53 protein-coding genes and 6 pseudogenes (1 of these 59 running past the window's edge) are annotated in these 57,671 nt (G+C 42.3%); 37 read left to right on the forward strand and 22 right to left on the reverse strand.

Features of this window, described 5'->3' with window-relative positions:
• Window positions 1-348: 348 nt before the first annotated feature.
• The 12 genes from DW830_RS05595 to DW830_RS05655 all read left to right on the forward strand — a co-directional run bounded on the left by DW830_RS05595 (window position 349) and on the right by DW830_RS05655 (window position 13,958).
• A complete protein-coding gene (locus tag DW830_RS05595) occupies window positions 349-663 on the forward strand; it encodes an acyltransferase (protein ID WP_158573447.1) in 315 nt (104 codons plus the stop codon).
• A complete protein-coding gene (locus tag DW830_RS05600) occupies window positions 663-1,766 on the forward strand; it encodes an EpsG family protein (protein ID WP_119249204.1) in 1,104 nt (367 codons plus the stop codon). Before DW830_RS05595 ends, DW830_RS05600 begins: the two co-directional genes overlap by 1 nt.
• 16 nt (window positions 1,767-1,782) lie before the next feature.
• Window positions 1,783-2,784, forward strand: coding sequence for an acyltransferase (locus DW830_RS05605; RefSeq protein WP_119249205.1), 1,002 nt, complete (start codon window positions 1,783-1,785; stop codon window positions 2,782-2,784).
• Complete coding sequence (locus tag DW830_RS05610; protein WP_119249206.1) at window positions 2,781-3,755, forward strand: DUF6625 family protein; 975 nt, start codon at window positions 2,781-2,783, stop codon at window positions 3,753-3,755. The genes DW830_RS05605 and DW830_RS05610 overlap by 4 nt, the downstream gene beginning before the upstream one ends.
• 2 nt (window positions 3,756-3,757) lie before the next feature.
• Entirely contained in the window at window positions 3,758-4,618 is an 861-nt protein-coding gene (locus DW830_RS05615) for an alpha-1,2-fucosyltransferase (RefSeq protein ID WP_119249207.1), read from the forward strand.
• Between the two features lie 419 nt (window positions 4,619-5,037).
• Window positions 5,038-5,997, forward strand: coding sequence for a transposase (locus DW830_RS05620; protein ID WP_119249208.1), 960 nt, complete (start codon window positions 5,038-5,040; stop codon window positions 5,995-5,997).
• 42 nt (window positions 5,998-6,039) lie between these two features.
• The gene (locus DW830_RS05625; protein WP_119249209.1) at window positions 6,040-7,131 is read left to right on the forward strand and encodes a glycosyltransferase; all 1,092 of its coding nucleotides are present in this window, start codon (window positions 6,040-6,042) and stop codon (window positions 7,129-7,131) included.
• Window positions 7,132-7,578: 447 nt separating this feature from the next.
• Window positions 7,579-8,328, forward strand: a complete 750-nt coding sequence (locus tag DW830_RS05635; RefSeq protein WP_119249210.1) for a hypothetical protein — start codon at window positions 7,579-7,581, stop codon at window positions 8,326-8,328.
• Window positions 8,329-8,339: 11 nt separating this feature from the next.
• A complete protein-coding gene (locus tag DW830_RS05640) occupies window positions 8,340-9,719 on the forward strand; it encodes a glycosyltransferase family 4 protein (RefSeq protein WP_158573448.1) in 1,380 nt (459 codons plus the stop codon).
• Between the two features lie 952 nt (window positions 9,720-10,671).
• Window positions 10,672-12,045, forward strand: coding sequence for a DUF262 domain-containing protein (locus DW830_RS05645; protein ID WP_119249211.1), 1,374 nt, complete (start codon window positions 10,672-10,674; stop codon window positions 12,043-12,045).
• A 10-nt stretch (window positions 12,046-12,055) separates the two neighbouring features.
• Entirely contained in the window at window positions 12,056-13,144 is a 1,089-nt protein-coding gene (locus DW830_RS05650) for an AAA family ATPase (RefSeq protein WP_119249212.1), read from the forward strand.
• Window positions 13,137-13,958 carry a hypothetical protein gene (locus DW830_RS05655; RefSeq protein ID WP_119249213.1) on the forward strand — a complete coding sequence of 274 codons (822 nt, stop codon included), beginning with the start codon at window positions 13,137-13,139 and terminating at the stop codon, window positions 13,956-13,958. Before DW830_RS05650 ends, DW830_RS05655 begins: the two co-directional genes overlap by 8 nt.
• A gap of 92 nt (window positions 13,959-14,050) precedes the next feature.
• Here DW830_RS05655 and DW830_RS05660 read toward each other — a convergent pair whose 3' ends face one another.
• Window positions 14,051-14,326, reverse strand: a complete 276-nt coding sequence (locus tag DW830_RS05660; protein ID WP_147487222.1) for a hypothetical protein — start codon at window positions 14,324-14,326, stop codon at window positions 14,051-14,053.
• Between the two features lie 91 nt (window positions 14,327-14,417).
• Between DW830_RS05660 and DW830_RS05665 the strand changes: the two genes are divergently transcribed.
• The 9 genes and pseudogenes from DW830_RS05665 to DW830_RS05705 all read left to right on the forward strand — a co-directional run bounded on the left by DW830_RS05665 (window position 14,418) and on the right by DW830_RS05705 (window position 23,006).
• A complete protein-coding gene (locus DW830_RS05665; protein WP_119249215.1) occupies window positions 14,418-15,131 on the forward strand; it encodes a WecB/TagA/CpsF family glycosyltransferase in 714 nt (237 codons plus the stop codon).
• A gap of 518 nt (window positions 15,132-15,649) precedes the next feature.
• Window positions 15,650-17,140: an SIR2 family protein gene (locus DW830_RS05670; RefSeq protein ID WP_119249216.1), complete on the forward strand. Its 1,491-nt coding sequence runs from the start codon at window positions 15,650-15,652 to the stop codon at window positions 17,138-17,140.
• 83 nt (window positions 17,141-17,223) lie between these two features.
• A complete protein-coding gene (locus tag DW830_RS05675) occupies window positions 17,224-18,195 on the forward strand; it encodes a hypothetical protein (RefSeq protein ID WP_147487223.1) in 972 nt (323 codons plus the stop codon).
• Between the two features lie 83 nt (window positions 18,196-18,278).
• Window positions 18,279-18,767: pseudogene (locus DW830_RS05680) on the forward strand (WecB/TagA/CpsF family glycosyltransferase); the annotation flags it as partial.
• A 545-nt stretch (window positions 18,768-19,312) separates the two neighbouring features.
• Window positions 19,313-19,594, forward strand: coding sequence for a hypothetical protein (locus DW830_RS05685; protein ID WP_233544395.1), 282 nt, complete (start codon window positions 19,313-19,315; stop codon window positions 19,592-19,594).
• Between the two features lie 376 nt (window positions 19,595-19,970).
• Window positions 19,971-20,105, forward strand: coding sequence for a hypothetical protein (locus DW830_RS16890; RefSeq protein WP_254918957.1), 135 nt, complete (start codon window positions 19,971-19,973; stop codon window positions 20,103-20,105).
• A gap of 4 nt (window positions 20,106-20,109) precedes the next feature.
• On the forward strand, window positions 20,110-20,199 hold the full coding sequence (locus DW830_RS05690) for a type II toxin-antitoxin system YafQ family toxin (RefSeq protein ID WP_233544396.1): 90 nt from the start codon (window positions 20,110-20,112) through the stop codon (window positions 20,197-20,199).
• Window positions 20,200-21,027: 828 nt separating this feature from the next.
• A complete protein-coding gene (locus DW830_RS05700) occupies window positions 21,028-21,993 on the forward strand; it encodes a leucine-rich repeat domain-containing protein (RefSeq protein ID WP_147487224.1) in 966 nt (321 codons plus the stop codon).
• Between the two features lie 29 nt (window positions 21,994-22,022).
• Window positions 22,023-23,006, forward strand: a complete 984-nt coding sequence (locus tag DW830_RS05705; RefSeq protein WP_233544397.1) for a hypothetical protein — start codon at window positions 22,023-22,025, stop codon at window positions 23,004-23,006.
• Window positions 23,007-23,102: 96 nt separating this feature from the next.
• Here the strand turns inward: DW830_RS05705 and DW830_RS05710 are convergent, their stop codons facing one another.
• Window positions 23,103-23,369 carry a multiprotein-bridging factor 1 family protein gene (locus DW830_RS05710; RefSeq protein ID WP_118153697.1) on the reverse strand — a complete coding sequence of 89 codons (267 nt, stop codon included), beginning with the start codon at window positions 23,367-23,369 and terminating at the stop codon, window positions 23,103-23,105.
• Window positions 23,370-23,811: 442 nt separating this feature from the next.
• Here DW830_RS05710 and DW830_RS05715 point away from each other — a divergent pair, with 442 nt between their 5' ends.
• The 3 genes and pseudogenes from DW830_RS05715 (at window position 23,812) to DW830_RS05725 (ending at window position 24,971) form a co-directional block, all read left to right on the forward strand.
• Window positions 23,812-24,027 (forward strand): dephospho-CoA kinase, encoded by a 216-nt coding sequence (locus tag DW830_RS05715; protein WP_233544398.1) that lies wholly within the window; start codon window positions 23,812-23,814, stop codon window positions 24,025-24,027.
• Between the two features lie 10 nt (window positions 24,028-24,037).
• Window positions 24,038-24,451 (forward strand): annotated as a pseudogene (locus tag DW830_RS17290) (putative toxin-antitoxin system toxin component, PIN family).
• Between the two features lie 136 nt (window positions 24,452-24,587).
• Window positions 24,588-24,971 carry an MFS transporter gene (locus DW830_RS05725; protein ID WP_119249222.1) on the forward strand — a complete coding sequence of 128 codons (384 nt, stop codon included), beginning with the start codon at window positions 24,588-24,590 and terminating at the stop codon, window positions 24,969-24,971.
• Between the two features lie 243 nt (window positions 24,972-25,214).
• Here DW830_RS05725 and DW830_RS05730 read toward each other — a convergent pair whose 3' ends face one another.
• From DW830_RS05730 to pheS, 7 genes are all read right to left on the reverse strand, one after another.
• Window positions 25,215-25,994 (reverse strand): HesA/MoeB/ThiF family protein, encoded by a 780-nt coding sequence (locus tag DW830_RS05730; protein WP_119249254.1) that lies wholly within the window; start codon window positions 25,992-25,994, stop codon window positions 25,215-25,217.
• 182 nt (window positions 25,995-26,176) lie between these two features.
• Window positions 26,177-26,602: a biotin/lipoyl-containing protein gene (locus tag DW830_RS05735; RefSeq protein WP_022120280.1), complete on the reverse strand. Its 426-nt coding sequence runs from the start codon at window positions 26,600-26,602 to the stop codon at window positions 26,177-26,179.
• A 10-nt stretch (window positions 26,603-26,612) separates the two neighbouring features.
• Complete coding sequence (locus DW830_RS16080; RefSeq protein WP_176425588.1) at window positions 26,613-26,762, reverse strand: hypothetical protein; 150 nt, start codon at window positions 26,760-26,762, stop codon at window positions 26,613-26,615.
• Window positions 26,763-26,786: 24 nt separating this feature from the next.
• Window positions 26,787-28,352, reverse strand: a complete 1,566-nt coding sequence (locus DW830_RS05740; protein WP_119249223.1) for an acyl-CoA carboxylase subunit beta — start codon at window positions 28,350-28,352, stop codon at window positions 26,787-26,789.
• A 233-nt stretch (window positions 28,353-28,585) separates the two neighbouring features.
• On the reverse strand, window positions 28,586-31,003 hold the full coding sequence (locus tag DW830_RS05745; protein WP_119249224.1) for a carboxypeptidase-like regulatory domain-containing protein: 2,418 nt from the start codon (window positions 31,001-31,003) through the stop codon (window positions 28,586-28,588).
• Window positions 31,004-31,131: 128 nt separating this feature from the next.
• Window positions 31,132-31,683, reverse strand: coding sequence for a DUF3332 domain-containing protein (locus DW830_RS05750; RefSeq protein WP_119249225.1), 552 nt, complete (start codon window positions 31,681-31,683; stop codon window positions 31,132-31,134).
• Window positions 31,684-31,702: 19 nt separating this feature from the next.
• Window positions 31,703-32,743: a phenylalanine--tRNA ligase subunit alpha gene (pheS, locus tag DW830_RS05755; RefSeq protein ID WP_119249226.1), complete on the reverse strand. Its 1,041-nt coding sequence runs from the start codon at window positions 32,741-32,743 to the stop codon at window positions 31,703-31,705.
• A 181-nt stretch (window positions 32,744-32,924) separates the two neighbouring features.
• Between pheS and DW830_RS05760 the strand changes: the two genes are divergently transcribed.
• The 3 genes from DW830_RS05760 (at window position 32,925) to DW830_RS05770 (ending at window position 35,778) form a co-directional block, all read left to right on the forward strand.
• Entirely contained in the window at window positions 32,925-33,782 is an 858-nt protein-coding gene (locus DW830_RS05760) for a DUF4348 domain-containing protein (RefSeq protein WP_119249227.1), read from the forward strand.
• Window positions 33,783-33,848: 66 nt separating this feature from the next.
• Window positions 33,849-34,904 carry a UDP-N-acetylmuramate dehydrogenase gene (gene murB / locus DW830_RS05765; RefSeq protein ID WP_119249228.1) on the forward strand — a complete coding sequence of 352 codons (1,056 nt, stop codon included), beginning with the start codon at window positions 33,849-33,851 and terminating at the stop codon, window positions 34,902-34,904.
• A 94-nt stretch (window positions 34,905-34,998) separates the two neighbouring features.
• Complete coding sequence (locus tag DW830_RS05770; RefSeq protein WP_119249229.1) at window positions 34,999-35,778, forward strand: MBL fold metallo-hydrolase; 780 nt, start codon at window positions 34,999-35,001, stop codon at window positions 35,776-35,778.
• A 287-nt stretch (window positions 35,779-36,065) separates the two neighbouring features.
• Here the strand turns inward: DW830_RS05770 and DW830_RS05775 are convergent, their stop codons facing one another.
• The 3 genes from DW830_RS05775 to DW830_RS05785 form a co-directional block, all read right to left on the reverse strand.
• Window positions 36,066-36,362: a hypothetical protein gene (locus DW830_RS05775; RefSeq protein ID WP_317125374.1), complete on the reverse strand. Its 297-nt coding sequence runs from the start codon at window positions 36,360-36,362 to the stop codon at window positions 36,066-36,068.
• 9 nt (window positions 36,363-36,371) lie between these two features.
• A complete protein-coding gene (locus DW830_RS05780) occupies window positions 36,372-36,722 on the reverse strand; it encodes a phage holin family protein (protein WP_119249230.1) in 351 nt (116 codons plus the stop codon).
• A gap of 65 nt (window positions 36,723-36,787) precedes the next feature.
• The gene (locus tag DW830_RS05785; RefSeq protein WP_089544569.1) at window positions 36,788-37,000 is read right to left on the reverse strand and encodes a YtxH domain-containing protein; all 213 of its coding nucleotides are present in this window, start codon (window positions 36,998-37,000) and stop codon (window positions 36,788-36,790) included.
• A gap of 382 nt (window positions 37,001-37,382) precedes the next feature.
• Here DW830_RS05785 and DW830_RS05795 point away from each other — a divergent pair, with 382 nt between their 5' ends.
• The 4 genes and pseudogenes from DW830_RS05795 to DW830_RS05810 all read left to right on the forward strand — a co-directional run bounded on the left by DW830_RS05795 (window position 37,383) and on the right by DW830_RS05810 (window position 40,833).
• On the forward strand, window positions 37,383-37,865 hold the full coding sequence (locus DW830_RS05795; protein WP_119249232.1) for an SPOR domain-containing protein: 483 nt from the start codon (window positions 37,383-37,385) through the stop codon (window positions 37,863-37,865).
• Window positions 37,866-37,906: 41 nt separating this feature from the next.
• Window positions 37,907-38,319: pseudogene (ruvX, locus tag DW830_RS05800) on the forward strand (Holliday junction resolvase RuvX).
• Window positions 38,316-38,876: a peptide deformylase gene (def, locus tag DW830_RS05805; protein ID WP_118311235.1), complete on the forward strand. Its 561-nt coding sequence runs from the start codon at window positions 38,316-38,318 to the stop codon at window positions 38,874-38,876. The pseudogene ruvX and the gene def overlap by 4 nt, the downstream one beginning before the upstream one ends.
• A pseudogene (locus DW830_RS05810) lies at window positions 38,873-40,833 on the forward strand (tetratricopeptide repeat protein). The gene def and the pseudogene DW830_RS05810 overlap by 4 nt, the downstream one beginning before the upstream one ends.
• A gap of 124 nt (window positions 40,834-40,957) precedes the next feature.
• On the opposite strand, the gene DW830_RS05815 reads toward DW830_RS05810, so the two are convergent.
• Entirely contained in the window at window positions 40,958-43,177 is a 2,220-nt protein-coding gene (locus tag DW830_RS05815) for a RelA/SpoT family protein (RefSeq protein WP_119249233.1), read from the reverse strand.
• Window positions 43,178-43,851: 674 nt separating this feature from the next.
• Between DW830_RS05815 and DW830_RS05825 the strand changes: the two are divergent.
• Window positions 43,852-45,431 (forward strand): annotated as a pseudogene (locus DW830_RS05825) (DUF4301 family protein).
• Between the two features lie 1,144 nt (window positions 45,432-46,575).
• Here DW830_RS05825 and DW830_RS05830 read toward each other — a convergent pair.
• Window positions 46,576-47,606: pseudogene (locus tag DW830_RS05830) on the reverse strand (asparaginase).
• Window positions 47,607-47,774: 168 nt separating this feature from the next.
• Between DW830_RS05830 and thrS the strand changes: the two are divergent.
• The 5 genes from thrS to rplT all read left to right on the forward strand — a co-directional run bounded on the left by thrS (window position 47,775) and on the right by rplT (window position 51,943).
• Entirely contained in the window at window positions 47,775-49,727 is a 1,953-nt protein-coding gene (gene thrS / locus DW830_RS05835; protein ID WP_119249234.1) for a threonine--tRNA ligase, read from the forward strand.
• A gap of 240 nt (window positions 49,728-49,967) precedes the next feature.
• Window positions 49,968-50,342: a GxxExxY protein gene (locus tag DW830_RS05840; RefSeq protein WP_118311265.1), complete on the forward strand. Its 375-nt coding sequence runs from the start codon at window positions 49,968-49,970 to the stop codon at window positions 50,340-50,342.
• 256 nt (window positions 50,343-50,598) lie between these two features.
• Window positions 50,599-51,255 carry a translation initiation factor IF-3 gene (infC, locus tag DW830_RS05845; RefSeq protein WP_119249235.1) on the forward strand — a complete coding sequence of 219 codons (657 nt, stop codon included), beginning with the start codon at window positions 50,599-50,601 and terminating at the stop codon, window positions 51,253-51,255.
• Window positions 51,256-51,361: 106 nt separating this feature from the next.
• Complete coding sequence (gene rpmI / locus DW830_RS05850) at window positions 51,362-51,559, forward strand: 50S ribosomal protein L35 (RefSeq protein ID WP_022111351.1); 198 nt, start codon at window positions 51,362-51,364, stop codon at window positions 51,557-51,559.
• Between the two features lie 39 nt (window positions 51,560-51,598).
• The gene (gene rplT / locus DW830_RS05855) at window positions 51,599-51,943 is read left to right on the forward strand and encodes a 50S ribosomal protein L20 (protein ID WP_006846863.1); all 345 of its coding nucleotides are present in this window, start codon (window positions 51,599-51,601) and stop codon (window positions 51,941-51,943) included.
• Window positions 51,944-52,097: 154 nt separating this feature from the next.
• Here the strand turns inward: rplT and DW830_RS05860 are convergent, their stop codons facing one another.
• The 8 genes from DW830_RS05860 to DW830_RS05890 form a co-directional block, all read right to left on the reverse strand.
• Window positions 52,098-52,856, reverse strand: coding sequence for a hypothetical protein (locus DW830_RS05860; RefSeq protein ID WP_147487225.1), 759 nt, complete (start codon window positions 52,854-52,856; stop codon window positions 52,098-52,100).
• A 107-nt stretch (window positions 52,857-52,963) separates the two neighbouring features.
• Window positions 52,964-53,755, reverse strand: coding sequence for a porin family protein (locus DW830_RS05865; protein WP_119249237.1), 792 nt, complete (start codon window positions 53,753-53,755; stop codon window positions 52,964-52,966).
• Between the two features lie 57 nt (window positions 53,756-53,812).
• On the reverse strand, window positions 53,813-55,000 hold the full coding sequence (locus DW830_RS05870; RefSeq protein WP_233544399.1) for a PCMD domain-containing protein: 1,188 nt from the start codon (window positions 54,998-55,000) through the stop codon (window positions 53,813-53,815).
• Between the two features lie 211 nt (window positions 55,001-55,211).
• Window positions 55,212-55,784 (reverse strand): HU family DNA-binding protein, encoded by a 573-nt coding sequence (locus DW830_RS05875; protein ID WP_158573449.1) that lies wholly within the window; start codon window positions 55,782-55,784, stop codon window positions 55,212-55,214.
• A 409-nt stretch (window positions 55,785-56,193) separates the two neighbouring features.
• Window positions 56,194-56,292 (reverse strand): smalltalk protein, encoded by a 99-nt coding sequence (locus DW830_RS15805; protein ID WP_158573450.1) that lies wholly within the window; start codon window positions 56,290-56,292, stop codon window positions 56,194-56,196.
• Window positions 56,293-56,334: 42 nt separating this feature from the next.
• Window positions 56,335-56,784 carry a D-Ala-D-Ala carboxypeptidase family metallohydrolase gene (locus tag DW830_RS05880; RefSeq protein WP_228112949.1) on the reverse strand — a complete coding sequence of 150 codons (450 nt, stop codon included), beginning with the start codon at window positions 56,782-56,784 and terminating at the stop codon, window positions 56,335-56,337.
• Window positions 56,785-57,044: 260 nt separating this feature from the next.
• Complete coding sequence (locus tag DW830_RS05885) at window positions 57,045-57,476, reverse strand: hypothetical protein (protein WP_119249240.1); 432 nt, start codon at window positions 57,474-57,476, stop codon at window positions 57,045-57,047.
• Window positions 57,477-57,500: 24 nt separating this feature from the next.
• Window positions 57,501-57,671, reverse strand: partial view of a hypothetical protein gene (locus DW830_RS05890; protein ID WP_147487226.1) — the 3' portion only. It continues 456 nt past the right edge of the window; 171 of the gene's 627 nt are visible here — the last part of the coding sequence; its start codon lies beyond the right edge, outside the window — the gene reads right to left on this strand; its stop codon occupies window positions 57,501-57,503.

Raw genomic sequence — 57,671 nt, forward strand, 5'->3', positions numbered from 1 at the left:
ATCTCTCAAAGGTGTACCTGCTTTGATTGCTTCTCTTGGATAATGACCTGTAGGGATCAATACCATCGAAAAACACGCTCTATTAGTGTTCATATCGGCCATTTTAAGCTTATGACGAATTGTTTAACATAAACTAAAATTTTAAGATGAAAAAAGATATGCCCTTAGAGGCTTAGGTGGAGTCGTGATAGCGGTTCTGCCCTCTATGATACACCCCCAAACGGCCGTTCTCGGACGGGCTGGGGGGGCAGTAGATTGATTTCAAGTTTATTAAAGTCTCAGTTTTCTTATATTGGTAAAATTGGTCATCGTTCTAATTTTCATCTTCTCATTGTAAAAGGACGTTTGATGATTGGAAATGATGTTTTTTTTAATCATAATGTAAGTGTAACTTGTTTAAATGAAATAGTAATAGAAGACAAATGTACTTTTGGTAATAATGTTGTGATTGTTGATCACGATCATAATCATGATAATACCGGTTTCCTTAAAGGTAGAATAAGAATTGGTAAGGGAACATGGGTCGGTGCTAATGTCGTAATATTGCGAAATACCATTATTGGGAAAAATTGCATAATTGCTGCAGGTTCTATTGTAAAAGGTTATGTTCCTGATAATACTCTTTATTTTCAAAAAAAAGAAACAGAATATAGAAATAGATAATGAATGTACTAATATTGATTGTTGCGATATCAGTAGTAATACTGCTTGCAAACAGAAATAATTTAACTATATGTGTAGCATTAGGAACTCTGATGTTATGTTCATATTACTTTTGGTGGGAACCAAATCCAGAAGCAGACTTAAATTGGCATTACCATTTTTGGGATGATGTTTCTTATTTATCTTTTAAGGATGTTATATCTATGAATTCTAGTAACATTAATATGATATCTAGTATATATACTGAAAAGTTTATAAGGACTTGTCCTGTGTTTTCTTTATTTGTTTGGCTGCTAACTTTTTTAAAAGTTAAATACATCCTTCCTGTATTAGTTTCAATAATTATATATTATTCTTCTTTTAGATTGGTATATTCTTCTGGTAAAAATAACTTCTTAACAACTGATGCAATAAAGGTTGGTATTATATATGTTCTCTGCCTAACTAATTTCTTTGGATTAGGCGGCTTGAGAAATCCATTGGCATATACCCTTTTTGCTCTGGTTATTTATTATGATTTTGGGGGGAAAATTAATAAAGTTGTAAGTTTTGGGCTGTATATAATGTTGTGTTTAATACATTCTTCTTGTTTTATATTATTAGGTTTTAGAATCTTATATTTGTTTGCCTCTAGGTTTGATGATATATTTATTTATCTATTTCTGTTTGCAGCAATTGTTGGTATAGAAATTGTATTAAAAGTTGTTGGCTCTTTAGGTGGTATTTTGCAGGATGTTGTTGTTACTCAAAGCGGTTACCTTACAAGTGGGTCGGGTGTTGTTAATGGATATAGTAGAACAATTAAAGTACTAAATTATATTTGGTTGGCATATTTGTTCTATTTATATTCAAAAGATAGACCTGATCGTTTCCCTTCGATATTAAGATATTCTAAATGGATATTGTTTTTTACAATCCTTAACTTGCAAAATTACGATGTTTTTGTTAGAATGTCGTATTTCCTGCTTCCTCTTTCTGTAATTTTTGTTGTGGATTTAGTTAATGAAAAATATAATCTTCATAAATTTAAAACAGTCTTATTTGTTGTGTGTGGCTTTACTTTATTATGGTTATCTTTTACAGCTTATACGGCGTTAGATTAATAAATATTTTATAAATATGCAAAGAAATTTTAATTTCGATCTTATACGATCTTTGGCTTGTTTCTTGGTCGTGTGCATTCATTGTGGTGGTTATGTAGGTGAATTACACGAAACGCAGGGCTTTTCTTTCTGTGGAAATTTATTATGGTTCTTGTGGATAAATATAATATGCTCTGCTGTTCCATTTTTTGTAATGTTAAGTGGTGCCCTTCTTTTATCAGGCAAGGTGACCCCCCCATATCAGTTTTTAAAGAAAAGATTAAAGCGTATATTGGTTCCTTTTATGTCATGGAGTATAATCCTTTATATTCTTACAATATATAAAGAACAATGGCCTGTTTCACCAGAACTTATTCCGAAGTTTGCAATTATGTTTTGTACGAACGGAGTTCATTCTGTTTATTGGTATGTTTATATGATAATTGGTCTTTATCTAATGACTCCTATATTGAAGCCGTTTTTTGTAAAGGCTGATATAAAGCAAATAAATTATTGTGTCCTTCTTACTGTTGCATTTTTTATAGCTAGAGCTCTATGGAAAAACGATGTACAATGGGTAAAAGGATTTCATTGGAGTTATTTTACTTGCTTGGCTTATTATATATTAGGTTATGCTATCACTCACTTTTATCAAAATATGAAGTACTTCAAATTGATTAGTTTTCTTTTTCTAGTTGCTTCGTTAATGATAAATATGGGTTGGTGTTTGGTTTTCAATGAAACGAATGAGCATTTACAGTTTTTCTTATATGTATCATTGTTTTGTGTGTTTCTTAATTTTAAGATTTCATTTTCAGGCGCAAAACTGAAAGTTCTAGAGTTTATTAGTAATTGTAGTTATTCGATTTACTTGTCTCATGTCGTTTTGGTATCTGCAATGGTAATGGTCGGTTTTACTCATATATTACCTTTGTGGATTATGCCATTAGCTATGGCAGTGATAGTGTTCTTAATTGAATGTATAGGCCAATGGATTATCCTGAAAGTTGGTTTGAAAAATATTTTTGGTAGACTATGACATCGATTTTATATATAGTTCCTTATTTTGGAAATTTTCCTAAGTTATTTCCGGTTTGGCTGCACAGTTGTGCTAATAATCCAACAGTAAATTGGCTTATCTTAACTGATGACAAAAGAGATTTTTGCTATCCGTCAAATGTTAAAGTTGAATATACAACTTTTGCTGCTGTTCGAGAGCGAATTCAAAAATTGTTTGATTTTGAGATAAACTTAAGTCAACCTTATAAGCTTTGTGATTTTAGAATAGCATATGGTTTGGCATTTGCTGACTATTTAAAAAGTTATGACTTTTGGGGATTTTGTGACATAGATCTTATTTGGGGTAATATTCGTAACATTTTGGATGAAGCGACATTTGCTACGTATGATAAGATTGGTTATCAGGGGCATTCAACCCTGTTTCGAAATGTTGATTATGTTAATCGCTTATTTCGTGAAACAATAGGTTCTGAATCTGTATATCCATTATTGCAATCATCGAAATCAGAATTTACGGATGAAGATTTTATAAATCGCTTATTTGATTATAAACAGATTCCATATTATCAAAAGAAGACGTTTGCCAATTTGTCTAGCTTTGTTTATAATTTTAAGCTGGACCATTTGGAACAAAAAGATAAAAAGAAAAACAAACGTTTTATTTTTAGTTATGAACGTGGGCGTCTTTATCGTTTGTCAGTAGTTGACAATGCTGTATTCAAGGATGAATTCATGTATGTACATTTTTTGAAAAGAGACATGAATATAAACATACCAGAACAAGCAGATGAATATCTTGTAGTTCCTAATGAATTGTTACCATATGAGAATGTTGATGCTTTTTATATCAATAAAGCTGATGCACCTCATGCGTTGAGATTTGCTATTAGACATTTCAAAGAAAATGCCTATAAATTAAATTTCAAGACAATAGTTCCTATCGCAATAACAAAAATTAAAGGTTACTTTCGATTATATACAAAATTTTAAAAATGATTTTACTTAAATTGACAGATGGTATGGGTAATCAGATGTTTCAGTATGCCTATGCTCGTTATCTACAGTCCATTTATGGTGGCAAAATATATTTTGATTTAACGAAATTAGGGGGGCGACATGTGCGTTCTTACGGATTGAATCATTTCCGTTTAAACTCAAATGTCGTTATTCCTTCAAGGTTCTTGCAATATGCATCTCGTTTTTATACGAAGATAGTTAGATTGTTTTTTAACCGATTACTTGGTGTTTCGCTTCATACAGAAAAAGGGTTTCATTCATATGTTAAGTACTTGGGGTATTATACTACTGATGAGCCTATCAGGTATTTCGTTTTTAATCGTACATTTCTTCCTGTTAAATTAGTTAGAGGTTTTTTTCAGTCTCCAAAATTCTTTTCTAGTATAACTTCTCAGATAAAGCAAGATTTTGAGATAAAGGAAAAATTCAATTCAACGGTAGAATCGGTAAAGAGAGAGATAGAGTCTTGTAATTCTGTTTGTTTACATATTAGAAGAGGGGACTTTACTTTGTATGATAGATTTCAAGTATGTGATGAAGCTTATTATCAGAAAGGTATCGACCAGATAAAAAACAATGTCGAAAATCCCGTTTTCTTTCTTTTCTCAAATAGCCCGAAGGATTTAGAGTGGATAAAGCAAAACTATAGATTCAATGGAAATATTCGTTATGTTAATGTTGCCAAATCTGCAATTGAAGATTTTTATTTGATGCGACACTGCAAGCATTTTGTTATTTCTAATAGTACATTCAGTTGGTGGGCTGCATATCTCGGAGAGAATGATAATAAAATAGTTATAGCTCCTTATCCATGGATAAAAGAAGAAACTTCGTAGATGACATTTACGATGATAGTTGGATAGTTTTGAAATGCTGAGTTCATATTTTATCTTTCTATTTTATTGGTATTCTAATCAATGATGTAAATGAACTTCTAAATTGACGTAGTTAAATATTAGGCATCTGGGGTTATCGAACATTGTAATATCACATTGTTATTTACAGACAAAATTGTGAAAATGTGTAGTTTTAACCCTTCTTTACGTAATGTTTTTACAATAAACTGGCAAGTTGTTAATTACATCCTTGCTCTATTTTTGAAACTTATTAAATATCAATACTACGTTAAATTGATATTTAATCGTCTGTAAATCAATAATATATATTAAGAAATGCTTATGAAAACTTAACTATAAAAAGTTGGTCAAGTCGCTGTTTTCTGTAACTTTGAAAATCACCACAAACGCAAAATTATATGAATACAGGACTTGACCAATATATGGATATCTTTAAGTATGGCTCGCATGTTGAGCAAACCTATCGCAACGCATTCGGCTTAAAAAAGTCGAAAAGCATTGACTGGTTCAAACTTAATGTCTCACTTGCCAAGCGCTTCTTTGGTAAACAGGGAAGATGGGCTATTGCCATTGATCCCAGTTACATCAGCAAAGCTGGCAAGAAGACTCCACATATCGGTCGTTTTTGGTCGGGATGTGCACAGTCTGTTAAGCATGGTCTCGAAATCATGGGTATTGGCCTCATTGATATTGATGCCAAAGACTGCATGACGTTAAGAGTACACCTGTCGCTAAGTAATAAAGAACTGAGTTTTAGAAACAAGACTATGGTAGATTTCTATATCTACGTCATTAAGCGTTACCGCAAGGAACTTCTCAAACTCTCAACCCTCATAGTTGCAGATGCTTACTTCTCTACAAGTACATTTGTTAATGGGATAAAGAAAGAAGGGTTCTCTTTGATAAGTCGCTTTCGTGACAATGCTTGTCTCTTTTATGTCTATGCTGGTCCACGTACTGGAAAACGTGGTCGCCCAAAGACCAAGGATGGCAAGATTGATATGAAGAATCTTGACCTCACTCGATCAGGTGAAGAGGTATTTCTTTATTATAGAACCAGGTTCCAGATCGAATTTTGCTTTCGTGACGCCAAAGGCTATACTGGTCATATGGACTGCCAGGCTCGCGATAAGTGGAAACTCTATTTTGCTTTCAATGCTTCGTTCACATCACTAAATGTTGCCAAGGTAACTATGAAGGAGATGGGAATGGAATATTCTATGTCTTCATTCAAGTCACTGATGACCAACACTTATCTGATGAGACGAATTTTTAAAGCATGTGGGTACAACCCGAACCGAACTTTAATTAGTAAGATTTTCAAAGATCTCTCGTGCTTACAGCGTATAGCTGCTTAGCACATTATTGAATTATTAACGAACTATTGTATAAAATAAATTATGAAAAATTTATATTTAGGTGTAGCACTTGCTCCTTATCGCTTGGATTATTACAACTATATATCTGAGCATATGAATTGTGATATTTATTTTCAGTTAAGAGGTTTTGAAGGTCAGCTTTTCTCCACGGAAGAAGTGGAGAAGAAATGTACTTTTATTCCAAAATATTTGAAAATCACTCGAATGATGGGTGACCGTCAAGTAGTATGGGGACTCCGAAAACTGATAAAGCAATATAAACCGGAGTTTATAATGGTTCCAGAGTTTTCTTTTCTTGCTATGCAGGTAATATTAATCAAGAAGCTTTTTGGATATAAATATAAGATTGTATCACAGTGTGATGATAGCTATGCCATGTTAGTTGGCAAAGGCTTTTCCCGTTTTCACGAATGGTCTCGCAAGTTGTGCATGCCTTTTATCGATAATTTGATATTGTTGGATTCTAGAGCAAAGACTTGGTATCAACACCATTATCATAAAGGTATTTTTATGCCTTTGTTGACAGATGATAGTAAGGCTAGTGTTACTGATGAGGTTAAAGCTAAAGCAAATCAATATAAAGAACTATATGGTCTTAGTGGTCTTAAAACGTTACTGTTTGTTGGCCGTTTAGTTGAAGTTAAAAACTTATCTAGTCTGCTGAAGGCATGTTCTTTACTGTCTTTTGATTACAAGCTTATTATTGTAGGTGATGGCGTTCTTAAAGAAACTCTTGAAAAAGAAGCAAGAGAACTTCATGCTAATGTGGAGTTTGTCGGTCGTAAGAATGATTCTGATCTAACTGCTTGGTATTGTTGTGCTGATGTGTTTGTGCTCCCTAGTGTTATTGAGCCATTTGGTGCAGTTACCAATGAAGCTTTACTAGGTGGTTGTAATTGTGTTATCTCCAAACTTGCTGGATCTGCTTGTTTGATAAAGGAAGGAGTAAATGGATTCCTTACAAATCCAAATTCCGTGGAAGATATCGTCAGACAAATTGGTAAAGCTTGTCAGTTGTCGATTGATTCTGATAGGTCATCCAAAATGTTTATAACATTTGATTATGCTATGAGATCTATGGAAGAAGAAATTAAAAAGAATGTTTTAAAATAGAATAATTCTGTGAAAATATTGCATAAGTTATACTAGAGTTTTATAAACGAATATTTGACTCCTTAGTGATGATTATGCTTGATTTTTACATCTAGTTGGTTATTATAGAACCAGGTTCCAGATCGAATTTTGCTTTCGTGACGCCAAAGGCTATACTGGTCTTATGGACTGCCAGGCTTGCGATAAGTGGAAACTCGATTTTGCTTTCAATGCTTCGTTCACATCGCTAAATGTTGCCAAGGTAACTATGAAGGAGATGGGAGTGGAATATTCTATGTCTTCATTCAAGTCGCTGATGACCAGCATTTATATGGTGAAACGAATTTTTAAAGCAAGTGGGTACATCCCGAACCATACTTTAATTAGTAAAATTTTTAAAGATCTCTTGTGCTTACAGCGTAAAGCTACTTAGCGCATTATAGAATTATTAACGAACTATTGGTTATAATGGAGACAATATATAAAAATGAAATCTTAGGTGAATCCGGTTGTTGTAACGTTAATTTTTTAGTTCATGATAATAAATTCTATGTGATGGATAATCACTTGTGTGCAAGTTGGTGTTGGGAACAAAAAATCAATCCTGCATATCAATATGGTATATTTCACATAGATAGGCATTATGATTTATTGAATAATCTAAGTGATGCTTATCTTAGAACTAATCATGATAGGTTAACTGGGACAAATTTTGATGATTTTAACTCATTGGCAAATGCTACTGATATCAGATATGATAATTATATAGATGCATTTTACCGATTGCATCCAGGTTTATTGACAAAAGCTTATTATTGTACTCATCATGATGGTAGTGATTGGCGTAATATGAGTTTGAAATCCATAAGCTCAGATGCTACAGACGTAAAGATATATGACTTAGTCGATAATGTTGACTATTGGATAGGTAAAAGCGATATTGAGCATTGGATATTGAATATAGATCTTGATTTCTTTTTTCAAGGGCAAGGAGAGGAAGGATATTATCGCTTTCTAACAACACATTATGTTAAAAAGCTATGTCGTGCCATAAAGAAAGTTTTAGATAAGATTGATGTCATTTCAATAGCACTTAGTCCTGAATTTTGTAACGGATGGGGGCCATCTTTTGATGTTCTTCATATAATTGAAGATGAACTAGGTTTTAAAATGCCTTTCAAATATAGAAAGATAGGAGGACGAGATATTTTAGTATAATGTTATAAGTCATGAAACAGAAAATTTTATTTATTATGCACATGCCTCCACCAGTGCATGGTGCTGCTATGATGGGTAAGTACATCCATGACAGTAAGTTGATTAATGATAAATTTGAATGCCATTATATAAACCTGACCACGGCCAAAAGCCTTCAGGATATAGGTAAGGGTGGTATTAGGAAGTTATGGAAATTCTTTTGTCTGCTCGCTAGAATAATGAAAACTCTTGTTGGTATTCATCCGCAAATGGTATATGTAACTCCTAACTCTCATGGGGGAGCTTTTTACAAGGATTTTGTGGTTGTAGAACTGATAAAACTCCTGGGATATAAGGTGATTGTGCATTACCATAATAAGGGGGTGGCTACTTGTCAAGACAAATGGCTTGATGATAAGTTATATCGCATATTTTTCAAGAATATTAAGGTCATTCTATTGGCAGATGCATTATATCAGGATGTTGAGAAGTATGTTAAGAGAGAAAATGTCTTTATTTGTCCTAATGGTATTCCAACATCATTAGACATAGAACCAACTTCTGAGCGAAATAACGTTATTCCTCAGTTGTTGTTTTTATCTAATTTACTAGTTGATAAGGGAGTATTAGTACTTCTTGATGCGTTAAAGATCTTGAAGGAAAGGGGATATTCTTTTGTTTGTAACTTTGTTGGAGGTGAAACTGCAGAGATTGATGCTACACGTTTTGCTGAGGAGGTAGAGAAAAGGGGTTTGAATGATATGGCTGTTTATCTAGGCAAGAAATATGGGGCAGAGAAAAATGAGGAATATCGCAAATCTGATGTTTTTGTTTTTCCTTCTTTAAATGAAGCCTTTCCGCTAGTTAATTTGGAAGCCATGGAGTTTAAACTTCCAATTGTTGCCTCTGGCGTTGGTGGTGTTACTGCTGAAATAAAGGATGGTGAAAATGGTTTCGTATGTGAGCCTGGCAATACTGATGCTTTTGTAGAAAGTATATCTAAGCTTCTTGATGATAGTGATTTGAGGAAGAGAATGGGAGAGGATGGATATAGAAGATTCACAGAAAATTTCACTCTAAAGTCTTTTGAAAATCGATTCGCTGATAGTTTGCAATATGAATGTGGGGGGGCAAGATTGACTCTAGCTTATTTCCATGGTAAAAAGTATAATGAGGAAAAAGAAGCATTCTTTGAGAATGCTGATATCTTCATTTTCCCAACATTGAATGAGGCATTTGGGTTAGTCTTGCTTGAAGCTATGGAGCATGCTCTTCCATGTATAGCTACTGACGAAGGTGGTATTTCTGATATTGTCGATGAAGGGGAAACTGGATTTATAGTAAGTAAGCGAAATGCCAATATTCTTGCTGTTAAGATAGAATATCTTCTTATTCATCCAGAGGAAGAATGAGAATGGGTAAAAATGGTTATCGCAAGTTCAAGGATAAGTTCACTCTCAGAAAGTTTGAAGAGTCGATGGTTGATATCCTGAATGATTGTCTTCATTCTGATAAAGCATATTAGCTTGGTTATGCTTTGTTCAATATTCAATACTTCATTATGAACCAGATTGCTATCATATTATATTCAAATCCAAAAGATCCAACAAAGTCGGGCATTCCCAATAACAAGAAAATTGTTCACTAGTGTCCCTGCTAAACGAGACACTTGTGTATCCGAAAGACAAAAGTGAATCGTATTTGTTGAACAGTTGCCTAAATGGAACTATCTTGTTAGGTGCAAATCTGCTTAGCATTTTTGTACCAATTTGTTTTTTTTGTTACCTAGCTTTATTTTTCTTCAAAAATCCTTGGTAATATCGAGAGAAATGTGTAATTTTGCACAAAAAATAAACAAAAAGGTCTTTGGATGTCTTTTAAGTCATTTGCAGACCGAGTTGTTGGGAACAATGGTATGTAGGTATATGGATTTCTGATAACGGTTTTGGCGGACTGTATCTGTTGGACGGCGAAAGCAGGTCATTGTATCGGATGCGTCAAAGGCTTTTAGTCAAACATGTCTGCTTGCGAGAAAACATCGGGAGAATTGTATAGGCAAATTAAACTTTGTGCAAGATGTGACAGTAATCGTTGATTGGAACCCTGAGCATAGTACGCTATCTGCAAAATGTTCTAGATTGGAGAATAATAGTTCGAAATGAATGGTATCTTCTTTGCCGCTTTATCGGAGAAATTCTTCGGTATCTTAGGTATGAGAGGGAGCAGTTAGGTCAACATGACCTTCTATGTCCCAATCCGCCTAGTTAAGATACGAAATATAATTGATAAACAAATTAATTATGGTACGTAAGGGGCTTAGGCTTTAGCTTTTTCACCCCAAGCGGGAATTAGTACAATATTATTATGCAAATTGCTTTAAATTTAAAAGGATATGGTGAAACCAAATTGATTGTTTACCCTCATTCTGTTTTGATAGGTGAGGATAAACAAGAAACTTATGTGCTTGTGTATGCAAAGGATGATTTGGACAATCCTTTTATGACATTGGCTTTAGATGAAAAAAAAGGAAAGTTTGAGGTAGTAAGTCAACATGATGTTCAAGAGGATTATGAAACTTTAATGAACAAACTAGATGATTTGGCGTTGCGTGTTATCGAGGCTAATCAGCATGGAGTGGATTTGTCTGATGTTACCTTGAGTAAAAAAGGTTTGGAAAAACCTTATAACCCAGATCAAATACGCGTAGAGTCAAAGACATTTTCAATTCGTTTGATTTATGATATGATAAATAGTGGAGATTTAGATTTATCTCCTGATTTCCAAAGAAATGTAGTATGGGATGGGTTTCGTAAATCACGTCTAATAGAATCAATTTTATTGAGAATACCATTGCCGATGTTCTATTTTTCTCAAGATGAGGAAGGTAAGCTGTTTGTCGTAGACGGTTTGCAGAGATTGACTGCTATCAAGGAGTTTATGGATAATAAACTTGTTTTAAAAGGGTTGGAATATTTGTCAAATACTTGTGACGATAAAACCTATAGTCTTGCCGGGAGAAAAATAGAAGATAAGTATTTCAGATGGTTTAATATGACACAATTGTCGGTAAATGTGATTGATCCTCAGTCTCCAGCAAAAGTTAAATATGATATATTTAAGAGATTGAATACAGGAGGCAGACCGCTTAATGCACAAGAATTAAGAAATTGCTTATCTAGAAATCAGATTAGATTAACTTTAAAAAAGTTAGCTCATTCTGATGCATTTCTAAAGGCTACAGGCAATAGTATCTCTGATGTCAGAATGGATGCTCAAGAGTTAGTCCTTCGTTTTCTCTATTTTAGATTTCAATATAAAAAGGGAGCATTAGATAGATATGATGGAAACATGGATGAAGAGTTGAACTTGTTTATCGAACTTTTGAATTCTGAGTTAGATTTCAATTTTGATGAATACGAAAAGGCTTTTGAAAATGCGATGAATATTGCTTACTATCTTTTTGGAAGGCATGCTTTTAGAAAAGTAAATTCTAAAACATCCTACTATGGAGCAAGAAGTATTGTAAATAAAGCTTTGTTCGTAAGTTGGGCTGTAGTTTTAAGTGATTTGGATATTAATATTGTTAAAAGAAAATTTGAAACAAATTGTTTGGTGCCAGTTTTGGGCAACTGTATTGATAATGATGATGATTACTTTAAGGCATTGTCATATGGAACTAATGGAAAAGCGAATATTTTAAAAGCTTTTGAAATAGCAAAAAAAATATTAAATCTCTAAAATACGTATTATGGAGAAGTTAAAAATTGAAGGATTTAAATGTTTTAAAGACATATTGATACCGATTAACGAATTGACGGTCTTGGTAGGTTCTAATGGGTTTGGTAAAAGTACAACAATCCAGGCTTTATTATTGTTAAGACAGGCTCTTGATAATGGGAGTTGGGTCGCTTTAAACGAAACTTTCGGGTTGGAATTGGGAACTACGTCAGATATTATAAATCAAAATTATTCTGATTCGAAAATAACAATACAGCTGTTGGACGATTTCGATGGAAAAGTCTTGATAGGCTGTAAGTTGAATATTGAGGATAAACTTGATGAACTTGTATTGCCTAGTGAACTTAATGTTGCTAGTGATGAAACTTTGTTTTCAAATTCACATTTTTATTATGTGTCGGCAGAGAGGGAAGGACCAAGAACTTCTCAAAAGTTATCTCCTATGGATTATCTTTCGTGTGGAACTAGAGGCGAAAGAACAGCACAGGTGTTGGGAACGGATGCAGGTATGGTAAAGATCCTTACAGAAAGAATGTTCCCTGGCTCTAAAAATCCGAATTTGAATGCACAGGTAAATGAATGGTTATCTACCATTTTTCATAAAATAAAAGTGATGGCGAACATCGATACAAAACTAATGAGAGCTTCCATCCGAACCAGCAATCAGTTTGCCATCGGGGATGTTCAGACTACGAATATGGGATTTGGACTTAGTTATGTCCTTCCAATCATAGTTGATGGTTTGGTGGCAGAATCAAATAGTTTGTTTATCGTAGAAAACCCTGAGGCTCATTTGCATCCAGCTGCTCAAACAGCTATAGGGTATTTCCTTGCTTTTATAGCATTTTCTGGTGTCCATGTTATTTTGGAAACTCATAGTGATCATGTGATTGATGGTATTCAATTGTTTGGGTTGCAGCACAAAGATTGGCTTTCGAAAATAACAATTAATAATTATGGAATTGAGGATGGGGGTGCTCCTGTCGTAACCCCTATATCAATTGATGCTGCTGGAAACTATTCTGATTGGCCAAAGGGGTTTATGGATCAAACTCAAATAAATTATATGGAAAGATTGAAAATTAAAAGTAATGATTAACTATTTCTTTTATCCTCAAACATTTGCTTCAGAGGCCATTGATGCAATGATAAAATGTTTGAATGACATGAATGAGGCTGTACTCTGTTGTAATCAAGATGTAGAAAAATTCCGTCATGATGAAAGCTTTTATTCTTTGCATGATAAGGATGGAAATATGACTTATCAAATGATTTGTGATGCTAATCCTTTATTGGGTTATCGTGTTTTACCAGCCATGTTTAGGCACTTTCAAACAGTACCTTCTGGTGTCATTTGTGAAGACTTAGAGGGGTTGAGGAAAAATTATCCAATAGAATGCTGTTTGTTTGGTATTTTTTATGATCCAAAAGATTATAATCATATAGGTTGTTTGGCCGATTTCAAGAAAAATCGTATCACAATAGCTCGTTCTTTAGTCGCACCACATACGTTCCAGAAATTGTCCTCATTGTTGTTTGAAAAACTGAAATTTTCGGATGATGCATTACGGCAATATATCGCTATGGGGCAAGAAGTAATGAGTGGTCTTATGGCTGTGTTTATTCGCATGAACAATTATTGTATGAGTTGGAAAGATGGAAGTATTCAAGTCTGTAAAATGCAAACTGATTTTGGAATACTCATATCTGATGAATCTGATACAGTAAAAAATGATAGTCATCTATGTGCGCAACGAAATTTCTTCGTTTCGGAAAAAATTGGATACCAAAAATGCTTCCTTCATGTAAAGGTTGGAAATTTACGTATTCATATATTTCCTAATAATGAGGATAACACAATATTTATAACTTATATAGGAAAGCATTTAAGCACAAAAAAATATAAGTGCTAAGTCTTCTTTCATGGTGATAAATATATGTATGGATTTTTGTTATATTGGGAAGTAAATATGTTGTGAGCAGGTTTTATAAAGGCTGCAGAATTTTATGTCATTTTCAGTTGCCAATCATGTATTTGTATGATTGACAACTGAATCTTACACCAAACCATGCTATCTAGCATAAAATAAGGGATAGCCTTTTTGCTATCCTCTGCAAAATAGAAAAACAGATGTTTGATGCCTGGGGCATCAGCATATTCGTAGGCTTCGATTTTCACAATGTTGATGCCTTGCGACTGAAGAGCCGCAAGGAGTTGCTGACGTTGCTTTTTCGTAAGCTGCTTATACTTCGTATATATAGTATTAATATCGTATGTCATAATCATTGTTTCTTGTTCATGAAATGATGGGATTCTGATGGACCCCGCTGTTTATGGCTGCGAAGATAACAAAATAAATTCAAATACAGTTATGTTTCGATTAAAAACATTAACGATTTTGGGTAGTAAGGCGGAACTAGCCTCATTACCAGAGGGCAAATTGCTCATAAACACAGTAAATGCTCATTCTTTTAACACGGCAAAGAAGGATCAGCTCTTTGCTGATGCCCTGACAAATGGCGATGTGTTGATTCCGGATGGTGTGAGCATCGTAAAGGCGTGCAAGTGGATTAAGGCGAAGAGCCAGCCGAAGGAAAGAATAGCTGGCTGGGACTTGTTTTTCTTCGAGATGAACAAGCTGGAGAAGAAGGGTGGTACGGTGATGTTTATGGGTAGTTCGCAGAAGGTGCTCGACCTGATAGTGAAGCGTGCTGCCGTGGAGTATCCTCACCTGAAGGTGGTGACTTATTCGCCTCCGTATAAGCCTGAGTTCTCGGATGAGGACAACAAGGCTATCATTGATGCCATCAATGCTGCCAACCCTGATCTGCTCTGGATTGGCATGACGGCGCCTAAGCAGGAGAAGTGGACGTACTCTCATTGGAATGAGTTGAACATCCATTGTCACGTAGGTACCATCGGTGCTGTCTTCGACTTCTTCGCTGGTACCGTAGAGCGTGCCCCTATCTGGTGGCAGGAGCATGGCCTGGAATGGCTCTATAGATTGATGAAGGAACCGAAGCGTATGTGGAGGAGATATATCATCGGTAATAGCCTGTTCCTCTGGAACATGGTGAAAGAGTAGGGTAGGGGTTCTAAAATCATCCTTCAATAGTCTTTGCGACCCCTTCGGTTCCCCTTACAGGGGACAGAAACCTTCTTTACCATTAAAGAAGGAGTTTTTTCTACCTCTCCGTCTCTCCTGCAAGGAGAGCTCCACCTTTCTCACCAAGCCTCTCTTCAATAGTCTTTGCGACCCCTTCGGTTCCCCTTCTAGGGGACAGAAACCTCAGGGACGAGAGGATGTAGCCGTCCTCCGGTGCTCAGAACCGCTACGCTCTAAGGTTGGCGGACCATCAAAGGTCTGCGCCATGTTTATGCGGGCTGGGACCGCCTGGAGTAGGGATTCTCAATTGCTTACTGATGTAAGAATGGTGGTAGTTTAAGGCTTGGTGGGCTATATCGTAGCCGAGAAGAATGGACAACTGCTTGTCTGTTCCTTGAAAGGGGTGCAGAAGATTAAGGAATTTGGAAAATAACTAATTTTATTAGTTGAAAGAATTCTGTTTTTTTTTAACACTCATAACTTAAAATCATGAACCAATGGGACAAATTGATGAAAATGTAATAAAAAAGTTGGATAGGGTTTTGTTGAAAGGATCTCCTATCTTATTCACTGGTGCGGGTTTCTCTAAATTTGCTATTAATGGTGATGGTGAGACCGTACCTGATGGTTATCAATTGAAGAAAGCTTTGATAGAAAAACTTTTGTTAATAGATGAGTCTGAACCTGATTTTTCTGAGTTAATGGATTCTTCTTTATCTGATTTATGTTCATATTGTGAATCAGAGAAAGGAGTTGATACACTCAGAGATTATTTAAATTCCGTTCTATCTGGATGCAAACCTCAACCATTTCATAAAATTATTGCTAATTTTGATTGGAAAAAAGTATACACAACAAATATTGATGATTTGTTTGAGAATACAAGAACTGTCGATTCTTTAGCTGTTCAAAATAGAGAGCGTTTGGTTTCATATACAAGAGCAAAGTCTATAGAATATATAAAATTGCATGGATGTGTGCGTAACCCTTCTGGCTCAATAGTGTTTTCTAGGCAAGATTATATTGATTCTTTGTTGAATTCTAGAGATTATAGATTCAGTTCTTTTGCTACAGATATGCAACGAGAGAACTTTGTTTTTTTAGGATTCGAAATGGATGAAATAAATCTTGACTATTACTTAAGTTTGTATGAAGCTGTTCAGGGGCATTCTTCTAATGGTCAATTATTTTTTGTAAAACCGAAACCTAGTCTTATATTTAAAAACAAGATAAAGCGAATAAACGGCTATGTTATAGATTGGACAGCTGAAGAATTTGCGGATCATTTGTCGTCTCTTGTTGAGAATAAACAAGATGCTGTTACTCAAAATTACCAGATAGATGGCTTCCGATTCTTAGATGGTATATATCACAATGAAATTTCTTTTAAGGGGTATAATTCTGATTTATATATTGGAAAAAATCCTTTATGGAAAGATATTTTCTTTGATTGGGATTTTATTAATCCTCAAATTGATAGCTTAATTAGTTCTATTTTGAGTACTACTTCAAAGTCGGCTAGAAATCTTATTGCAGCAATTATAGGAAAGGCTATCTCTGGTAAATCGGTATATTTGAAGAGAATAGGGTTGACTTTATATAAAGAAGGATTCGTTGTGTATGATTTTGTTGGTAGACGATTTGATTATTGGGCATTTTTGCAGCATTGCAAGAAAATTGAAGAAAATAAGATAGTATTATTAATGGATAATGCAAGTTTTTTTTATAATGCGATTAAAAACTTGTTGAATAAATTCCCTGCTAATAAGCAAATTGTTATAATCTCAACATCACGTCCATACTTCCATAATAGAAAAAGGTATAATTTAATCTCAGAATATAATTTTATAGAATTGTATCTTGGAGAGAATTTGCGAATGAAAGATAAAGAACTTTTTTCTAAGAATATTGCTAAAAAACTTGATGAAAAAGGTTTTCTAGGAAATCTTAAAGCAGATTCTATTGATGAAAGAGTTAAAAAATCATAAAAAAGAATGATGTAGCATCCTTATTGTATTCTATAACTTATGGACATGGTTTCGTTAAACGTGAGATTGATATTTATAAGAAAATGATTTCTTCGTATGAAGAGGATTCTATAGATGTTTTAAGGGCTTTAGCTTTGTTTCAGAAGATGGATTTGCCTTATTTTCCATTAGAATTGTTGGCACTTTGGTATACATCGAGTTATAGTACTATATTGGATAAGATATCAGACTTAGTAAATATATCAGTTGAGAATAATGGAGTTTATTTGAGAAATAATATTCTTACTAGCCATATAATTCGTTCTATTTCTTCAGCAAAAAAATCTTTTTTGTTAAAAGATATTCTCGCTTTAGTTTCTCCTCAGATATCCAACACGGTTCATTCGTACTGGAATGAGATTCAGTCTACGTTGATGAAAGTTAAGCTTCTTAAAATCAAATTGAAAATGACTAATGCAGAGATTAAGAATCTTCTTTTTGATATAAAAAACTATTATAACGATGACTTTAATTATTGGCTCCAAGTAGGCTTAGTAGAACAAAGTGAAAATAATTTTGAAAAAGCGCTCAATCGCTTTAATCAAGCTGATGCTTTATCAAATGATTCCTATGTAGTTCAAAATGCAATTGCTAGAAATTATCTACGTTTTGCAAACTATACAACAGAACAGACTGAGGCAAAAGCATTGTTTGAGGAAGGTGAGAAAAGAATGTTGAAATTGATTAATAATAGAGATGAGTATCAAGTTAAGGCTTTTTCTACCCATTGTTATATATTTGAACAAATTAGATATTGGAAAAGATATGATATATGTCCGTCTAAGGCTGAAGTGGAAAAACTATTTGGTATGCTGAAGTCTTTGTTAAATGTTGATCAAAATGATCCCATGGCTAAACATATTAGCAATTTGCTATTTAGGTTTATCCGTGAATCTAAAATAAATGGTAATATATCTTTGGGATCCAATTATGACTTAGGTTATCTTAAAGAAATGTTTTCTGATTATTCTTCGATAAATATTGAACAAATGTTAGAAGACTATGAAATTGATTAATTTCTCAGTCTAATTTAAATAATTGTATGGAAACTGTAAAAGTATTAAATATAGATATTCAGAACATAACTCGTCTGTAGCTCTTGGAGAATCTGAAGGAGGGTGTTCTTGTGACTCTCCTAATCTTGATCATCTGATTAAGCTTCAGAAGGACAAGGAGTTTTATGATGTGTATCAGAAGTCGGAATGGGTGGTGTGTGACAGTAAAATCCTCTACCTATTCGGCAAGTTGTTGAAGACTCCAATCAAGGAAGCGATTCCGGGTTCCAGCTTCTTCACCTCTTATTATATGTATCATAAGGATGATGCTGACTGCAAGATCTTCTTGCTTGGTGCCAAGGAGGGTATTGCTGCCAAGGCGATGGAAGGTGTTCATGGCTCTGGGTGCTACCATCGACTTCGAAGCTGGAACATTGAAACGTGCGCCTAAGATTTGGCAGGAAATCGGTATGGAGTGGCTGTATCGTTGCATGAAGGAGCCAAAGCGCCTCTTCAAGCGTTACTTCGTGGATGACATGCAGTTCTTCTATTACTTCGGTAAGCAGCTCTTGGGAATATACAAGGATCCTTTCCAAAAAAGTAGGATTACTTTCTTCGGAAGAACTTACATAGCAAGGCTATCGATTGCAAAGCTACGTGTAGTACCGATACACCGCTATCGTCATTATCCTAACGCCCAAGTATATAACCTTGACATCGTTAAGGCTGGTACTCCTAATCCGGTAGTAAAGGATTACAAGCCAGCTTTGCGTGATGGTCAGAAGTTGCAGTCTTCTTTCATCGAGTATGATATCCGCAAGTCTATCGAGAACTTGCCGTTTACTCCTACAGAGGATGATGTCATCTTCAACTTTGCTGCCGAGGAGTTGAAGAAGGTTACAGGCTTGACTCAGTTTGTTCCTGATATTCCTAACTGGGTTATCATGCCTATGGCTAGAGCTGCCATGCTTCTTGGCTCGCCAATGGGTATCTGTCCTGCAAGAGTGAAGAAGCTCCAGATTTCTACTAATATCTGTGGTGAGAAGTTGAAGAACTGCGGTTATCAGTTTAAGTGGAGCTTTGAGGAAGCGCTGGCTGACTGGTTCGAGGATAATGACAGACAGGGGCTGAAGTAAAGATGAAATGTGGTCTCTATGATGAGAGCTACAAGATTGCTGCTGATACCAATCTCCTGGTGAACTATCTGTATAACTGCCATCTGAAGGTGGCGTATCTCCCTGAGTTCGTAACGAGAATGAGAATGGGTGGCATGAGTACTGATTCTGCCAAGCGCAAGAAAGTGTGGAATGAGGATATCAGGGTATATTCCGGATATGGTTTCAAGCCCGTGACATTGACGAAGCTGATGAAAATGGCATGGAAAGTGCCGCAGTTCATTCAAGCGAAGTTCATAAAGTAGATTCGAAAACCTACCCGTCCTTCCTTACCGTTAAGGAAGGCTCCACCTTTCTCACCAAGCCTCTCTTCAATAGTCTTTACGACCCCTTCGGTTCCCCTTCTAGGGGACAGAAACCTCAGGGACGAGAGGGTGTAGCTGGCTCTGCTATAGCGCCGCCAGGGTTTTGGTCAGCCAGCGGAGCCTGTGCCCTAAAGGGCTGGCTGGGAGGGCTTACGCAATAAAATTGCGATTGTTTGACGCAACAGAGTTGCGAGTGTTTGTCGGCTAGCACTTTGAGTAATTTGCTGATAGCTTGCAGTTTTTCGGCATTTTTCTTGGTGGTTTCAATAAAAAAGCTTATTTTTGCGGAAAAGTTTAACGTTTAAAATTATAGGTTATGGCAACATTAACTATACAGGTGGAAGATAATAGTGTTATGGCTGGAATAGAAGAAGCAATGGATGATATTCGTCATGGTAGAGTGACGGAGTATGAAAGTGCTGATGATATGTTTGAAAAGTTGGGAATGTAGTATTATGCCAGATTGGCTGTTGATATGGAAACAATATAATGATGAGCTGGTTTTAGTGATGACTAATACTGGTTCTCATAGTGATGTTTTCTAGAAACAAATGAAAATGGCATGGAAAGTGCCGCAATTCATTCAAGCGGAGTTTTCGAAAACCTACCTTCAATAGTCTTTACGACCCCTTCGGTTCCCCTTCTAGGGGACAGAAACCTTCCTTACCCTTAAGGAAGGCTCCACCTTTCTCACCAAGCCTCTCTTTCCTCAAAGACGAGAGGATGTAACCGCCCTCCGGTGCTCAGAACCGCTACGCTCTAAGGTTGGCGGACCATCAAAGGTCTGCGCCAAATTATGCGGGCTGGGACCGCCTTGCTAAAGGTGGAGACCGCTTGTGTTGGTCTTACTACGGCTTGTTATAATGGAATTATGTAATACTGATTTTTTTCATCTGTTATTAAGGACGAGGCGTTTGGATTGGTCATGACTGAAGCTATTGTGGTACTCCTGCTGTCACCTTTACTGTTCCTGGGTGTCGCTGAATGGCGAGACTGGCAGAAAGAGTGTGAAAGAACTCTTCATCGTGCCAAAAATGCTAGAGAAAATGGAGGAGTGCTATGTCGAGATAAAAGAAAACAAATGAGGTCGTTCAAATCGAACGACCTCAGAATGCTGTATGTGTTCTTTTGTATGACAGAACACAAATTCGCTAGCGAAAAACGTGGGATGCCGAAGCTGCGATGAATTAAAGGGATTCTAAGCAAGCCGTTGAAGTTCTTCTTCCCCGTCTATTAGAGGTTCCTCCTCTACGCTTAGACTCCATTCAAGATATTAATCAGATTGACCTCCCGCAGGAGTGCACTCTGAACATCACTTATTTTAAGTCGCTACCCCCATAGTCCGACTATGGGTGCAAAGATACATAAATATTATGGAATATCCAATAAAAATTAAAGGAAAAACGATAAAGCAAGTTACAAAACTTAATTTATCCCATAAAAATCTAAAGACAATACCTGATAATGTATATCAGTATGCAAATCTAGAAAAGCTCGATTTGAGTTACAATAGGATAGAGGTGATTCCTCAAGAAATATTGAAACTCAAAAAACTTCGAACCTTAGATTTGGCTTTTAATAATTTAAAGGTATTACAAGGCGCCTTATTTAAACTGCCAAAGTTGAAGATTTTGAATCTGCATGGTAACCAAATCAAGCATTTACCCAAGCAAATACTTGACTCGAAGATTACTACACTCATTCTTAGTAAGAATAAAATAGAACATCTTGATGAAAGTTTGATAAGCGGTATCACAAAATTGGATGTTGTAGATAATCCTGTGTCGTATGTTGATGAACTTGTAATTGAGGATGATAAGAAGGTTGTAATACCCTCTATGCAACTTCCGAAGAATGGAACTGAAAATAAAAAGATTATTATGCATAAAGACAAGAAGAAAATATTTATCAGCTATGCTCATGCTGATGAAAATTTCCACAATAGATTGATGACCCATTTGAGTGTGCTGAAAAAGTATATAGGAGGTTTTGAAGAATGGTCTGACAAGAAAATTCATGCTGGACAACACTGGAAAGAAGAGATAAAAAAGGCATTGGATGATGCTAACATTGCAATACTTTTGGTCTCTACAGACTTTCTTGCTTCTGATTTTATTGAAAACAATGAACTTCCACCGATTTTAAGGAAGGCTGAAGCTGAGAATACTAATGTGTTGTGTTTATTGGTAGAACCGAGTTTCTTTTTAAAATCAGAATTGTCAGAATTCCAAGCAGTAAATAAGCCTGAGGAAACTTTGGCGGAAATGGAAAAACCTGCACAAGAAAGAGTATTTCTTAAATTGATGGATGAAATTCAGAGAATAATAGAGGTCGAATAGTTAGGTCTTGACATTAAAACTATATGATAATGGGAGCGCATAAAAAATATGATTTAGAAAGCATTAAGCAAGAAAGATGGTTCTATATTATCCATAGGAATCAATGCACTTTATGTGGAAAAGAATTTAGCAATGGGGAGGAAACTTTTATTGGGCATTTAGATGATGGTGCATTAGCTTATACTTGTAAAGGCTGTAGTTCGAAAATGAAGGATGCAAGATTTTATTCTAACAGAAGATTTTGCTGCAAAATTCCAGAACCATCAGCAAAGTTATGGCGATATATGGATTTAGCTAAGTTCCTGTCTTTATTGGATGAAAGTTCTTTGTATTTTACCCGTATAGATCATTTTAATGACTCTTATGAAGGTGCCTTGGGAGTTGCTACCAATGAAGATGCTTGGATTAAAATGGAAATGCAGCGAAGAGCACCATTCGTTAATTTGAAAGAATTTGACGATGGGAGCAATGACGAAGAAAAAGCCAAATATGAATTTGATAGATATAGAAGAACAATTAGAAAGTGGCGCTTAAATAACTACATAAGTTGTTGGCATCAGTCAGATGTCGAGTCTGAAGCTATGTGGCAATTGTATTCTAGGGATACTAAACAAGGAATTGCTATTCAGACTACGTTTGAGCGTCTTTATCAGGCACTACCGGTTACAGCAAATTGCGAATTCGGTATGGTAAATTATATTGATTATAGCGAATATCATAATGGAACATCAGGGAAAGACTTTCATATGTTTGATGCTCCTTGGTATAAAAGATTATCTTTTGCTCACGAGAAAGAATTTAGAGTGATTTCGGAATCTCCCGATTTCAATATGTTGACGGATGCACATGACTTGCTTATACCTGTGGATTTGAATCTGCTAATTGATAATATTTACTTTTCACCAAAGGCAGACAAATGGTTTGTAAAATTAGTCTCGAATATCATTAAGAAAAAATATGGCCTATATTGTTCAATGCTTCAGTCTAATTTAAACAGAGCATCCTTTTATTAGCAGTAAGTAAAAACAGGCTTGAGCATGCTAAGGTTCTGAATTTGGAGGATACCGATGAAAGGTTATTGCAGATTCTATAAATAAAGCATAGCTCAATCAATGAGCTATGCTGATGAGTTTACTTCCCAAAGCTGTTTCTATACGAGCAATAGTTTGAGTAGTGAAGTTATGTCTGCCTGTTAGCCATTTGGAGATTTCTGAGTCTCGCTTGTTGAGCAAGCGGGCGAAATCCTTTTGGGTGAGACCCTTGGCTTTCAGAATCTCACTAATGCGCTCGGCAATACCGAAAGACAAATCGAACTCTGCCTTTTGCTCGGCAGGTATTGCAGCGAGGCAATCACGGAATAATTTGTTCTGTATCATAACGCTTAAATTTCAAAGGTTGCACTTTCTATGTCTGTTATCATATTATCGACAGCGAGAGAAGACGGCAAGGCTTCGGGAGTGGAGTTGCCTCAAGTAATAGGTAACCTCCACTGGCATTAGCTGGTGGAGGGCTAAACTTCGTATTCTTGTCTCAAAATTAGAAAAATGATGCCGCCGTGCAAAGGTACAACATTTTTTTGAGATATGCAATACGGCGTTGAGCGGATACTTACAAAGGTCTCGCCAGATTGTGCGGGATGGGACCGTCGGGGAATAGCAGGCTATAGTTTACAGTTAATAGTTTATTGTTTACAGATTTTTGTGGTAATTTGTTGATGAGTTGCAGATTTCTTTCGATTTTCTTGGTGGTTTCGAAGAAAAAGCGTAACTTTGCGGTTATAAATTAATAAAATGAATTATTATGGCACAGGTAGCAACAATGAATCAAGCTCAATTGCAAATCCTCGATATGCTGTCATTTATCAAGACTCCTGAGGCTTTGCGAGATTTGAATAAGGTAATCTCCGATTATTTTGTTCAGATGGCTGATGCTGAATTAGATAGGATGTGGAATGAAGGAACCCTGAATGAAGAACGTATCGAGAGTTTCCGGCATCTCCATGAACGTACTCCATACAATAAACCAAAATTATAATCTTTAGGTGATGAATATTGTATTGGATACAAATAGTTTGATTATGTCAATCGCCCCAAGAAGTCCGTATCGTAAGGTGTGGAATGCTTTTCTTAGGGGCGATTATAACCTTTGTGTGTCCAATGAAATAATAGAGGAGTAATCAGAGGTTTTATCTCGTAATATATCCCCTCAAGTTTCTGAGGCCATAGTTTATGCTATATTGACTAGACCCAATGTAATTCGCAAAGATCCTCATTATACTTTTGCTTTAATTGAGGCAGATAAAGATGACAATAAGTTTGTAGATTGTGCCATTGCTGCAAATGCAAAGTGTATTGTTACAGAAGACAAGCACTTTAAGGTCCTGGAAAATATTCCTTTTCCTAAAGTGGAAGTTATAGGTATAGAGGATTTTAAATGTTATTTGGATAAGTGGATATAGGTTTATGTACTGGTTTTGGTATATCACCATTACAGCGTAAGGTTTAAACATATTAAGTAGTTACCTTTGCATCCGAATTCTTAAAAAGGTTATCTGGCACTGGTAGTAAAGGACAGTCTTAAATTTGCAGAGAATCATGACGAAGCCATCTATCTTCAGATACGAAGGGCATAACTATCTGGTGCCCTTCCTCATCATCAGTAGCCTCTTCTTCATGTGGGGCTTTGCCCATGGCATCCTGGAGGTGCTGAATCCGCATTTCCAGGAGTCGTTCCATATCAGCAAGACGATGTCGGCCTTGACGCAGGCTGCTGTCTATGGTGCCTACTTTCTGATGGCGCTGCCTGCCGGATGGATTATCCGGAAGTGGGGCTACAGGAGGGGAGTGATAACAGGACTGGTTCTCTTCGGTATCGGTGCTCTGATGTTCATACCGGGAAGCATGATCAACAGTTTCTACTTCTTCGTTCTGTCGCTGTTTGTGATAGGATGCGGACTGACCTGTCTGGAAATTTGCTGATAACATATTAAAAAAGAAATGATTATGGAAGGAATGTACATTGTTTTAGGTGGGGTAGGTATCATTGCATGTTGCCTATACCTGTGGTCTGCTTTTACGAAAAGTGGGAGAAAATGGGTTGAAAATCTATAGGTAAATTTTAGGCAGTAACGGAATCCGAAAGGATGCGTTACTGCCTAATTTGTTTTTATCAAGTTGTGCGTGTTTACCCGATGCTTTATTCTATCTCAAATCACACGCAGCCTACTCATAGTCGATGAGATGATCGATGGTAGGGTGGTCGCCGCAGATTTCGCAGGATGCACGCTTCTTTACCTTGATGGTGCGGAAGTTCATCGTCTTGGCATCGAAGGTGAGCAATCGGTCGGTGAGCAGTTCGCCCACACCGAGGAAGTACTTCAAAGCCTCGGCAGCCTGGATGGTTCCGAGCATACCAGCGATGGCACCCAGGACTCCTGCCTGGCTACTGGTAGGAACAGCGCCTGCTGGAGGTGGCTCCTTGAAGAAGCAACGGTAACAAGCCGTGCCTGGAAGATGGGTGAAGGTCTGCCCCTGGAATCTCAGGATGCCGCCATGCGAGAATGCCTTGCCCAGTCGCACACAGGCATCATTGATGAGGAACTTCGCCGGGAAGTTATCGGTGCAATCGATGATGAAATCCCATGGCTTGATGATTTCCTCGGCATTGTCTGAGGCGAGGAAAGTATGATATGTTGTCACCTCTACATCAGGATTGATGGCAATCATCTTCTCCTTGGCGCTTTCCACCTTAGGGGTATTCAAGTCTTTGGTCTGGTGGATGACCTGGCGTTGCAGGTTGCTGAGGTCAACCACATCGGCATCCACGATACCGATATGTCCTACGCCAGCCGCAGCGAGGTAGAGGGCAACTGGGGAGCCTAAGCCTCCGGCACCAATGATGAGCACCTTGGCATTGAGGAGCTTTTCCTGCCCCTCGAGACCTACATCCTGAAGGAGGATGTGGCGACTGTATCTTTCTATCTGTTCTTCTGTTAAATCTATCATTTTATTGTACTTTATGTCTTTTTTCTTTAGTAAAAAATTACTTTGTATAGCAGTTTATGCTCATACAGCAGTATAGAAAAAGGTCGCAAACAATTAACAGCTTGCGACCTTTGATATTCTTTATAAATTCCCGAATCGTAAATTCCCGAATCAGAAAGTATAATTCTCGAATTCTTGATTTACTCGATAACCACGAGTGCATCCTCTTCGAGAACAGCCTGACCAGGCTTTACGCAGATAGCAGTAACCTTGCCATCCTTCTCAGCCTCGATGTTGTTCTGCATCTTCATAGCCTCGAGAACGACAACAGTATCGCCAGCCTTCACCTCCTGACCTACTGCTACCTCGATGCTGGTGATAGTACCAGGGAGAGGAGCCTTTACAGCGTTGGCTGTATTTACGTTGGCAGCTGGAGTAGCTTCAGCATCATCAGATGCAGCAGCTGGCTGACCGAGCACTACCTTCTTCTTTTCTGGTTCAGCTTCCTGTTCCATCTCAACCTTGTAAGCTTCGCCATTTACGTTCACGCTTGCGATGTTACCCTCAACAGCGTCAATCTGAACCTTGTATTCTTTTCCGTCAATTGTATATTTAAACTCTTTCATTTCTTTATCTTTATGGTTTGGCTGTTAAACTCAAGAACTTGGCGTTCCACATCGTCTGACGTGGCTTGATCGTAATGATGCCAGGCTCCTTGTCGTGTACGTTATTGCCCTGGTACTCATAGAGTGCCATGGCAATCGCAGCATAAATATTCTTATCCATTTATTCTAATGTTTAATTATATCATTACATTGGCATACAGCCATGCTTCTTAGCTGGCAAGCTCTGACGCTTGGTTGCGAGCTGAGCCAAACCACGGCAGATGCGGAAACGGGTGTTGCGTGGCTCGATGACATCATCGATGTAGCCATACTGAGCAGCCTGATATGGATTAGCGAACTTGTCTGTGTATTCCTGCTCCTTCTCTGCCAGGAATGCCTTTACATCCTCACCAGCTTCCTTCTTAGCCTTAGCTTCCTTACCACAGAGAACGGCAACGGCACCGCTGGCACCCATTACGGCAATCTCTGAAGATGGCCAAGCGAAGTTCAAGTCGGCACGCAACTGCTTGCAACCCATCACGATGTGGCTACCACCATAGCTCTTACGCAATGTGATGGTAATCTTTGGCACGGTAGCCTCTCCGTAAGCGTAGAGCAACTGTGCACCGTGGAGGATGACAGCATTGTACTCCTGACCTGTACCTGGCAAGAATCCTGGTACGTCAACGAGAGATACGATAGGAATATTGAATGCATCGCAGAAACGAACGAAGCGGGCTGCCTTGCGGCTAGCGTTTACATCGAGTACACCAGCATAAGCTGATGGCTGGTTAGCTACGATACCCACACTCTGACCATTGAAGCGGGCGAAACCTGTGATGATGTTCTTAGCGAACTTAGGCTGAACCTCGAAGAACTCTCCGTTATCAGTTACAGCGCCAATCACCTTGTACATATCGTATGCCTGGTTAGGATCCTCAGGGATAATCTCGTTCAAGGTATCATCCATGCGGTCGATAGGGTCTGTGCACTCTACGCGTGGAGCCTCTTCTGTATTGTTGCTAGGGATGAAAGAGAGCAAGCTCTTGATCATCTCGATAGCCTCTTCCTCAGTCTTGGCAGCGAAGTGGGTAACACCACTCTTGGTTGCGTGGACAGATGCACCACCGAGGTGCTCTGCATCGATATCCTCACCGGTTACGGTCTTTACAACCTTAGGACCTGTCAGGAACATATAAGAAGTCTGCTCCTTCATAATGATGAAGTCGGTCAAGGCTGGAGAGTAAACGGCACCACCAGCGCAAGGACCCATGATAGCAGAAATCTGTGGAATGACACCAGAAGCGAGGATATTGCGCTCGAAGATTTCTCCATAACCAGCGAGGGCGCAGATACCTTCCTGGATGCGGGCACCACCAGAGTCGTTCATACAGATAACAGGTGCACCCATAGTCATAGCCATATCCATCACCTTGCAGATCTTCTGTGCCATAGTCTCAGAGAGTGAACCACCGTTAACGGTGAAGTCCTGAGCATATACGTAAACCAGGCGGCCTGCGACAGTAGCGCTACCAGCTACCACACCATCACCGAGGTACTGCTTCTTCTCCATACCGAAGTTAGTGCAACGGTGCAACTTGAACATGTCGTACTCCTCGAAACTGCCAGCATCTACCAACATTTCGATACGCTCACGAGCTGTATATTTGCCACGTGCATGCTGCTTCTCGATGGCCTTCTCACCACCGCCAAGACGAGCCTGTTCGCGCTTAGCGATCAGCTCTTTAATCTTTTCTACTTGTTTGCTCATAATTAATTATTATGTATAATTTCTTTTTTCGTTTATAGTGATTTGAGATGATGGATATGAACCGTCATCGCATAAATCGGGCACAAAGATACGAAAAAAACCGCAGATAGCGAACTATCTACGGTTAAATATTTAGAATAATGTGAAAAATCACCATTTTTGAGTGCTAAAACTCCTCGCTTTTCCTTATCCCTGCTTTTAATTCCTTACTCTCTGCTTTTACTTCTGGCTTATCAGAATTCCAATAACACTCTTGCATTGAGCTGTCTGCCGGTGAGATAATTAGGCACGGCATACTGCTGATTCGTGACATCCGTTACCCAATAGTAGCTGTTTACGTTGTCGATGCCGAAGAGATTGAGGCAATCTATACCCACTGTTACATTCTTGAGGAATGTTCTGTGCTCATGATGGTGGTTGTCCAGCAACTGGTAGCTCATTCCGATATCTGCACGGCGATAGGCGGTAGCTCGGAAACTGTTGGTTTCCAGTTCTCTATGAGGCGCAGCGAATGGAAGACCATCGGCAAAGGCGAGCTTGAGAGACAGAAGCCACTTCCTGCTGCCTGGGAAGTAATCGGTGAAGAAGAGATTCACCGCATACCGCTGGTCGGTAGGAAGCGGGATGCTCTTGCCCTTGAGTTTCATCCTGGTATCCATCAGCGACAGACTGAGCCAGGAGTCCGTGCCGGGTACAAACTCGCCATAGAGCTTGAAGTCGAGACCTGCTGCATGACCGCTGCATTCGTTCTGTCCGTAATAAACTACCTTTACATTACTGACAGAGTAGGGCACCAGATTACTCAAAGCCTTGTAGTAGGCTTCGGCTGAGAACTTGTATCTCTGTTCATTCACCTTGAAACGGTAGTCGTAACCGGCTATGAAGTGGATGCTTCGCTGACTCTTGATCTTCCGGTTGAGCGATGCGATGGTTGCTCCATTGATGGTGGATGTATCTCTCAGCTCCTTGAAGAAAGGTGCCTGATAATAAAGACCTGCTGCGAAACGGAGCGTCGTATTCTCATGGCTTGCCGGGATGATGGCGAGGGAGACGCGCGGGCTCAGGATGGTTTCCCGGTTGAAATTCCAATGGCTCAGACGAAGACCATAGTTTAGCGTATAGAGTGTTTGCCTGATATCGCCAGACTGGATGGAATCTCCTCCGCTAGTGAAGCGGTAAGTATCTTGAAGATAGGCTTCTATGCGGTTGGCATTCAACTCGTTTCTAGCCTTCATGGAATAGTACATATAGAGGTCTTTTCCGGTGTGCGGAATGCTGTATCCGGCAGAATCTCTCATCTCGTATTCTACGGAATTTTCTTCGATATGCTCCCGTTTCATTGTGACAGCAGCCTCCATATCATGCTTCTGTATCTTGTGCTTCAGCATCAGCTTGGCACTCATCACACGAGCCGTGAGATAATTGCGGGCATGCTCGAAGTAGGTTCCTACACCCAGGTTTTCGGAGGTTTCGCTCTGGTCTAGCCAATACTGTCCCTGAATATCGTATTTTTCCTGTTCTCTGGTGTAGAAGGCACTGCCCAGGAGCGAGATGCTGGTGTTGGAGGTGATGTTGCGGGTGATGCCCAGCGTTCCGAAATAGGTGAGGAAGCGATCCTTCTCCTGACCGTCGAAATATACTCTAAAGTTCTTGACGTTTTCCATTGTTCCGAAGGTGGTTTCACGGTCGGATGGCTCGAAATTGTAGTGGTTGTCAGAGATGTTTCCGATGAAATCAATCTTCCAACGCTTGTTGGGCTGATAGCTCAGATAGGTCTGATAGTCGAGATAGTTCGGCTTGTATTCTCCCTTGGTCTCCATCGAACCGAGCAGATAGGCTGTAGTCTTGTATCTCACACTGTTGAGCCAGGACAGCTTCCGGGTTCCCAATCCTATGTAGGCATCCGCTCCGAGCAGGCTGGCAGCTACGCTTCCTTCCAGGATGGTTTTCTTTCCCTTTGCCTTTAGTGTCTTGTAGGTGATGTCGAGTGCAGAACTCATCTTGTCTCCGTATTTGGCAGCATATCCACCCGTAGAGAATCCGATTTTATCTACCATATAGGGATTGATGATGGAGAGACCTTCCTGCTGACCGCTGCGGACGAGATATGGACGATAAACCTCCACATTATTTATATATACGGAGTTTTCGTCGAAAGCACCGCCACGCACATTGTATTGTGATGAGAGTTCGTTGTGGGTACTTACGCCGGCTTGCTGCTGGATGATGCCTTCTACGGCATTGCTGTTGGCAGAAGGAGCCAGTCTGGCATCCTTGAGCTTGATTTCCTGTGTCTGGTCGGTCTGTATTTTTTCTCCCGTTACATTCACTTCTCCCAGCATGGCATCATCGGTATGGAGAACTACTTGCAGGTTTTGCCTGCCCCGAGGTTTTCTCAGCACTCTAACCTTGCTCTTGTATCCTATCATGGAGAATTTGACCGTCACGCTGTCGGCAAAATGAAGGTGCATGCTGAACTCTCCCTTCAGCGAGGTAAAGGCTACTTTTCCCTGGCTTGCCACGGATACGGTGACAAGCTCTATAGGATGACTGTCTTCATCAGTCACCCTGCCGTGCAGTGTAAATTCCTGTGCCATCATCTTCAGGGTGGCAATCAGGCATATTGTGAGAATGAATAATCTTTGTTTCATACATTATCTAACGCAGAAACACCTTATTTATTATAATAAAGAAGTAGAATAATGGAATGAATGAAAATAAAAAAGGTGAGCCATTTCTTTGATGACTCACCTTATTTCATATAGGGTAGGGTGGTATTTTACTTGTTGCAAGCAAAATACAAACCGTCGTTAACAGCCATGCGGAGCTGGTAAAGACCAATCTCGTTCTGCTCTACGTTCATCTTCTGTCCGCTAGGCAGGCAAGCCTGGATGCTGCCATCCTCGTTGAAGCTGAAGAGCTCGCGGATGTCGCCATCCTTGCTGTAAGACCAGCTCTTGTTCTTCTTGTCGAACACGAAGTAAGACTTCTCACCAGCAGGGTCGGTAATCTCGTAGCCATTCTTCAGAGTCTTGATGGCATACAATCTGCCATCCTTGCCGGTAACATTCTGAGTCTTGCCAACGTTGGCAATCACTTTGTCACCTGTCCAGAACTCTATGCTGTTGAGTACAAACAAGTCAGCTACTGAGCAGACTGCATAAGCAGGGCTGATGACAATGAAAATCAACTCGTTGATGAACTTGTTGTCTGTCGCACGTTTGTTCCAGCTGAGCACACTGTTGGTCAAGCCGAAAGAGCCGATGCATGAACTTAAGCACATTGAACCCAATGCGAGCGCAATGATGGTGTTAACTGTAATTTTTTTCATGTTGATTCTTATTAATGAATTACTTTGCTGATTCGAATTCACGCAGGAAGCGGGTATCGTTCTCTGAGAAGAGACGAAGGTCGCTCACACGATACTTCAGGTTGGTGATACGCTCAACGCCCATACCGAATGCATAACCGGTATATACGTTGCTGTCGATACCACATGCCTCGAGATCGTGAGGGTCAACCATACCGCAACCCAGGATTTCAACCCATCCTGTATGCTTGCAGAAGTTACATCCCTTGCCACCGCAGATGTTGCAGGAGATATCCATCTCAGCACTAGGTTCTGTGAATGGGAAGTAGCTAGGGCGCAGGCGGATCTTGGTATCTGCACCGAACATTTCGCGAGCGAAAGTGAGGAGCACCTGCTTGAGGTCGGTGAAGCTTACGTTCTTATCTACATAGAGACCTTCTACCTGGTGGAAGAAGCAGTGGGCACGTGCGCTGATAGCCTCGTTGCGATATACTCGTCCTGGGCACAATACGCGGATAGGTGGCTCGTGGGTCTCCATATAGTGAGCCTCGTCGTTAGAGGTATGGCTACGGAGCAATACATTCTTGGTAACATCGTCGGAGTTGGTCTTCTCGATGAAGAATGTATCCTGCATGTCGCGGGCTGGATGGTCGGCAGCGAAGTTCAGCATGGTGAATACGTGCTTGTCGTCATCTACCTCCGGACCCTGATAGAGAGTGAATCCCATGCGGCCGAAGATGTCGATGATCTGGTTCTTCACCACGGTCAATGGATGGCGGGTTCCGAGCGCTACAGGATAAGCTGTACGGGTCAGGTCGATGTCATCGCTTGAAGACTCTGCTTCCTCCATCTGCTCTTTCAGACCATTGATTTTCTCAAGGGCTGCGTTCTTTAATTCGTTGATCTTGATACCAACCTCTTTTTTCTGGTCGCCTGGCACATTGCGGAAGTCGGCCATGAGGGCATTGATTTCACCCTTCTTGCTGAGATACTTGATGCGAAGCTGCTCTACCTCCTCTGCGTTCTGGGCTGTGAGAGCGTTGACTTCTTTCAAGAGTTCTTCGATTTTCTCTAATAACATATCTTATTATTTGTCTGTTTACTAAATTGAAGTTTAAGCGATTTGTTTGCCATAAATGGCTCGCAAAAGTCACTAATTCATCTATTTTGAGTGCAAAGATAACATTTTTTGCTTAAAATATGAAATATCTCAAAAGAAAGTTGTACTTTTGCATAGAAAATTTGAGAAATTTTATAAGTTTATGAAGAAACTCTCTTTGATAACAGTCATGTTGGCGGTGCTTACCATCGTTTGCTTCACCTCTGTAGGATGCACAGACAAGAAGCCGGCACCCGCCGTTGATTCGACTGCGGCTGATACTGCCGTAGCCGACACACAAGCTATGGACTCAACTGAGAAATTGATAGAGGAGACTCCGATGCCGAAGGCAGCAGACGAGTTGTTTGATGATTTCCTGTTCAATTTTGCAGCCAGTCGCAAACTTCAGATGGAACGCATCCATTTCCCTCTGGCAGTATATCGTAATGATAAATTAAAGAAGCACATCGAGAAGCGACATTGGAAGATGGAACATTTCTTCATGCGCCAGGATTACTATACGCTTATTTTCGATAACCATAAGCAGATGAACCTGGTGAAGGATACCACCATCGATCATGTGGTGGTAGAGAAGGTGTTCTATAGTAGAAAGGTGGTTCAGCAGTTCCTCTTCAACCGCATCAACGGTCAGTGGATGATGACCAGCATCAATTACAAGCCGATGTATCAGAATATGAATGCCAGCTTCCTGAAGTTCTATGGTGCCTTTGCTGCGGATACGGCTTTCCAGGCTCGCCATCTGCATAATCCGGTGAAGTTTACCGGTCCTGATCCTGATGATGATTTCAGTACGATGACGGGTGAGATTGAGCCTGAGACCTGGCCTGCTTTTGCGCCGCAGTTGCCTCATGGTATGATATATAATATCATCTATGGACAGAAATATACGGAGAGCAGCCAGAAAATCTTTGTGATTCGCGGTATTGCCAATGGGTTGGAAACCCGTCTTACCTTCAAGAGAATCGAGGGTAAGTGGCAGCTGATGAAGCTGGAGATGTAAATATAGCGATTAGTGATTACTGATTAGTGATTGTGTTTTTTTATTGATTTTTAGAAATAACCAGATATGAAGGATATCCGAGACTATAGCCTGTTGGCTCACAATACGTTTGGAATCGATGCCAAGTGCAAGCGATTCCTGGAATACTCATCGGTAGAAGAGGCGCAGCAGATTGTGGCTGGGCTTACGACTGCCGATCAGCCGCTGCTCATCCTGGGTGGAGGCAGTAATCTCCTGCTGACAGGCGATTATCAGGGCACGGTGCTCCATTCTGCCATCAAGGGCATTGAGGTGCTTGAGAATAGAGAATTGGCTGCTGCTGAGCATGATGATGACCTGCTGAATCCAGATTGGGTGTTCCTGAACTGTGGTAGCGGCGAGGTTTTTGATGATGTGGTGGCCTATGCGGTTGAGCATGACTTCTATGGTGCTGAGAATCTGAGTATTATTCCGGGCGAAGTAGGAGCAAGTGCTGTCCAGAATATCGGTGCCTACGGAGTAGAGGCAAAGGATATAATATATAAGGTGGAGGCTGTAGAGATTGCTACCGGCAAGGTGGTGGTTTTCGATAACCGGGATTGCCAGTACAGCTATCGCCAGAGCAAGTTCAAGCATGAGTGGAGAGACAAGTATCTCGTTACCCATGTCATCTATCGTCTGAAGAAGACCTATGCTCCAGACTTGGATTATGGTAACATCCGTGCATCTCTGGCGGCTAAGAACATCGAGCATCCTACAGCCCGGCAGCTTCGTGATGTCATCATCGAGATCCGTAATGCCAAGTTGCCTGATCCTAAGGTGCAGGGCAATGCGGGCAGCTTCTTCATGAATCCTATCGTAGAGAAGGCGAAGTATGATGCTTTGGCTGCCCTGTATCCGGGCATGCCTCATTATACCATCGATGAGGAGCATGAGAAGATTCCTGCAGGATGGATGATCGATCAGTGCGGATGGAAGGGCAAGAGCCTGGGCCGTGCCGGTGTGCATGACAAGCAGGCATTGGTGCTTGTGAATCGTGGCGGTGCTACGGGCGAGGAGATTGTCAATCTCTGTGAGACCATCAGAAAGGATGTGAAGCAGAAGTTTGGCATTGATATCCACCCGGAAGTGAATGTAAAGTGAAGAACTAAGAATGAAGAACGAAGAGTGAAGAACGAAAAGTGAAGAACGAAAAGTGAGGAATTCGTTTGTTTTTCAGAGAAAAAATTGAATATTAATGAAGATTACATTATTGGGAACAGGAACATCTAGCGGTGTTCCTGTTTTAGGTTGTGGTTGTGAGGTGTGCCGCAGCAAGGATCCCCGGGATAACCGTTTGCGCTGTGCGGTGATGATAGAGACTGAGCGTACCCGTATTCTGATAGATGCAGGACCGGATATCCGTCAGCAGCTCCTGCGGGTTCCTTTCCGCAAGCTGGATGGTGTGCTGATTACGCATATCCATTACGACCATGTGGGAGGTATCGATGATCTGCGTGGTTTCTGTGTTTATGGTGATATCAATATCTATGGCGATGAAATCACCACAGAGACATTGCCGCATACGATGCCTTACTGCTTCCCTAAGGACGCGGAGAAGCTCTATCCGGGTGCTCCCAAGTTGAAGCTGCATACCATCGTACCCCATCATTCCTATCAGATTGGAGATATCGGGTTTATGCCTATCCGGGTGATGCACGATAAACTGCCTATCCTGGGCTATCGTTTCGGCAAGTTTGCCTACATCACGGATATGAAGATGATGGGTGATGAAGAGTATGCTTATCTGGATGGAGTAGAGACCTTGGTGATCAATGCGCTGCGATTCGATAAACCTCATCATAGCCATCAATTGGTAGATGATGCCATCCGTGTGGCGCGCAGGATAGGAGCGAAGCAGACCTACCTTACTCACGTTACTCATCAGGTAGGATTGCATGATGCTGCCAATGCCCAGCTTCCTGCTGGTTTTTGCTTTGCCTACGATGGTTTGGAGTTGGAAATTGACGAAAAATAAGTCTTAATGAAACTGAAAGAAATAAAAAAGTGCAACATATAAGGTTAAATAGGCTTAAGAAATAGCATTTTTTTTAGAAAAAGCTTGTGGGGTTCGCATATTCTTTCTACATTTGCATGTGTGTTTTTCATAGTATTAGATTTAAGGTTAACAAGGTATTGGGTCACAGCGGTGACCCTTTTTTTGTTTTTATACCCTATTAAAACACAAAAAATGCGGTCTTTTGCAAGGCCGCATTTCTTATGATAGTTTCATTCATATCTTTCTCTTGAGATAGAAGAATTCTCTTATTTCTTTTTCTTGAATTTCCGGTAGAGCTTCCACGCCAGCAGAGCTCCATCGAAAGCTCCCATACCAATAGACATCATACTTTGCAGTCTCTTGCCTCTGCTTGCGTCTTTCTTGAAGGCGTCAGGCTTGGTGAAGAGAGAGTTCCACAGGGTCTTGATCTTCTTGTCGTCTGCCTCTATGCTTTTGCGAAGTGCTTCCTTGCGCAGTCTGATGTCGTTGAGGCTGTTGTACTGTGGGCAACTGTCGTCGTCCAGGTACATATTGTCTTTGTTTGGCTCGTTTGTCATCATCATGCTCATTTTTTATTTTTGCATAAGCAGGCTGGCTAAGAATTTCACGAGTGGTTTTTCAATCCATTGATGTCGGAAAAGGATGAAGAGAACCAGTATCAATAAGTATGCTCCCGTCACGATGCAGAATGCAGGTGCCAAGCCTACGTAATCAGCCATGGCGAATGCGGCAGCAAACGAAAGATATATCAGAGCCAAGGTGAGGAGAGTCAGCAGCAGCGATCCCATGATCAGTGCAGCGAGCAGTCTTACCACCTTGTCAGCTACATCGAGTTTCATATACTCAGATCTGAGCCCGATGTAATGCTTGAGCACCTCTACGAGTTGCCCGATGGTTTCTACATTCTTATCGCTCGAAAACATTCTTATCGCTTATTCAAGTAATAATATGTTGTACTTGTCGAAATCTCAGGGTAGTTGGGTGGGGCTTAAACCTCAGGGGCAACATCCTTGATATCGTCAACCAAGTCGTCAACGTCCTTGCGTGTCAACTTGATGTCGTGCTTCTTGCAGAAATCTTCTACAGCTCCAGCAATCTTGCTGCGAGTATCCTCACCCTTCTCAGGAGCAAAAATCATACCGAGTGCTGTACCAGCGATAGCGCCACCGAGGAATGCGCCAATGTAACCTAATGCCTTCATAATCTAAAAGTTTTAAATGTTATACAATATATTGATGTTAATTGTGTGATGGCGATGGCATTTTGGAGTTTTTGAGTCCAGATGCACTTATTTCGCTTATCAATTGCAAATATACGAATTATTCTTCAAAAAACAAGCTTTTAAGTCTTAATTTTTCGTTAAAAGTGTTGTATTACCTTGTGTTTAACAATCTTTATGCTGAAAACGTTTCTTTCTTTGGGATATATTTTGTATTTTCGCAGAATAAAAGCGTAAAGCTATTCATTGCCCCTATATATAATAAGGTATAGGCAGAATTCACATTCTGGCAGGTGCCTATATATAATAAGGTGAAGCAATATGAAATATTAAAGTAAACACAAATACAATTTTAGAAAAGATTATGAAGAAATTATCAGTTTTGAGCTTAGGATTGTGTGCTGTTCTGGCACTCGCAAGTTGTGGTACATCTAAGGAAAGTGCCTACAAGAAGGCATACGAGAAGGCACAGCAGCAGGAGGCTCAGCAGGAACCAGCTGTTCAGGAACCAGTAGTTACTCCATTGGAAACAACAACTCCTACAGAGAGCACAACTACAGAAGTTGATAATGCTACCGTTCGTCAGGAGAATGTAGATCTCGTCTCAGGTGCTGGTCTGCAGAACTTCAGCGTAGTAGTAGGTTCTTTCTCTCTGAAGGCTAATGCTGAGGGATTGGCTAGCACTCTGAAGAGCGCTGGTTATGATTCTCAGATTGTTTACAACAGTGAACGTAACATGTATCGTGTCATTGCTTCTACATTCGTAGATAAGGCGGGTGCTGTAAAGAGCCGCAACGAGCTCCGCGCTGGCAAGTATCCAGATGCTTGGTTGCTTATGAAGAAGTAATTTTCACGTTTCACATAGAAGATTAGAAATTTCGTAACTGAATGCGAATTTTATCTATAGATTACGGTAAGAAACGTACCGGACTGGCAGTTACCGACCCATTACAGATCATTGCTAATGGGTTGGCAACTGTTGCTACGCCCGAACTTTTCGAATTCTGCGAAGCCTATATCCAGAAGGAGCAGGTGGAGCGCATCGTAATCGGTAAGCCTACCCAGCCAATGGGCAGCCTAGCGAGAACCTGGCGCGTGTGGAGAATTTCTTCAACCGCTGGCGCAAGGCTCATCCAGAGGTGCCCATCGAGTACTATGATGAGCGCTTTACGTCGGTTTTGGCGCATCGTGCCATGATAGACGGCGGCGTGAAGAAGAAGGCGAGAAGAGAAAACAAGGGATTGGTAGATGAGATAAGTGCTACCATCATATTACAAGACTTTATGCAATCAAGAAGATGATTTTACCAATTTATATTTATGGTCAGCCTGTATTGAGAAAAGTGGCTGAAGATATCACCCCCGATTATCCTGAGTTGAAGGAATTAATCAATAATATGTACGAGACTCTCGATTCGAGTAATGGCATCGGTCTGGCTGCGCCTCAGATAGGCTTGGCTATCCGCCTGGTAGTCATCGATCTCGATGTGCTCAGCGATGATCTCCCTGAGTATAAGGGATTCCGTCATGCCTTCATCAATCCTCATATCCTGGAGTATGATGAGGAGGCTGAGAAGGATACTTCTGATGAGGGATGTCTCTCTATTCCTGGCATCAATGAGAAGGTGGTGCGTCCTACCCGTATCCATGTGAAGTATATGGATGAGCAGTTCCAGGAGCATGATGAGTGGGTGAGCGGCTACTTGGCTCGCGTGATGCAGCATGAGTTCGATCACCTGGAGGGCACGATGTTCGTGGATCGCGTGTCTCCTCTCCGTAAGAACATGATAGCTGGCAAGCTCAAGAACATTATCAAGGGTAAGTTCCGCTGCAGCTATCGTACCAAGATTCGTCGATGAAAAAGTTTATTTTCACTTTTGTGCTGGTGCTGGCGGCTTTGTCAGCATCAGCGCAATATAGAGTTGACCGCCTCGTTACGGCGGGCAGAAGTGCTCTCTTCTACGAGGACTTCGTTCTTTCTATCAAGTATTTTAATCTAGCCATCGGTGCCAAGCCTTATCTCTATGAGCCTTGGTATTACCGCAGTGTCGCCAAGTTTAATCTCGATGACTTTATGGGTGCCGAGAGTGATGCCTCAGAGGCGATTAATCTCAATCCCTATATCAACGATATCTACGACTTGCGTGCCATCTGCCGCATCCGTCAGCAGCGTTATGATGATGCCATTGCCGACTATAATTCTGCCATCCGACTGGAACCCCGCAACCGCAACTACTGGTTCAACCGTGCGCTCTGCCAGATGGAGGCGAAGAATTACGACAAGGCACAGCTGGAGCTTGATACGGTCATCACCAAGTGGAAGGATTATTCGAATGCCTACTCCCTGAAGGCTGAGGTGTATCTGCACCAGAAGGATACGGTGCAGGCTGAGAAGTGGCTCGACCAGAGCCTGAAGCTGAATCCATACGATGGGGATGCCTGGATTACACGTGCCTATATGGCGCTTGCACGGAAGGAATGGAAGGTGGCTGATGAGGCGCTCACCAAATCGCTTCACTTCAAGCCGAACAATGTAAACAGTTACATCAACCGAGCATTGGCTCGTATCAACATCAACAATTTGCGAGGTGCGATGAGCGACTATGATGCCGCTATCGACCTGGATCCGAACAACTTCCTCGCTCACTACAACCGTGGACTGATGCGTGTGCAGTTGGGTGATGACAACCGTGCCATCACCGATTTCGACTTCGTCATCAAGATGGAGCCGAAGAACTTCATGGCGATATTCAACCGTGCGCTGCTGCATGACAAGACGGGAAACCTGAAGGCGGCTATCCGCGATTATACTACGGTAATCGATCAGTTTCCTAACTTCTGGACTGGTCTTTCTGCCCGTGCTCATTGCTATCGCCGACTGGGTATGACGGCGAAGGCAGAGCTGGATGAGTTCCGCATTTTCAAGGCGCAGATGAACAAGCATCTCGGTATCCAGCCTCGCTGGAGTGCGAAGACCAAGAAGGAGATGCGCAAGCGTTCGGAGATAGACCCAAACAAGTTCTCCTCTATTGTGGTGGATGATGAGCCGAAGTATGAGCATAACTACAAGAGCGAGTATCGTGGAAGAATCCAGAACCGCCAGGTAGAGACTGCCTATCTGCCGATGTTCCAGCTTTCTTACTTCCCTAACACTCAGAATGTGAGTGGGGTACAGGCTTTTGACAAGGATGTGGAGGCAATGAACCAGAAGATGAAGGACAAGGTTTATATCGTATGTTCCAAGGAGCAGTTGGATGAGAACGGTTCTATGAAGATCTTCTCTCTCATCGATAAGCTTTCGGCAGAACTGAGTGTGGCGAAGGATATCGAGCAGAAGAAGGCGATATTGATGCGTCGTGCCATGCTCATAGCGTATTGCGCGATTTCGAGGCTGCCATCAGCGATTTCACCTATTATCTCTCGCTGGATGATAAGAATGCACTGGCATACTGGCAACGTGCCGTCTGCCAGGCTGAGATGGATGAGTTCAACAAGGCTCAGGGCAAGGGTGTGGTGAATATCCATTCTGCCGAGGCTGATTTCAGCGATGCCATCCGCATGAACAGCAACAATGCCTACATCTATTATAACAGGGGTAATCTGCATGCCGGAAGAAACGAGCTTTCCAAGGCGATAGATGATTATACCATTGCGCTGAAGATTGACAACCGTCTTGCAGAGGCGTATTATAATAGAGGTATCGCACGTGCCAAGAGTGGCAACAAGCAGGCTGGTATCCAGGATCTTTCCAAGGCTGGAGAGCTGGGCTTGTATGATGCCTACTCGGTAATCAAGCGATTGAATAAGGCGAAATAAGTGCTTGAACAAGATGAAATAATAATAAAAAAATCCCGCAAAGCAAAATTCTGCGGGATTTTTTTTGTAACATTGATTTTTATGCTTTCCAATACGGTTGGTTTTATATTTTCTTTAAACCAATTTATATTCTCGTAACCTGCTTTACGCCCTTTACGGCGCTCAGTTTCTTGATGAGTGCATCCGTCTTGCCGGCATCATCGATCATCACGGTTACATTTCCCGAAAACAGACCGTCCTTGGATGAGATGTTGATGCCTCTCATCACGAGCTTATCCTCTTTCGAGATGATGTTGGTGATGTTGCTTATGATGCCGATATCATCGTTTCCGATGATTCTCAGGGTGATGGCATACTTCGATGTACCCTTTCCGCTCCATTTTGCCTTCACGATGCGGTAACCGAAGCGGCGGCGCAGCTCCTTGGCGTTCGGACAGTCGATGCGGTGGATCTTGATGCCCTTACTGATGGTTACGAAACCGAAGATAGGGTCGCCGTAGATAGGGTGGCAGCAGTGGGAGAGCTCGAAGTCGATGCCCTTCAGGTGCTCATCTATTACCAGCACGTCGTCGCTCTGCTTCAGCAGTTCCTCGGTAGGATTCTCGAACTCGAAGTTCTCGGCACTTTCGGCAGGCTTGTTGGCGTTGCTCAGGTTGAGATCGTGGTCACGCTCTTCGATGTATTTCTCCACCACGGTGTTTACGTCGAGTTTCTCTTCCGCCACATCCTTGTAGAAATCAGAGGTCTCCTTGTATCCCATCTTCTTGATGATGCGCGCCATGGTGCTCTCGTCAATCTCTATCTTGCGGTTCTTGAATCGGCGTTCCAGCAGTTCCTTGGCATAGAGTCCATCTTTCTTCTGCGTTTCCTTCAGGGCTAGTCGGATCTTAGCCTTTGCCTTGGAAGTCTGCACGATGTTGAGCCATTCTCTGCGTGGTTTCTGGTTGCTCTGGGTGAGGATTTCCACCTGGTCGCCCGAGTGCAGTTCCTGTCGGAAGGTTACCGCCTTGCCGTTGATCTTTCCGCCCACGCAGGTGTTTCCGATGCGAGAGTGGATGTAGTAGGCGAAGTCGAGCACCGTGGCGCCTTTCGGGAAGTTCAGCAGGTCGCCCTTAGGGGTGAACACATATACCTCGTCTTCCTTCAAGTCGGTGGTAAACTGGTCCATCAGCTGCAGGTCGTCGTTGTTTTCCAGAGCGGCACGGATGTTGGCAAGCCATTCGTCTATGCCTCCTTCTCCCTGCTTGATGCCCTTGTAGCGCCAGTGTGCCGCCAGACCGTGTTCGGCGATATCGTCCATTCTCTCGGTTCTAATCTGGACTTCCACCCATTTGTTTTCCGGTCCCAGCACGGTGGTGTGCAGACTCTCATATCCGTTGCTCTTAGGCACGCTGAGCCAGTCGCGCATACGCTTCGGGTTCGGTTGATACATATCTGTAATCAGGGCGAAGGTCTGCCAGCACAGCATGTATTCCTTCTCTCTAGGCGCATCGATGATGATGCGGATGGCGAAGAGGTCGTACACGCCCTCGAAGGCGCACTTCTGCTTCTTCATCTTCTGCCAGATAGAGTGGATGCTCTTGGTGCGTCCTTTCATGTGATATTTCAGTCCGGCAGCATCCAGTTTCTCTTTGATAGGCTGGATGAATCGGGCGATATAGGCATCGCGCGAAGCCTTGGTGGCATTCAGCTTCTCCTTGATCATATAGTAGGCATCGTGCTCCAGATACTTCAGGCTCAGGTCTTCCAACTCGCTCTTCAGCTTGTAGAGACCCAGCTTGTGGGCGAGTGGGGCATAGAGGTAGCTGGCTTCCTCGCTTACCTCGTGCTTTGCCTCCTTCTGTTCGGTATCACGTATCTGTCGCATCACGTTCACGCGGTCGGCAATCATGATGAGGATTACGCGCATGTCTTCTGAGAAGGAGATGAGCAGGTTGCGGAAGTTCTCGCTCTCGATGATCGGGTTGCGCTTGTAGAGATCGTGAATGCGGAGCAGTCCACTGATGATGTGTGCCACGCTGTCGCCGTATTTCTGCTGGATGTCCTCGATGGTCTGATAGCCGTCGATGACGCTGGTCTGCATCAGGATGGCGATGATGCCGTCTCGTTTCAGACCGATTTCGTTCACAGCGATTTCTGCTGTCTGCAGGGCTGCGAGTATAGGGTTCATGCCGAAGACGTTGCGCTTGATCTGGTGGTTGATGAAGGCATGCTGTATGTCTTCACGCAGATGCTGCTCATCGCCTGGCTTGAATGTGTCGCCCACGGCGTTTCTCAGGCGCTCCAGGATTTGGAGTGTCTGCTCTCTTTCTTCGGTTGTGAATTTAAAAGGTGTTTCGTTCATTGTCGTTCCCTCCCGTTGATTATATGTTATTGAGTTGTTATAACTCGTCTATCCATTTCTGGCCAGACTTTGTGTTAAGCCAGATGGCGAAGCTGCTGCTGATAATTAGCCCCAGCGAAAAAATAAACATTAATCCATCCATCATTTCGATAGTTTTGGATTATAAATTGTCTATCCACTTTCTGCCAGATTTGGTGTAGCTCCAAATGGCTAAGCTCATACCAATAACAGCTCCTATACACATTACTAAAGCAAATCCTTCCATAATATAATGTTTTTAATCGTTATACTTCATTACATTGTTCGCAAATAAAGCAAAGCTTATAGCGCTCAATGAGCCTGCAATGATGCAGACGTAATTAAATACTCCCATCTCGTCTCCGGTAATCATAGGAGATAATCCGCCTATACCGGTTCCGCTGATGAACAAGTTAGATACCCCATAGAGGTAATGTGATAGCCCCGACCTTCGGTCGTGCTCCTTTGATAATTTACTAACCATGTCGCAATATTCCATTTTAAATTTGACAAACAATGGCGTTTCAGCGTTAAAAAACGCGTACTTCGTTAAATTTTCAATGCAAAGGTACAAAAAAAAGCGGAAATATTTCTGATTATCAGAAAAAACTATTATCTTTGTAGCACATATAGTGTAAATTTAACATAAATATGGTATTATGAATCAGCAAGATCTAAACCAAATCGCTGCTCGCGGCATTTCCGAGCAGCAGATTGAACACCAGTTGGAACAAATCAAGAATGGCTTCCCATTCCTCAAACTCGAGGGTGCGGCTGCCATCGGTAAGGGTATCATGGCTCCTACAGCTCAGGAAGTAGAGGACTACGAGAAAGCGTGGAACGACTACAAGGCTGAGGGTCACAAGATTGTGAAGTTCGTACCTGCTTCAGGTGCGGCTAGCCGTATGTTCAAGAACATGTTTGCGTTCCTGGATGCTCCATACGATGTTCCTACTACTGACTTCGAAAAACAATTCTTCGAGAATATCAAGAAGTTTGCTTTCCGCAAGGCGCTCTGCGATAAGTGCCACGTCAACAACGAGAAGGGCATCATGTGCCTCATCAAGAAGGGTGATTACAAGGCTGTCGTGGCTAATCTCCTCAAGCCAGAGGGATTGAACTACGGTCAGTTGCCTAAGGGATTGCTCCAGTTCCACGAGTATGAGGACGAGGTTCGCACTCCAATGGAGGAGCACCTGGTAGAGGCTGCGCTCTATGCAAGCAGCAACGGCGAGGCAAATGTTCACTTCACCGTTTCTCACGACCATCTGGAACTCTTCAAGCAGATGGTAGCAGAGAAGGCCGATAAGTATGCACAGCGCTACGGCATCAAGTACAACATCTCTTTCTCTGAGCAGAAGCCTAGCACCGATACCATCGCTGCCAATCCGGATAACACTCCATTCCGCAACGAGGATGGCTCATTGCTATTCCGTCCGGGCGGTCATGGCGCACTCATCGAGAACCTCAACGAGATTGATGCTGATGTAGTATTCATCAAGAACATCGACAACGTGGTTCCAGATCGCCTGAAGGCAGAGACTGTTACCTGGAAGCAGGTGATTGCAGGTGTATTGGTTACTCTCCAGAAGCAGGCTTTCAATTACTTGAAGGTTTTGGATTCCGGACAGTATAACCACGAGAAGCTGGAGGAGATTATCCACTTCGTTCAGCGCGACCTCTGCTGCCGCAAGGCTGATATCAAGGAGCTGGAGGATGCCGAACTGGTTATCTATCTGCGCAAGAAGTTGAACCGTCCTATGCGTGTCTGCGGTGTGGTTAAGAACGTGGGCGAGCCTGGTGGTGGTCCATTCCTTACCTATAATCAGGATGGCACTGTAAGTCTTCAGATTCTGGAGAGCTCACAGATTGATAAGAACAATGAGGAGTACATGAAGATGTTTACCGAGGGTACACACTTCAACCCAGTAGATCTCGTCTGCGCTACCAAGGATTACCAGGCAATGCCTTTGATCTTCCTAAGTTCGTAGATCCATCCACCGGTTTCATCTCCAGCAAGAGCAAGAACGGTAAGGATTTGAAGGCACTCGAATTGCCTGGTCTCTGGAATGGTGCGATGAGCGACTGGAACACCGTATTCGTAGAGGTTCCTCTGGGCACCTTCAACCCTGTGAAGACCGTGAATGATCTGCTCCGCGATCAGCATCAGGCTGTAGAGGGCGGCATCAAGCACGAGCATCATCACGGAGAGGGTGGCTGCTGCGGCAAGCACTAATCCCACGGATTGAATTTTTTTAAGTCCCACGGATTGAATTTTTTAAGTCCCACGGATTGAATATTTTTTTAAGTCCCACAGATTTCACAGATTTACACAGATTTTTTTCTCGACCTTGCAGAATTAAATCTGTGTAAATCTGTGAAATCTGTGGGACTTTTGAATTATACCTCTGTGGGTGAGAAACGATAAAGGCTCAATCTTCGATCTGGCGGTCGAGGATTGAGCCTATATTGTTTTGTTAAGAGTTGAGGTATGAAATCGTAGAATCTTATCTATCTGCGAGATGACAAACCTGCAAGGGATAGACCTTGGCGCTTCCTTGATTTCTCTCTTAACGGATTCTTGATGTACATGCTTGCCAAAATAGCCGTACCAGATGATTGATTGAACCAAAATTCTTGTTACTTTTCTACTATTGGATTCTAGCTTTTCCGGGAGATTTCCTGGAGTTTAGCTTTCCGATAATACTCTTTTGCTTGAATTCTAGTTGTACCAGATTTCTCCGCCCAATAAAGTTGGATACTCTTCTGATGTTGTTCTTTCTACAGGAGCTGTAATCTCTACATACTCACCGTACTTTTTCGCTTTACTCTGCATAATTTAAAAAGGTTTTTGTTGATTTATTAAACTTATTATTTGATTGATCGAATGAGATAGATTATCGTGGGCATTGCTGCCCATTCCTAGTCATTTCATCTTTTCTTATCTTTATATTTATAGTCGTATTTCCTAATGTTTCTTACGGCTGGGAAAGTGCAATCGATTGCAACAAATTTTTGCTTTATAGCTCCCAATAGCAACTTTTCACACGACAAAGATAAGAAAAATTTCGGTACGCAGATTTTTTTTGCACCAAAAACTTCTATAAATTAAACTTTTTTAATTAAAACCGAATATTATCTGCAAAAATATGCGCTTTTCTCGTAATTGATTGAAAAAGAGCACCTACCTTCTGAAGAGGTAAGTGCTCCGAAGCAAAAGATTTACATACTACACATCTTTATCGACATGAATTTTTATAGTGTATTCTCAAATTATACACTCAGTTCCGTCTATACCGTGTTCTCTATTGATGCATAATCCCGATTGATGTCATAATCCCAATTTATGCCATAATCCCGATTTATGCCATCATCCCGATTTATAAGGTAATCTCGCCTGCAAGCGATTGCTTCAGCATCTCCCTTACCTTGCGGTTGTCATCATATCTGCCTTGCAGGTACATCATCTTCGTTACCATCGCCTCTACCGTAGAGTCGTGACCGCTGATCACGTGGGCGGTCTTCAACTGGAATCCGGCGCCGTATCTCTCCATCTCCACGCTACCCGTCAGGCACTGGCTGATGTTCACGATGTTCACGCCTCGGTGGGCAGCTTCATCCAGCAGTCGCATGATCCAAGGCGCATGTGGCGCATTTCCCGAACCGAGGTACGCATCACGATGCCTCGCAGATCCGGCGATTCCATCACGTGGCGCACGATGTTGTCCTGGATGCCCGGGAAGAGACTGAACACGATCACGTTCGGGTCGAGTCTCAGATGGGGTATCATCGGCTTGTCGTAATCCGGAGTGAGGATGTGGTGCCTGTGATACTGGAAATTGATGCCCACGTCGCAGAGGTGCGGATGGTTGAACGATTCGAAGGCGTGGAATCCCTCGGCATTGATCTTGATGGCGCGGTTGCCTCTGATCAGCTTGCCGTTGAAGAAGATGCAAACCTCCGGCACCATCGGTCTGCCGTTCTCGTCCTTTGCCGATGCTATCTCGATGGCTGTCATCAGATTCTCCTTGCCGTCGGTACGCAGTTCGCCGATAGGCAGCTGGCTACCGGTCAGGATCACCGGTTTGGTCAGGTTCTCAAGCATGAAGCTCAGGGCGGATGAGGTGTATGCCATCGTATCCGTGCCGTGCAGGATCACGAATCCGTCGTAGTCATTATAGTTTTTGGCTATTATGCTCACGATTTCTGCCCATCTCATCGGATCCATGTCGCTGGAGTCGATAGGTGGGTCGAATTTTCGCACGTCGATTTCTGCCTGGATGAGTTTGAACTCAGGTATGGATGAGACGAGATGGTTGAAGTCGAGCGGTTCCAGCACGCCTGTCACCGGGTCTTTTCCCATGCCGATGGTACCTCCCGTGTAAATGATGAGAATCTTTGGTGTTGCCATTTTTTTTGTTTCTTTACATTTTGTCACTTTGTCGGCTGCAAAGATACGGAAAATAATTGTTAATAAAGAGGTATTAGCAAAGTTTAGCAAAATAAATGCATTTTTATTCGCTTGTTACAAAAAGAAATCGTACTTTTGCAGGCGATTTAATAAAAATACTAAGTTGTTATGGTAAAAATCACATTCCCAGACGGATCTGTTCGTGAGTACGAGCAGGGCGTTACTGGTTTGCAAATCGCCGAGAGCATCTCACCGGCTCTCGCTCGCAACGTTGTATCTTGCGGTGTCAATGGTGAGACAGTAGAGTTGAATCGTCCTATCAATGAGGACGCAAGTGTAGAACTTTACAAGTTTGAGGATGAGCAGGGCAAGCATACCTTCTGGCATACTTCTGCCCACTTGCTCGCAGAGGCTCTCCAGGAACTTTATCCAGGCATCCAGTTTGGTTTCGGTCCAGCTGTAGAGAGTGGTTTCTTCTACGACGTGATGCCTGCTGAGGGTCAGGTGATCTCAGAGAATGATTTCGCTAAGATCGAGGCTAAGATGATGGAACTTGCCAAGAAGAACGAGCCAGTGGTTCGCAAGGAGGTGGCTAAGGCTGAGGCACTCGCTGAGTTCAAGGCTGATGGCCAGCAGTACAAGTGCGAGCACATTGAGCAGGACTTGGAGGATGGTACCATCACCACATATACCCAGGGCAATTTCACCGACCTTTGCCGTGGTCCTCACTTGCTGAACACGGGTCTTATCAAGGCTGTGAAGATTACAAGTGTGGCTGGTGCTTTCTGGCGCGGTGATGCCAAGCGCGAGCAGATGACCCGTATCTACGGTATCAGCTTCCCTAAGAAGAAGTTGCTCGACGAGTACCTGGTGGTTCTCGAAGAAGCTAAGAAGCGCGACCACCGTAAGATCGGTAAGGAGATGGAGCTCTTCATGTTCTCAGAGCGTGTGGGTAAGGGTCTTCCTATCTGGTTGCCAAAGGGTACTCAGCTCCGTCTGCGTCTGCAGGAGTTGCTCCGTTCTCTCCTGAAGCCTTATAACTATCAGGAGGTTATCTGTCCAGGTATCGGCGGCAAGAGTCTCTATGTTACATCTGGTCACTATGCTCACTATGGCAAGGATGCTTTCCAGCCTATCCAGACTCCAGAGGAGGATGAGGAGTATATGCTCAAGCCAATGAACTGTCCTCACCACTGTGAGATCTACGCTCGTAAGCCTCGTTCTTACAAGGATCTTCCTTTGCGTATCGCTGAGTTCGGTACCGTATTCCGCTATGAGAAGAGCGGTGAGCTCCACGGTTTGACTCGTGTTCGTACCTTTACCCAGGACGATGCTCACATCTTCGTTCGTCCAGAGCAGGTGAAGTCAGAGTTCGAGAACGTAATCGACGTAATCCTGAAGGTATTCAAGATCTTCGGTTTCGAGAACTATGAGGCACAGATTTCTCTCCACGATCCTAAGGATACCGAGAAGTACATCGGTTCTGAGGAGATCTGGGCTGAGAGTGAGAACGCTATCCGCGAGGCTTGCGAGGAGAAGGGGCTTGAGACTCGTGAGGAGGTTGGCGAAGCTGCCTTCTATGGTCCTAAGCTCGACTTCATGGTGAAGGATGCCATCGGCCGTCGCTGGCAGTTGGGTACCATCCAGGTGGATTACAACTTGCCAGAGCGCTTCAAGCTGGAATATACCGCTGAGGATAACTCAAAGAAGACTCCTGTGATGATCCACCGTGCACCATTCGGTTCATTGGAGCGATTTACAGCCGTTCTCATCGAGCATACAGCCGGTCACTTCCCATTGTGGTTGACTCCAGACCAGGTTGCTATTCTTCCTATCTCAGAGAAGTTCAACGACTATGCTCAGAAGGTACGTCAGTACTTCGACAAGCAGGGTGTTCGTGCTTTGGTGGATGATCGTAACGAGAAGATTGGCCGCAAGATTCGCGACAACGAGTTGAAGCGCGTACCTTATATGGTCATCGTAGGTGAGAAGGAGAGTGCCGAGGGCCTCGTTTCCATGCGTAAGCAGGGTGGTGGCGAGCAGGCTACCATGAGCATGGAAGAGTTTGCTCAGCGCATCAACGCCGAGGTTGCAGAGCAGCTGAAGGCAGCTGAGGAGTAATCCTTCTTTCATAGGATATTTTTTATTTGAATCTCCCGCAGAATTCTTTTTTTTCTGTGGGAGATTCTGTTTTTCATAGGATTTCTTCATCGGATTACGCGGAGTTATCGGAACATTCTGCTCAACGGATTACGCACGGAATTTAAACGGATTTCGACCTTCGGTCGATGGCATTCTAGCGATAATGGGTGTGAGGATGAGGTTTGCTATTTGTGTTATATGAATTTAAATATTATAGGTATGGAATTGTTATATAAGGAATTGACGGATAAGATTCTGGCTGCAGCTTATCAGGTGCATCGGGAATTGGGGTGTGGCTTTCTTGAAAAGGTTTACCAGGAGGCTCTGGCTGTGGTTCTATCTGAAATGGGGATACCTTTTGAACGAGAGAAACCATTGGATATTGTGTATCATGGGAAAACGTTGGCCTGTAAATATGTGGCAGACTTCGTGATAGATAATAAGGTGATATTGGAGTTGAAAGCAGTGACAGATTTGGATACCAGTTGTGAATCTCAAGTCATCAACTATTTAAAAATAACAGGCTATAAAGTTGGTTTCCTGATGAATTTCGGCAATCCATCATTCCATTTCAGGCGTTTAGTGCGCTATTAGTAATATTGTCCTCCTTTATGGCGTTTGCCTCCATCGACCGTAGGTCGAAGTCCGTTTGAATTCCGTGCGTAATCCGTTGAGCATGAAAATTCCGATAACTCCGCGTATTCCGATGAATAACATCATGAATAAAACCATAAATAAATAAAAATAAGCCTAAAAATGAAAATAACCCGCTGAAAATTTGGTGGTTTCACGGAAAATGCGTAACTTTGCAGCCGTTTAATCAAAAAACGTTGAATATATCGAATAGTTAATGAAAAATGACAAAATGAAAAATCAGTACCGCGTAAACGAACAGATACGCGTACGTGAAGTGAGAGTAGTAAGTGAAGGCGGAGCTGAAGTGATGCCTACACGTAAAGCGTTGGACTTGGCACGTCAGCAAGAGCTTGACTTAGTCGAGATATCTCCTAATGCCCAACCACCAGTTTGCCGTATTGTTGACTATTCTAAGTTCCTTTACCAGCAGAAGAAACATGCCAAGGAAATGAAGCAGAAGCAGGTGAAGGTGGAGACCAAGGAGATCCGTTTCGGACCTCAGACCGATGAGCACGACTACCAGTTCAAGCTCAAGCACGCTAAGGAGTTCCTCGGCGAGGGCAACAAGGTACGTGCATACGTGTTCTTCCGTGGCCGTTCAATTCTCTTCAAGGAGCAGGGTGAGGTTCTCCTTCTCCGTTTCGCCAATGATTTGGAGGAGTACGGTAAGGTAGAGCAGATGCCAAAGCTCGAAGGTAAGAAGATGTTCCTCTACATGAGTCCTAAGAAGGCCGGCACAGCTAAGAAGAGCCAGCAGAAGATGGACCGTGAGAAGCGAGAGGCTGAAGCTAAGGCTGCTGCTGATGCAGAGCGCGCTGCCAATGCCGAGAAGAATGGCTTGCTCGCCAATGCCAAAGGCGGCGATGCCTGAAGAAACTCGCTGAAGAGGCTGAGTAAATAGAAAAAAAGATGCGTAACGCCCTGGTATATGCGTTGCCATCGCTATAATAAATAACAATTTAAAATTAAAAGTAAAAATGCCAAAAGTAAAGACTAATTCCGGCGCAAAGAAGAGATTCCGTTTCACCGGTACAGGTAAGATTAAGCGTCATCACGCTTATCACAGTCACATCTTGACTAAGAAGACAAAGAAGCAGAAGAGAAATCTCCTCGGCGAGACTCTCGTAGACCGTTCAAACTTGAAGCAGGTTCGCGACTTGCTCTGCCTCCGTTAATTATTAACTTTTTAGTCGAACTTTTAAAGAAAAAAAATTATGCCAAGATCAGTAAATCACGTTGCATCTAAAGCAAAAAGAACAAGAATCTTGAAGCTCACTAAGGGTTACTATGGAGCTCGCAAGAATGTATGGACAGTAGCTAAGAACACTTGGGAGAAGGGTCTTACCTACGCTTATCGCGATCGTCGTAACAAGAAGCGCACATTCCGCGCATTGTGGATCCAGCGTATCAACGCTGCTGCTCGCCTCGATGGTATGAGCTACAGCCAGTTGATGGGTGCTCTTCACAAGGCTGGTATCGAGATCAACCGTAAGGTTCTCGCTGACCTCGCTGTTAACAACCCAGAGGCTTTCAAGGCTATCGTTGCTAAGGTGAAGTAATTTGAAAGATTTTTAAAGGAATCCTCAGTTATCTTTGATAGCTGAGGATTTTTCTTTTCCAGGAATTCCTATGTTCCCGTTATGAAGCAAATAAAAATCCCCAGCTATCCATCAAAAGATAGCTGGGGTTCTTATCATTTATAAGCTTTCCGCTTTACTTGATCAACTCAAGACCTGCCTCAAACTTGGTGGTCTTATCCATGATGGCAGGAAGCTGGTTGACAACAGTCTTCAAAATCTGGAATTGGACCTTATCTTCTGCGTCCATACCTGTAGTAGGAATCTTGTTAACCTGAGCATAAAGCATAGAGATGATAGGAGCTACGAAATCCTTGTCAACATAGAAATATACCTTGTTGGCTGCTGGATAAGATACGTGTACAGGAATACCGGTCTTAAACTGATCCAACATGCCGGCTACCATAGCCTGCTCCTGAGCATCGTCGATGTCTGCGATAATCTTGGCTGTGTTCAGGAACAAGGTAATCATATTCTCGTTAACTACCTGGTATGTAGCGTAATCGCTGGCTACCTTCCAGTCCTTGTCATCAGCCTCTTCCTTGTAGGTTGCAGAAATCTGACCCTTCTCATTGAAGGTTACATCCTGCAAAACGCTTCTGAGCTGGCTGTTGAGCAGCATTGGAGCCATTTTGATGGCATCCTTTACTGGATATGGCTCATCAAAGAGACCAGGAATCTCGATAACTGCATCGTCAGAACCTTCCCACTTTAATACTACAGAACCTGTTGGATCGTAGGTTGTTGGATCCATACCAGCTTCCTGTACCTTCCAGGTACCTTCAATCTTCTCGTTGCGTACAAATCCCTTCTCATCATTGTCATCATCGCTGCTACAAGCGGTGAAGAAGCCAAGGGTGCAAACCATGGCCATCAAATAAATAAACTTTTTCATTGTCTTCTCTTTTTTATGTTAATGAATAATTGTTGTTTATATCTCTTGTGTTATATATAATAATGTACGCGTACATTATTATATAAATATCTTCAGAATATGATCTGTTACTTCAGCTGATACGTGATGCCGATGCTGCCGTAGATAGGATACATCGTCTGCTCGATGGTCTCGAAATCCTTCTTGAAGATGCCGTTCAGACCCCAGCTCAGGTCGGCGCAGATGCCCCAGCGGTCGCTCAGCTTCCAGTCTATTCCGAAATCTACGCCCACTTGCCAGTTGCGCATGTCGTCGCTGAAGTCGTAGTCGCCACGTTCGCCTTCGTCATGACCCAGCATTATCTTCTGTCCCGTCGGGTCGCCCTTCGGATGACCTTCCTCCTGGCGGCGGAGGTAACCATCGTATGCCCAGCCCTCAAATTTTTTCGAGGTAACATAGCTTACGTATGGACCCAGCTTGAAGCGGAGATTATCGCATACATCGTATGTTGCCTGGAGCGGAACGGTGATGAGACTCATATCCACCTTGGTCACTACATCGCCCGTAAAGACGCCCTGCAGCTCCTCGCCGCCACGAACTATCTTTATGTAGTAGTTCTTGACGCCCGCATCGGTCTTCATGCTCTTGTTCTCGAAGCGGATGCCTCCCACGAAACCCCAGTTTCCGGAGAGTGGGTGATAGGCATCCACGCCCAGACTGAAGTTAGGGCGAAGGGTGTAGCTGTGAAGCGTGCGGATGGTGGCAGGCATGCCGACAGGGGCTGTGCCGCCCAGGTTATACGCCACGCGTGCCTGATACTCATAGCCGTGGAGATATTTGTTCCAGGCGCTATTTCCGTCTCCTGCCCATGATGCTGTGCCGCATGCCAGCAGGAGTGCCAATACTGTTATCTTTTTCATACTACAGTTCTTTCTATAGTTTTTTCTACAGTTCATCATTGCCGTTTACTCCTCTTCTTATTTGCAAATCAGTTTGAAACTATCCACCCAGAGGGTGCTGCCTACGGCTCCCAGGAAGTTGGCGCCATCAGAACTGGATGAGCAGACGATGGCCAGACTGTAACCGCCATTCTTCAGCTTCACAGGGTCGATGGTCTTGCCGTAGGACTGATAATCGAAATCTACGCTGAAGTAATGCCATTCCGGTGTGTTGCCGATGGCTATCTTGCCGTTGTCATCGCGGGTTTCGCCTACCAGTGCGAGAGCTACTATCTGCTTGCTGCTCTGTACGTTATCGCCATAGAGTACTACTGCATCTCCGTTCTCGTCGATGTTCTCATAGAGCACGGCATAGATGGTTCCGTAGTCATGGCGGTTCAGTTCGTTCATATTCTTGTCGGTGAATTTCTCGCCAGCCTGATACTTGTACCAGCCTTCCAGCTTTTCCGGTTTGGCGCTGAAGCTGAATGGGCGACCGAACTTGGTGGCTTTCATGGCATCTCGCAGGGCATCGGTGGCATCAAACTGTCCGATGAAGAGGTTGCCGGCAGCGATAGGCTTGCTCACCATATCGGCAAGCTTGCTGGTACGCTGGGTGGTGAGCTTCACGCCCTTTCCCTGATAGCCGTTTTCTATCATCACGGTAGGATATTGCTCCGGTTTTGCTGATGGGTTGCTGATCTTGAATCCCGGGTTTCCGGTTGCCCAGATGTCGAGGAGATCACCATTCCAGTTTTCCTGCCAGTTGTAGTATCCCTTGCTGAGGTATGGGTTTTCGAAATCGAATTCAAACTCCTTGCTCATGGTGGTCTGACCCTTCTTAATGCTCACCTGATAGGTGCGGGTCCACTGCTTGTCTTCCGATGTAACCACGTATGTAACAGGACCTTTGGAGAAATCGTGTACACTTCCGCTTTCCGGCTGGATGGTGGCTCCCGGGGTGAGTCGGAACATCGGTGCCTGCTTCTTGAGACTGGCGAATGGCTTCATGGTGAATTCTATCTTGTCCTGGTCGCTCTGCACGTTGACGAGCGTATCCGATGCGTTTGTGAACCACAGCTTCAGCCAGCTTCCCGGGTGTATGTATGCCTGCTCGATGTCGCATTCGGCATTGAGGGGTTCATCCTTGAAGCATGAACTGAGAGATAGGGCGCAAACCGTTGATAAAGATAGCGTTATAAATTTTCTAAAACCCATTGTCTTCATATTCTTTCCTTTATTATATAAGAGCGTTATCTTTTTGGGGATAGCCGCTGTTGATTCAATTTTCCAGTTGCAAAGTTACGCTGAAAACTTGAAAGTACCAAACATTTTTCACTTTATTTGCATATTATTTATGTTTCTGATTATTTGTTAAATGGTGTTGTGGAAAAAAAAAGAAGACTGGGCATCCCTTTTGGAATGCTCAGTCTTGATTTTAGAGATTTACATTGTCGTCGCCGCCTGATTCACCGCCTCCGGTGTTATCCTTTCCGGTATCTCCTGATGGAGGGTTGCCTCCGCTTGGGTTGTCCTTGTCGGTGCCGCCGGAGGTGTCGCCTGAAGTTCCGCCTGAAGTTCCGCCGCCATTTTCCTTGTCTTCGATGCCGTTGTACTCGGTCAGTTCCTCCATCTTGATGCCACTGAGCATCGGCTTTACTCGCTTGCCCTGGTCCATGACAGAGTAAGGTGAGTAGATGATGTACTTGTTCTTGATGTTGGCTTCGGTGAACTTTCTGGCGCTTTCGGCTGGGGTAGTTCTGATGCCGAGCTTGAAGCTTCCGAAGTCGTCGAGCACCACCTTGTTGCCGTCGGCGATGTTGGCAGAGATTTCTGTCATCAGGGCGTTGATCACGGCTAGGATGTCCGGTTCTGTCACGGTGCATCGCTCGGTGATTTTCTTGGCGATGGCTCTGGTGTGCACCACTTTGTTCACTACAGCTCTACCGTAGATCATTCCCCTGGTAGGGGAGTTCTTGCGGTTGTTCTTCACTTTTCTGAATTTTGCCATACTCATTTAGATTTAAAGGGTTAAACAATCATTTTTCTTTCTTCGATTTTTTCTTCATCGGATATTTTTCTTCATCGGATTTTTCTTCATCGGATTACGCGGAGTTATCGGATTTCATTCTTGCTGCACGGATTACGCACGGAATTTAGACGGAAAGCGACCTGTTCGGTCGAGGAACCGGAAAGCGATCTGTTCGGTCGAGGAACCGGAAAGCGATCTGTTCGGTTGAGGAACCGGAACAGCGTGATCTTATAACAGGTGGTTTAAGTGCCTCGACCGAACAGGTCGCTTTCCGTCTAAAATCCGTGCGTAATCCGGGAAGCAAGAATGTTCCGATTTCTCCGCGTAATCCGATGAAGTAAAAAACGATGAAGTAAAAAACGATGAATAAGAATCCGCAGAATCTGCGTTAGCTACCCATGCACGAGGTTACCCCCAGGGTGGTGGCAATCGCCGTGAGAATAGAAATCGCAATCTGGATAACGGTTTTCCATGTGTCTTTCTTCATTTTGTATCTCCTTTCTGTTTTTATGTATTGTTAGAGAAAATTTTACATCAGTACCTGCTGACGGTTCTTGCGTCGCATGGTATAGCTGACGTGCAGCCAGCGGTGCTTTCCGGGAGAGGCGCCGCGAGGCTCCAGGATCAGCTGGTCGAAGGTGCAGCTCGATTCTATGAATTTTCTGTACTTCGCCAGAATTTCCTCGTTCGGGATGAAGATGTCGGCAGCCTCGCCCAGGGTATGCTGACTGCCCGGTACGCCATGTACGGCTAGGTTGAGCTGCGGACAGCGATACCCGCTCGTGATGGTGATGATGCCGCAATGCAGGCGAAGTGGTTCCAGCACCTGCTCGCACAGCATCATCAGACGGATGATGACCATGGAGCTTTGTGGAGTGTTGTCGATGCCATACTTGATGGCGGTGCCTGAGCGGAGAAACTCTCCGAGGGCGAAGTGAGTGGAGAGGAGCATCTGCTGCATCCTCTCCAGTTCTAACATTGTGTGTGTTTCCATAAGCATTATTTAAGCATTATTGATTGGTTTACGATGCAAAGATACGAAATTTTTTCGAGTTTGTCAAGGGTTTGGGGGTTACTGTGAGGGTTACATTGAGGGTTACCCCGTTTTGGAAATCATTTGAGCCTCTTTTGGGTCGGAAATGTGCCTAACGTAACGTTTGTTTTAGGCTCATTTCTTCGCCAAAAGAGGCTCTATTGCAGGGTAAAAGAGCCTCTGTTCCAGACCAAAAGAGGCTTTATTCAGCTTTCTTCTGCTCCGATGATCAGCAGTTCGATGATGCGGCAGGGAGGATTCTTCTGCAGCTGCTCCATGTAGAATCTCGTGATGCTGTCGGGGTAGATGCTGTTGCGCTGCTCCATGCCCCTGAGCTTGCTCAGCGCCTTATCGGGATGATTGGGTGGGGGAATGCAGCTCTTCTGGAAGAACTGGCGGTAGAGCTTCTGCAGGGGGATGGGGCGCAGGAGATCGTCGTGCCACTCATCGCCCACGTCCTCCTCGCCGCTGCTCCTCACCATCACATAGTCGCTCACATCATGTACGAACTCGATGATCCATCTCTTGGGACATCGCCACTCCCGGATGCCCGATTCCTGATCCAGCATCCACTTATAGTCGTCGAGCATCTGCTCGTGGGCACGGGCTCTCAGCTCGTTGTACTCTTCTCTTGTCATAGGCGTATCGTTTTTTGAAATTCATTATCTCCAGGGTTCATCGTCCTTCGCCAGCACCTTGCCCTGCATCGCCTCGGCTATGCAGTCGTTTTCCGATTCCCTTTCGTCGTATCTGCCGCAGGGCTGGCGTACGTAGTACACCTTTCCGGGATGACAGAACTCCTGGTCTCTCACCTTCAGCATCTCTACGATGGT

Source organism: Prevotella sp. AM34-19LB, from assembly GCF_003468525.1.
In the GTDB taxonomy this organism is placed as follows: domain Bacteria; phylum Bacteroidota; class Bacteroidia; order Bacteroidales; family Bacteroidaceae; genus Prevotella.

What these genes read in the sequence shown, in the direction of transcription:
- DW830_RS05595 (WP_158573447.1), top strand. Translation starts at nt 349, where the DNA reads ATGATTGGAAATGATGTTTTTTTTAATCATAATGTAAGTGTAACTTGT.
- DW830_RS05600 (WP_119249204.1), top strand. Translation starts at nt 663, where the DNA reads ATGAATGTACTAATATTGATTGTTGCGATATCAGTAGTAATACTGCTT.
- DW830_RS05605 (WP_119249205.1), top strand. Translation starts at nt 1,783, where the DNA reads ATGCAAAGAAATTTTAATTTCGATCTTATACGATCTTTGGCTTGTTTC.
- DW830_RS05610 (WP_119249206.1), top strand. Translation starts at nt 2,781, where the DNA reads ATGACATCGATTTTATATATAGTTCCTTATTTTGGAAATTTTCCTAAG.
- DW830_RS05615 (WP_119249207.1), top strand. Translation starts at nt 3,758, where the DNA reads ATGATTTTACTTAAATTGACAGATGGTATGGGTAATCAGATGTTTCAG.
- DW830_RS05620 (WP_119249208.1), top strand. Translation starts at nt 5,038, where the DNA reads ATGAATACAGGACTTGACCAATATATGGATATCTTTAAGTATGGCTCG.
- DW830_RS05625 (WP_119249209.1), top strand. Translation starts at nt 6,040, where the DNA reads ATGAAAAATTTATATTTAGGTGTAGCACTTGCTCCTTATCGCTTGGAT.
- DW830_RS05635 (WP_119249210.1), top strand. Translation starts at nt 7,579, where the DNA reads ATGGAGACAATATATAAAAATGAAATCTTAGGTGAATCCGGTTGTTGT.
- DW830_RS05640 (WP_158573448.1), top strand. Translation starts at nt 8,340, where the DNA reads ATGAAACAGAAAATTTTATTTATTATGCACATGCCTCCACCAGTGCAT.
- DW830_RS05645 (WP_119249211.1), top strand. Translation starts at nt 10,672, where the DNA reads ATGCAAATTGCTTTAAATTTAAAAGGATATGGTGAAACCAAATTGATT.
- DW830_RS05650 (WP_119249212.1), top strand. Translation starts at nt 12,056, where the DNA reads ATGGAGAAGTTAAAAATTGAAGGATTTAAATGTTTTAAAGACATATTG.
- DW830_RS05655 (WP_119249213.1), top strand. Translation starts at nt 13,137, where the DNA reads ATGATTAACTATTTCTTTTATCCTCAAACATTTGCTTCAGAGGCCATT.
- DW830_RS05660 (WP_147487222.1), bottom strand. Translation starts at nt 14,326, where the DNA reads ATGACATACGATATTAATACTATATATACGAAGTATAAGCAGCTTACG.
- DW830_RS05665 (WP_119249215.1), top strand. Translation starts at nt 14,418, where the DNA reads ATGTTTCGATTAAAAACATTAACGATTTTGGGTAGTAAGGCGGAACTA.
- DW830_RS05670 (WP_119249216.1), top strand. Translation starts at nt 15,650, where the DNA reads ATGGGACAAATTGATGAAAATGTAATAAAAAAGTTGGATAGGGTTTTG.
- DW830_RS05675 (WP_147487223.1), top strand. Translation starts at nt 17,224, where the DNA reads ATGATTTCTTCGTATGAAGAGGATTCTATAGATGTTTTAAGGGCTTTA.
- DW830_RS05685 (WP_233544395.1), top strand. Translation starts at nt 19,313, where the DNA reads ATGAAATGTGGTCTCTATGATGAGAGCTACAAGATTGCTGCTGATACC.
- DW830_RS16890 (WP_254918957.1), top strand. Translation starts at nt 19,971, where the DNA reads ATGGCAACATTAACTATACAGGTGGAAGATAATAGTGTTATGGCTGGA.
- DW830_RS05690 (WP_233544396.1), top strand. Translation starts at nt 20,110, where the DNA reads ATGCCAGATTGGCTGTTGATATGGAAACAATATAATGATGAGCTGGTT.
- DW830_RS05700 (WP_147487224.1), top strand. Translation starts at nt 21,028, where the DNA reads ATGGAATATCCAATAAAAATTAAAGGAAAAACGATAAAGCAAGTTACA.
- DW830_RS05705 (WP_233544397.1), top strand. Translation starts at nt 22,023, where the DNA reads ATGGGAGCGCATAAAAAATATGATTTAGAAAGCATTAAGCAAGAAAGA.
- DW830_RS05710 (WP_118153697.1), bottom strand. Translation starts at nt 23,369, where the DNA reads ATGATACAGAACAAATTATTCCGTGATTGCCTCGCTGCAATACCTGCC.
- DW830_RS05715 (WP_233544398.1), top strand. Translation starts at nt 23,812, where the DNA reads ATGAATCAAGCTCAATTGCAAATCCTCGATATGCTGTCATTTATCAAG.
- DW830_RS05725 (WP_119249222.1), top strand. Translation starts at nt 24,588, where the DNA reads ATGACGAAGCCATCTATCTTCAGATACGAAGGGCATAACTATCTGGTG.
- DW830_RS05735 (WP_022120280.1), bottom strand. Translation starts at nt 26,602, where the DNA reads ATGAAAGAGTTTAAATATACAATTGACGGAAAAGAATACAAGGTTCAG.
- DW830_RS16080 (WP_176425588.1), bottom strand. Translation starts at nt 26,762, where the DNA reads ATGGATAAGAATATTTATGCTGCGATTGCCATGGCACTCTATGAGTAC.
- DW830_RS05740 (WP_119249223.1), bottom strand. Translation starts at nt 28,352, where the DNA reads ATGAGCAAACAAGTAGAAAAGATTAAAGAGCTGATCGCTAAGCGCGAA.
- DW830_RS05745 (WP_119249224.1), bottom strand. Translation starts at nt 31,003, where the DNA reads ATGAAACAAAGATTATTCATTCTCACAATATGCCTGATTGCCACCCTG.
- DW830_RS05750 (WP_119249225.1), bottom strand. Translation starts at nt 31,683, where the DNA reads ATGAAAAAAATTACAGTTAACACCATCATTGCGCTCGCATTGGGTTCA.
- pheS (WP_119249226.1), bottom strand. Translation starts at nt 32,743, where the DNA reads ATGTTATTAGAGAAAATCGAAGAACTCTTGAAAGAAGTCAACGCTCTC.
- DW830_RS05760 (WP_119249227.1), top strand. Translation starts at nt 32,925, where the DNA reads ATGAAGAAACTCTCTTTGATAACAGTCATGTTGGCGGTGCTTACCATC.
- murB (WP_119249228.1), top strand. Translation starts at nt 33,849, where the DNA reads ATGAAGGATATCCGAGACTATAGCCTGTTGGCTCACAATACGTTTGGA.
- DW830_RS05770 (WP_119249229.1), top strand. Translation starts at nt 34,999, where the DNA reads ATGAAGATTACATTATTGGGAACAGGAACATCTAGCGGTGTTCCTGTT.
- DW830_RS05775 (WP_317125374.1), bottom strand. Translation starts at nt 36,362, where the DNA reads ATGATGATGACAAACGAGCCAAACAAAGACAATATGTACCTGGACGAC.
- DW830_RS05780 (WP_119249230.1), bottom strand. Translation starts at nt 36,722, where the DNA reads ATGTTTTCGAGCGATAAGAATGTAGAAACCATCGGGCAACTCGTAGAG.
- DW830_RS05785 (WP_089544569.1), bottom strand. Translation starts at nt 37,000, where the DNA reads ATGAAGGCATTAGGTTACATTGGCGCATTCCTCGGTGGCGCTATCGCT.
- DW830_RS05795 (WP_119249232.1), top strand. Translation starts at nt 37,383, where the DNA reads ATGAAGAAATTATCAGTTTTGAGCTTAGGATTGTGTGCTGTTCTGGCA.
- def (WP_118311235.1), top strand. Translation starts at nt 38,316, where the DNA reads ATGATTTTACCAATTTATATTTATGGTCAGCCTGTATTGAGAAAAGTG.
- DW830_RS05815 (WP_119249233.1), bottom strand. Translation starts at nt 43,177, where the DNA reads ATGAACGAAACACCTTTTAAATTCACAACCGAAGAAAGAGAGCAGACA.
- thrS (WP_119249234.1), top strand. Translation starts at nt 47,775, where the DNA reads ATGGTAAAAATCACATTCCCAGACGGATCTGTTCGTGAGTACGAGCAG.
- DW830_RS05840 (WP_118311265.1), top strand. Translation starts at nt 49,968, where the DNA reads ATGGAATTGTTATATAAGGAATTGACGGATAAGATTCTGGCTGCAGCT.
- infC (WP_119249235.1), top strand. Translation starts at nt 50,599, where the DNA reads ATGAAAAATGACAAAATGAAAAATCAGTACCGCGTAAACGAACAGATA.
- rpmI (WP_022111351.1), top strand. Translation starts at nt 51,362, where the DNA reads ATGCCAAAAGTAAAGACTAATTCCGGCGCAAAGAAGAGATTCCGTTTC.
- rplT (WP_006846863.1), top strand. Translation starts at nt 51,599, where the DNA reads ATGCCAAGATCAGTAAATCACGTTGCATCTAAAGCAAAAAGAACAAGA.
- DW830_RS05860 (WP_147487225.1), bottom strand. Translation starts at nt 52,856, where the DNA reads ATGAAAAAGTTTATTTATTTGATGGCCATGGTTTGCACCCTTGGCTTC.
- DW830_RS05865 (WP_119249237.1), bottom strand. Translation starts at nt 53,755, where the DNA reads ATGAAAAAGATAACAGTATTGGCACTCCTGCTGGCATGCGGCACAGCA.
- DW830_RS05870 (WP_233544399.1), bottom strand. Translation starts at nt 55,000, where the DNA reads ATGAAGACAATGGGTTTTAGAAAATTTATAACGCTATCTTTATCAACG.
- DW830_RS05875 (WP_158573449.1), bottom strand. Translation starts at nt 55,784, where the DNA reads ATGGCAAAATTCAGAAAAGTGAAGAACAACCGCAAGAACTCCCCTACC.
- DW830_RS15805 (WP_158573450.1), bottom strand. Translation starts at nt 56,292, where the DNA reads ATGAAGAAAGACACATGGAAAACCGTTATCCAGATTGCGATTTCTATT.
- DW830_RS05880 (WP_228112949.1), bottom strand. Translation starts at nt 56,784, where the DNA reads ATGTTAGAACTGGAGAGGATGCAGCAGATGCTCCTCTCCACTCACTTC.
- DW830_RS05885 (WP_119249240.1), bottom strand. Translation starts at nt 57,476, where the DNA reads ATGACAAGAGAAGAGTACAACGAGCTGAGAGCCCGTGCCCACGAGCAG.